Source organism: Citrifermentans bremense, assembly GCF_014218275.1.
GTDB lineage: Bacteria > Desulfobacterota > Desulfuromonadia > Geobacterales > Geobacteraceae > Geomonas > Geomonas pelophila.
The window spans coordinates 3,612,501-3,660,000 of record NZ_AP023213.1 but is presented as its reverse complement, the minus strand read 5'-3'; the positions used below and the strand labels follow the sequence as shown (position 1 = coordinate 3,660,000).

The following is a 47,500-nucleotide window of genomic DNA, read 5'->3' as shown; positions in this document are numbered from 1 at the left end:
AGCGGCGAGCGAAAGCGGAACAGCCCAAACCGGTACCATTTCGATGGCATCGGGGTTGTGGGGCCCCGACGTGGGATTGATGATTGGTAGGAGAACGGTCTGGAAAGGCCGGCCATAGTGGGTGATAGCCCCTTATCCGAAACCATGATTCACCCTAGGGTGTCCCCGAGTACCGCGAGGCACGTGAAACCTCGTGGGAATCCGGGAGGACCATCTCCCAAGGCTAAATACTACTCTCTGACCGATAGTGAACCAGTACCGTGAGGGAAAGGTGAAAAGTACTCCAATGAGGAGGGTGAAATAGAACCTGAAACCGTATGCCTACAAGCAGTGGGAGCACTATGGAGCAATCCAGTGTGACCGCGTGCCTTTTGCATAATGAGTCAGCGAGTTACCCTCAGCAGCGAGGTTAAGTTCATAGAACGGAGCCGCAGCGAAAGCGAGTCTTAATAGGGCGAATTAGTTGCTGGGGGTAGACCCGAAACCGGGTGATCTATCCATGTCCAGGGTGAAAGGAAGGTAACACTTCGTGGAGGCCCGAACCCACTGGCGTTGAAAAGCCAGGGGATGAGGTGTGGATAGGAGTGAAAGGCTAATCAAACTCGGAGATAGCTGGTTCTCCCCGAAATATATTTAGGTATAGCCTCGCAAAGTAAGTAACGGGGGTAGAGCACTGGATGGGCTAGGGGTCTTACCGGATTACCAAACCTAACCAAACTCCGAATACCGTTAACTGTTATTGCGGGAGTCAGACTGCGGGTGATAAGATCCGCGGTCAAAAGGGAAAGAGCCCAGACCGCCAGCTAAGGTCCCAAAATCTACGCTAAGTGGAAAACGATGTGGAAATGCCCAGACAACCAGGAGGTTGGCTTAGAAGCAGCCACCCTTTAAAGAAAGCGTAATAGCTCACTGGTCGAGTGGGTCTGCGCGGAAAATGTAACGGGGCTAAGCGTAGTACCGAAGCTGCGGATTCGCTTCTTAAGGAGCGAGTGGTAGGGGAGCATTGTGTAAGCCTGTGAAGGTCGACCGTGAGGACGGCTGGAGGTATCACAAGAGATTATGCTGACATGAGTAGCGAAAAACAAGGTGAGAAACCTTGTCACCGAAAACCCAAGGTTTCCTACGTAAAGGTAATCTGCGTAGGGTTAGTCGGTCCCTAAGGCGAGGCCGAAAGGCGTAGTTGATGGGAAACGGGTTAATATTCCCGTACCACCTGTTGTTGCGATGGGGGGACGGAGTAGGGTAGACGATCCAGGCGCTGGTTGTCCTGGTTTAAGGTCGTAGGCGGGAGAAGGAGGCAAATCCCTTTCTCTGTTAACGCTGAGAGCTGATGACGAGGGGGTATCCCCATAAAGTCGTTGATCCCATGCTTCCAAGAAAAGCCTCTAAGCTTCAGACAGCAGGTGACCGTACCGTAAACCGACTCAGGTGGGTGAGGATAAATGTCCTAAGGTGCTTGAGAGAACACTGGTTAAGGAACTCGGCAAAATGATACCGTAACTTCGGGAGAAGGTATGCCCCTTTAGGTGAAGAGACTTGCTCTCCTAGCCCGGGGGGGTCGCAGAGAAATGGCGGTAGCGACTGTTTACTAAAAACATAGGACTCTGCAAAGTCGCAAGACGACGTATAGGGTCTGACGCCTGCCCGGTGCCGGAAGGTTAAGGGGATTTGTTAGCCGCAAGGTGAAGCTTTGAACCGAAGCCCCGGTAAACGGCGGCCGTAACTATAACGGTCCTAAGGTAGCGAAATTCCTTGTCGGGTAAGTTCCGACCTGCACGAATGGCGTAACGATTTCCGCGCTGTCTCAACCAGTGGCTCAGCGAAATTGAATTCTCGGTGAAGATGCCGAGTACCCGCAGAAAGACGGAAAGACCCCGTGCACCTTTACTACAGTTTGACAGTGACATTCGAATAAGCTTGTGTAGGATAGGTGGGAGACTTTGAAGCTGGGACGCCAGTCTCGGTGGAGTCATCCTTGAAATACCACCCTGGTTTGTTTGGATGTCTAACCCAGGCCCGTCATCCGGGTCGGGGACACTGTCTGATGGGTAGTTTGACTGGGGCGGTCGCCTCCCAAAGAGTAACGGAGGCGCGCGAAGGTTCCCTCAGGCTGATTGGAAACCAGCCGTAGAGTGTAAAGGCATAAGGGAGCTTGACTGCGAGACCAACAAGTCGAGCAGGTACGAAAGTAGGTCTTAGTGATCCGGCGGTTCTGTATGGAAGGGCCGTCGCTCAACGGATAAAAGGTACGCCGGGGATAACAGGCTGATCTCCCCCAAGAGTTCACATCGACGGGGAGGTTTGGCACCTCGATGTCGGCTCATCGCATCCTGGGGCTGAAGTAGGTCCCAAGGGTTTGGCTGTTCGCCAATTAAAGCGGTACGCGAGCTGGGTTTAAAACGTCGTGAGACAGTTTGGTCCCTATCTTCTGTGGGCGTAGGATACTTGAGAAGAGTTGACCTTAGTACGAGAGGACCGGGTTGAACGTACCTCTGGTGTTCCAGTTGTTCCGCCAGGAGCAGTCGCTGGGTAGCTATGTACGGAAAGGATAACCGCTGAAAGCATCTAAGCGGGAAGCCTCCTTCAAGATTAGGTATCCCTGGGAGCAATCCCCTAAAGGCCCGTTGTAGACCACAACGTTGATAGGCCGGGTGTGTAAGTGCAGTAATGCATTCAGCTTACCGGTACTAATCGGCCGTGAGGCTTGACCATAAAAAATTCTTAGAGAGGGGGGTGGGTCTCCCACCCCCCGATCATAAACTGCTGATGCGTAAAACCTACAAAAACACGAAAATGCGATTGTTGAGAAATATATTGCGAGAGCCGTAAAGGCTCGAGCTAAGAGTTTCTCTGTGGCTATGCCGAGAGGGTCACACCCGTTCCCATCCCGAACACGGAAGTTAAGCCTCTCTGGGCCGATGGTACTGCACTGGTAACGGTGTGGGAGAGTAGGTCGCCGCAGGGAATTTAATAGAGAAGCCCCGTCAGGAATACCTGACGGGGCTTTTCGCGTTTATGCCGCTAACCTCGTTCGGCTGCTCCTAGCCCCGCACCTTTCTAAATTCTTCTCGCGCTTATGCCGAATGATCTGATCTATTACTCCACCTCAATTGCATTTGAGACCCCTGCCGATAAAATTAGGCTCGTGCAATAAACCCGGCAAAGGAGGCCCAAAGTGAGGATCTACTTGATAGGCGTTATCGGCACTGCACTTCTTTCCACTGGCTGCGCCACCAAGGGGTTCGTGCAGAAACAGCTTGATCCCATCAGTTGCAGAGTCGATGTCCTCGAAAACAGAAATGCTTCACTTCAGACCAAGACTGATTCACTCGAGGCACGCGTTGCTGCGTTAGAAAGCCAGGTGAAGGAAGCCCAATTGGCAAACAAAGCCATGTTGGATGAGGCTACTGCTTCGGCATCGGCGAGTGCACAGCGGGCTGAAGCTGCGGCGGCTGCTGCTGAACAGTCTGCACAACGCACCCAGAAAATTTTCGAGCTCAACCAGAAGAAATGATATCTTGTCATGGCCATCTCTCCACCGAGCCGTGCTCTGTCTAAGTCTCAATATTTCGCCCCGATAATTATATTTATAACCGCCCTGGTGACTGCCGCGTTTTCTTCATACGCTCATGCAGGCAGGTTCACCGATGGTGGAGGAATCATTGGCGCAATAAAGTTGCACAGAATTGGCCCCGGCGAGTCTCTTGTAGAAGTGGCACGACGCTATGATGTCGGCTACCACTCGATCCTGGATGCTAATCCCGGCGTGGAGCCATTTGTTCCCAAGCCGGGCACTGTCGTCACCATTCCCACAGCATGGATCCTGCCACGTGTCCTGAGCGCGCCGGACATAGTGGTTAATCTGCCTGAGTACCGTCTTTATTTTTTCCCGAGGGGAAACCCCGGGTTCGTGTTCACCTTCCCCTTGGGAATCGGTGACGAGGGTGCTGAAACACCTTTAGGCACCTATACCGTTACTGAAAAAATAACGAGCCCATCCTGGCATGTCCCAGACTCAATACGGCGCGAGGGAGGTGGATTACCGCTGATTGTGCTGCCTGGCCCCAACAACCCCTTGGGCACCCATGCTCTTCGCCTCTCACGGGGCAATATCCTCATCCATGGCACCAATCGGCCTTGGGGGATTGGCCGCAGGTCAAGCCATGGCTGCCTGCGCCTCTACCCTGAAGACATAGTGACATTATTCGAGCAGGTGGAAACTGGTATGAGTGTTGTAGTGGTGAACCAGCCTTTGAAGATTGGCTTTCCTGACGGGAGGATAATGATAGAAGTTCACAGGGGCCAAGACGATGAACCGACTGTGGGACAGGCCCTCAAGCGGTTCTACGATCATGGTCTGTTGGGAAAAATCGATTTCTCCAAGTTGGTCCGTGCCATGTTGGAAAAAACGGGCGTGCCGGTAGAGGTGGGTCTGGATCAGTGACTCTCACCATGCCGGCACGCCTCTCGATCACTTCTTCTTGCGCAGGGGGCTGTCTTTCCAGAAAATACCGAGCACTGTCTGTTCGTCGGCAGTGAGCTTCACCCCTTTTTGCTCCATGCGGTGTTGTATTTCCTGCATGTTCTTGCCGGCGGACAGCGCTTGCTCAATTCGTTGTGACGTATGGCAGGAGACGCACTTGTTGTCGATTACCAGGTGGGCTTCCTTGAAAACGCCGCCCGTAACACTACCAAGCTTGCTTCCTGAGGGCGGGACTTCTTGCGCTGCCTGCAGCGATGTGACAGATATCATTATGAGTGCCAGTGCGATTTCTGTTTTCATTACGACTCCTTTCGCAAATTTTGACTAGTGACACTATGGTATAGCACATATTTCCAGGTCTGTCGGTCTTTGCTGTCGTTCATTGACATCCATACTGAGAGGGGTACTATCGGGAACGTATACTCACCCCTGATTGACAGAGGTTTAGGCGCCAAGCGCTATTGTTCGTGTGAGCCTATGCCAGTCGGAGTCCATGAACTCAAGGAGGTTGTTATGGCAGATCAAGCAAGTGCAACAGTCCGCATGTTCGGAGCCCTCCACGGCATAAGGAAAGATCGTGGCCAGCCCACAGAGGTCGAAGTTGACATCCCTGAATCCGGGTGTACCGCCGTCAGCATCGTGCACCGCTTGGACCTGCCCCTTGAAAAGGTCGATGGAGTCTTCATCAACCACAAGATCTACACCCTCGACCACCTCGTCCATCAGGGCGACCACGTCGCGTTCATTCCTATAGGGGTACCTGGTTCCCGCGGTTTGTTTGCCTCAGAGCGCAATCACTGAGTCCATGCCGCATAGTACAGCCTTTAGTGACCGGCCGGTTCTTCGCCTCTCTCTGCAGGAGACCGGCCTTCTCACCCGCTCCCTCCCTAGTTCCCTCACTCACAGTAATCCCATTTGGAAAATTCGCTCGTCGGCGCGTGATCGATGCACGAAACCTCAGCATCGGTATAAGCAATTGCGTGTAAGGATTGGAAGGCATGGTAAAATCAGTAAGTCTTTCTGAAGGGGCGGATTTTACTGGAAGGACCGCCTGGGAGGGATTCATGGCTGCGGACACGAAGGAGAAACTGGGGATGTTGAAACTAAAGCGCATCCTGCTGGTTGAAGATAATGCCAACGATGCCGAACTCACCATGGAGGCTTTGGCCGAGCATAACTTAGCGAATGAGGTCGACATCGTACGGGACGGTGCCGAAGCGCTCGATTATCTACATCAGACGGGAAAATACTCCGGAAGTGAAGCCGGTAATCTGGCCGTTATTCTCCTGGATCTCAAGCTGCCGAAGGTAGACGGACTAGAGGTGCTGAGCGCCATCAAGGCTGATGATAAATTGCGGTGCATTCCCGTAGTTGTACTCACTTCATCTCGGGAAGAGAAAGATGTCGTGGAAAGTTATCGCCTAGGCGTCAACGCATACGTGGTAAAGCCGGTGAACTTCACCGAGTTCATCAATGCTGTCAAGGAGATAGGCGCGTTCTGGGCCATTGTGAACGAGCCTCCTCCTATCCAGCACAGAGGTGTGACCAAATGACGCAGCGACTGCGCATACTGCATCTAGAGGACGACCCCATGGATGCCGAACTCGTGCTGATGGCTCTATCGGCAGAGGGGCTCGATTGTGAAGTTCAGGTGGTATCGAGGCGGGATGAGTTCGACAAGGCCTTGGAGCGAGGGGGGATGGACCTCATTCTGGCAGACTTCGCGCTTCCTGCCTTTGATGGCATGAGCGCATTAGCGATGGTTCGCGCGAAGCTTCCTGATCTTCCTTTCGTCTTTGTCTCCGGGAAGCTTGGTGAAGAGGCGGCAATCGAATCACTGAAAAATGGCGCGACCGATTACGTGCTGAAAAGCAGGTTGTCCAGGCTGGGTCCCGCAGTGCAAAGGGCGCTTACCGAGGCCAAGGAGCGCGTGAAACAACGGCAAACCGAAAAGGCGCTCGAGGTAGCATATGCTGAGATAGAGAAGCGCGCAGAGGATTACCGTAACCTCTTCAACAGCATCAGGGACGTGATCGTGGTTGCGGACCACAACCGGACCATCCTGCACGTCAACCAACCGGCGCTTATGGACAACTTCGGCTACAAATCGCCGGAGGTGGTGGGAAGAAGCAGCATCCTCCTTTACGCGAACGAGGATGACTTCCACAACACGGGAAAGGAAGTTTTCGACGTCGAGGGGCCGGTCGACGGTAAACTCATAGAGCTGAACTTCCGCAGGAAAGGCGGCGAAGTCTTCATAGGTGAACTTTACGCCATGAAAAGGCTGGACCGGCACGGCGTGGTAACCGGCAACATATCGATATTCCGGGATATCAGCCAGCGAAAAAAAGCTGAGGCAGACCTCAGGGAAAGTGAGTTGCGCCGTTATCAACTGCAACTGGAACTCGTCTATGCCGCGGAAATCCAGGCAAAGTTATTGCCGCGCAGCTATCCGGAAATCCCAGGCTTCGATGTCAGCGCCAGGTGTCTGCCGGCGAAGCAGGTGGGAGGGGACTTCTACGATTGGCAGCAGGTGACCCCAACCATGTTCAACCTCACGCTCGGAGACGTTATGGGCAAGGGTATGGCGGCGGCCATGCTCATGGCGACGGTCAGGGCCGCGCTCCATGCGGTCACCCTGTACAACGCGCCGGCACAGGCTGTGCACTTAGCGGAACAGGCGCTCAACGAGGATCTGGAGAACTCTGAGAGCTTCGTCACTCTTTTTCATGCCCAGCTCGATTCTGTCACGCGCACCCTTTCCTTCGTAGATTGCGGTCACGGCTATGTTTTTGTCAGGAGAGCCAACGGTGCGGTGGAGACACTGTCTCCACGTGGGCTTCCTCTGGGGGTACAGGGGGGCGAGATTTACCAGGAAGGACGTATTCAGTTCGAGAAGGGGGATGTGCTGTTACTTTACAGCGACGGACTGATCGACGCGAATCCGCAGCTCGAGTTGACCAACGAGATAATCGCAGAACAGATTACTGGAGAGGAGAGCGCGCTCGATACGGTGGATCGTCTCATTGCGCTCACCAGGCAGCCTGATCCGCAGCCTGACGACATAACGGTCCTGGTAGTGAGGTTTACGGGGCAATAGCCCCTTTCACTCTCCGATGATCTTGATCAGAACCCGCTTCTTGCGCATGCCGTCGAATTCTCCGTAAAAAACCTGTTCCCAGGGCCCCAGATCCAGCTTTCCGCCTGTGACCGCAACCACCACTTCCCGCCCCATGATGGTCCTCTTGAGATGCGCATCGCCGTTGTCCTCTCCGGTGTTGTGCCGGTAGCGGGAGTGAGGCCTTTCCGGTGCCAGCCCTTCCAGCCATTGCTCAAAATCCTGGTGTAGCCCAGACTCGTCATCATTGATGAATACGCTGGCAGTGATGTGCATGGCGTTGCAGAGCAGGAGCCCTTCCTTTATCCCGCTTTCCAGCAGTTCCGCTTCGATGTCCGAGGTGATGTTTACGAAGCCGCGCCTGGACTTAATCTGGAACCAGAGTTCCTTCCGGTAATGCCTCATATAATCTCCTGCTGTTGCTTTCATGTGTGTTGTCGGGATTTTCGTCGATCGTTGCGGACTCTGCCGCAAACGCCGCGTCGAGCATGGCGGGGGCTACCCACCACCGGTTTCTGGCGTGCATGATAACCAGCAACACCTTCCGCTCCTCACGCTCGGCCATTGCGACCAGGCACTGCCCGGCGTTGGGTGTCGTGCCTGTCTTCACGCCTATTGCACCGGGATAGCGCCCGATGAGGCGGTTCTTGTTCCTGATGTGGTAGGAGCGCTTGCTGTTCAGCGTGCGGATACGCATGTCCTTCCTGGCGACAAGTTGTGCGAACAGCGGCTTTTGCATAGCCTTCTCGGTCAGGAGCGCCAAGTCGTGGGCCGTCGTGTATAGCCCTGCGTTGTCGTGTCCACAGGCGTTGGTGAAGCGGGTGTCTCGCAGCTGAAGCGCACGCGCCCGGGCGTTCATCTTTAACACGAAATTTCTTTGATTGCCACACGCATGATCGGCAAGTGCTCGGCAGGCGTCGTTGGCTGAGGCCATGAGCGTAGCCGCGAGCAGGTCCCGTACCGTCAGTTTTTCCCCTTTTCTAAGGCCAATCCTGCTTCCTGTTTCCCCGGCGGCGCCACGGCTGACTACGACTACTTCGTCGAGGTTGCAACTTTCCATTACGATCAGTGCGGTCATGATCTTGGTGAGGCTTGCTGGCGGGCGGCGGATGTGGGCGTTTCTTTCCTTATAGACGTGACCGTTGATCTGGATGAGATAGGAGGGGGGAGAGTGGGTGAACGGTGAGGAGGCTGCGTCCGCGGAGCAGAGCGCCACTGTCAGGATCCCTACTGTCAGTGAAAGTATTTTTAACGATGAGAAATTTTTCATGTTGTGGTTATAGCATTCTTTATTATTGCTGCAACGGATCCAAGGACGCGCAAGACAGGGGAACCCAATCTTGGATTTACAAACAGGCGTGGGTTAAGGTATCTTGGCTCACCCAACTACGCTTGTGAGAGGAACGGTTTGGCAACGAAAATACGCATTCTCCCAGAGAATCTGACCAACAAGATCGCTGCCGGAGAGGTGGTAGAGCGTCCCGCCTCAGTAGCGAAGGAACTGGTGGAAAACGCCCTTGACGCAGGGTCCAAGGAAGTCGTGGTCGAGATAGAGTCAGGCGGAAGACGGCTCATAAAGGTCTCCGATACCGGTTGCGGGATGTCGCGAGACGATGCCCTGCTCGCCCTGGAGCGTCACGCGACCAGCAAGATCGCGACAGACGAAGATCTCTTTTCCCTTTGCACCCTCGGTTTCCGAGGCGAAGCGCTGCCATCTGTCGCCTCTGTTTCCCGCCTCACCATCTCCACTCGGACCAGCGACTCGGTCGAGGGGACGGAGATCTACGCCGAAGGAGGACGGATCAAGGAAGTGAAGGAATGCGGCATGGCGGTAGGTACCGTTATCTCGGTCAGGAACCTCTTCTTCAACACGCCGGCGCGGCTCAAATTCATGAAAAGCGCTGAAACGGAGGGGGGGCACGTCGGTGAGTTGCTGACCCGCCTCGCCATCTCCAGGCCGGAGGTCCGCTTCACCTACAAAAATGACGGCAAGGTCATTTTCCGCGCGCTGGACGCGGATCTGAAGGAGCGGGTCGCCACCATGCTGGGTCGCTCCATCGCCTCCTTTTTGTACCCCGTTTCCTACCGCCAGGAAGGGCTCAAAGTGAGCGGACTGGTGGCGGCGCCGGAGTGCAGCCGCAGTGCGGGGAGCCACCTGTATACCTACATAAATGGACGCTTCATCAAGGACAAGGTGGTGCAGCACGCCATCCTCCAGGCGTACCGTAACTTCCTGGAACGCGGCCGCTACCCCGTCGTCGCGGTTTTCATAGAGATCGAACCTGGCGAAGTCGATGTGAACGTGCACCCGACCAAGCACGAGGTTCGCTTTAGGGAACAGGGAAGAGTCCACGACGCCATTCAGAACGCGGTGGAGTCGGTGCTCAAGGAAACGCCGTGGCTAAAGCGAACTGCAGCGGCAGTCGCAACGCGCTCTGGGGAGACTTCGACGGGAGCGCCGCGACCGGTTCCCTCTACGGAGGCTGTGCAGGGTGCGCTCCCCGCGACGCCACAGCCCCGGCCGGCGCTTACACCTGCCCCCCTTAACACAGCACAGGAGGCTCACGCACGGCAGCTATCGGTCAGCGAGGCACGGGTGGAAGAGGTAAGGGAACTCCTGGTGAATTTCCAGCCTAGGCCGCAGCCGCCGCTTCGACCACAGTACCAGGGATCTGCAGCGGCGAAGGATGCGCCGTTGTATACCCGCGGAGCCGCGCCGGCTCCGGTCCAGGAGCGCGAGAAGGCTTCGGATCCAGAACCGCCTGCAGCGGGGTACTTCTCATCGCTCGGCGTCATCGGGCAGTTCAACGCCTCCTATATCCTCTGCCAAAGGGGCACCGATCTCGTCCTCATCGACCAGCATGCAGCCCACGAGCGGGTGGCGTTCGAAAAGTTGAAAGGACAGTTCGCCGGTAGGGAGGTAGACAGCCAGGGGCTCCTTTTTCCTGAGACCATGGAATTTTCTTTCCGGGAATCGGCCGTGCTGCGGGAACACCAGGCGGAGCTCGCCAGGCTTGGTTTCGAGTTTGAGGAGTTCGGGGGGAATACCTGGCTGTTGAAGGGCGTCCCACAGGTACTGTCGGCGACGCGGTATCTGGACACGATTCGGGATATCCTCGAGGAGCTGGGAAGTCTCAGCCGCAGCCGTGCCTTCAGCGACATCCAGGAAGACCTGCTAGCGCGGATTGCCTGCCACAGCGTGGTGCGCGGCCGGCGTACCCTGAGCCAAGTGGAGATAGCGGCACTTTTCAAGCAGATGGATGAAACGGATTTCTCCAGCAACTGCCCGCACGGCAGGCCGGTGATGCAGACCCTCACGCTCGCCGAGGTGGAGAAGATGTTCAAGAGAATCTAGCGGTGTCGACCCGTTAAGTATAAGTGAGGCACCAGTTGCAGGATAAAGACAAGAAGATCAAGCTCATCGTCCTTGGAGGACCTACCGGTTCGGGCAAGAGCGATCTCGCGGTGAAACTGGCGGAGGAGATCGGCGCAGAGATCGTCAACGCTGACTCCATGCAGGTCTACCGCAGGTTGGATATCGGTACGGCGAAGCCCTCCGCTGCAGACTTGGCCCGTGTTCCCCACCACCTGATCGACATCCTGGATCCGGACCAGGAGTTCACCGCCTCGGATTTCAGGCGCGAGGCCGCCGCTGCCATCGCCGACATCGAGCGCAGGGGGAAGAAGGCTATCGTTGTCGGCGGGACCGGGCTGTACATTCGCGCGCTGCTGCATGGCTTGGTGGACTCTCCCACAGGGGACCCGGAGTTGCGCCGTCAGTTCGACGACGTGCCGGGCGATGAGCTCATGAGGCGCCTGTCGCTGGTCGACCCGGAGACCGCAGAACGGCTGTACCCAAACGACAGGGTTCGCCTGATAAGGGCGCTGGAGGTGTACCTGCAGACCGGCCGCCCCATCTCGGCCTACCGCTCGGAGCATGCCTTCTCGGAGGCCAACTATGACGCGCTCAAAATGGCCATCAGGGTGGACCGGGGGGAACTGTACCGCCGCACAGACCTCAGGGTCGAGAAGATGCTCGAAGCCGGGCTGGTCGAGGAGGTCCGTTCGCTACTGGCGGCGGGGTACGGACGGGAGCTGAAATCGATGCGCTCGATCGGCTACAAGGAAGTCACTGCCTTTCTGGCAGGGGAAATGACGCTGGATGAAGCAGTTACCCTCATAAAAAGAGACACGAGGCGATACGCTAAACGGCAGATGACATGGTTTGGCAGGGAAAAAGATATTTATTGGCTTGAATATCCCGGAAGTTTTGCTACTATCCTTGGACATGTGATTGAATTTCTTGCGTAAGGGAGCGGAATCATGCCGAAAACGCCTTTTAACATCCAGGACCAATATCTGAACCAGTCTCGCAAGGAGCGCGTAAAGGTCTTGGTGCAACTAATGTCCGGTGAGAAGCTTGAGGGGCATATCAAATCCTTCGACAATTTTTCCGTTCTCATGGAAGTTCACGGCGATATACTCATTTATAAGCATGCCATCTGCAGCATCACCTCAGTAGACGGCGTGTTTCGTCTGCACCAGTAATTACTCAGCCAACCCCACCGATAGATCCAGTCCGCCTAAGGATTAATACAATTCAAAGCGGCCAAGGTCTAGCGGGTGAAAACCTCTCCATCTCCAGCCGGCTCCAAAGAGCCGGCTGCCTTTTTTTATCTGTTGCCAAAATCCTCCTTCTCCTCATATGATTGGTGCTTGCGCTCCTGAGAGGTGTCCGGTGCCGCAAAGCTGATGAAAGGATTCCTTAGTGCCGGTTTGCAGGACCCGCCAACGGGAAGCGAAACAGGAGGAAGTGGATGTCAGGCCTTATTGTCGACAGGGTGATGCCGGGAAGCATCGCCGAGGAACTTGAAATCGAGCCGGGAGACCGGCTGATATCGGTGAACGGTCACCCGCTGCGCGACGTCATTGATTACAACTACCATTCGGCCGACGACCTGCTCGATCTCGAACTGGAAAAGGCAGACGGAGAGTTTTGGGAGCTGGAGGTAGAGCGGGAGGAGGGTGAACCGCTGGGGCTCTCGTTCGAGGCTCCTCTTCCCGCCCGCTGCGGCAACAACTGCGTCTTCTGCTTCGTGCACCAGCTCCCCAAGGGGCTCCGCGGCCCGCTCTACGTCAAGGACGAGGATTACCGCCTTTCCTTTCTCTACGGAAATTACGTGACGCTGGCCAACATCGGCCGTGTCGAGCTGGACCGGATCAAGGAGCAGCGCCTGTCTCCGCTCTACATCTCCGTTCACGCCACCGATCCGAAATTAAGGGAGGATCTGCTCGGCAAAAGCGGCATACTACCCATCCTCGACGTGATGAAGGAACTGGCCGAGGCGCGGATAACCATGCACACCCAGGTGGTACTCTGCCCAGGATGGAACGACGGCGAGGCTTTTGCCCGCACCGTAGAGGATCTCGCCTCGATGCACCCGGCGGTCGCCTCGCTGGCCGTCGTTCCTGTGGGGCTCACCGAGCACAGGAAGCACCTGCCGCCGCTTACCCCCTTGACGAGGGAGTTCGCGGCCTCCTTCATCGGTGAATGGAGCAGCAAGGCGCGGTTTCTGGAGGAGAGGCTCGGAGAGCCGTTTCTTTTTCTCGCCGACGAGTTTTACATCAAGGGAGAGATCCCCTTTCCGCCTTTGGAGAGCTACGGCGATCTTCCCCAGTTGGAAAACGGCGTGGGCATGATCCCACTTTTCCTGTCGGAGGCGGAGCAGGTGCTCGAGGAGGCCGAGCCGGTACCGGGCGCGCGGGTCACCGTGGTCACTGGCGAGTCGCCCTACAACTACCTGTCGGGTTTTCTGGCGCAGCTATCGGAGGCGACCGGCGCTTCCGTTGTCGCCGTTGCTGTGAAAAACAGGCTGTTTGGACCATCGGTCACCGTGACAGGGCTTGTCTGCGGCAGGGACATAATTTCCGCGCTGCAGGGGGTAGAGCTGGGAGATTTGGTGCTGGTTCCCGACGTGATGCTGAAGGAGGGTGAGGGGGTGTTTCTTGACGACCTGACGGTGGACGACCTGGAGCGGGAGTTGGGCAAACCGGTTCAGGTGGTCGAATCGACCCCCTATGGCATCTATGACGCTTTAGCCGACATGCGGGAATAGGGACGGGGATTTTGCGACGGGGATGAAGCAGGAAGCCGGTGGGGGCAGTGCCCTGCACCGGCTTTTTTTTAGCGGCTCATCGCATCGATGACGTCGAAGTCGAAGACACTTTCGGCTGTGGACTTGATCAGGTTGATCTTCTCCTCGTCGTCCGCGGTTATTTTCGAGACGTGCTCGGAGAGGGTTATGAAAACCTCCGCCGTGTTCTGCAGTGTTCTGATGTAAGGGATGTTGCTGTCGTCCAGGATCTTCTGGCTGATGGCGGAGATGGGGGCGATCCCCGGGATCACCAGTCCGGCCAGTTTTTGCCGGTAGGCCGGGATATTGTACAGTGCCGACGTGGTGACTATCAGTTCGTCGCGGGAACTGGTGGTGATCAGTAGCGTCGAATCCTTCAGTGTGTCGATGACGCGCTGGGAGGATGCTGCGCCGAGCTGGATGTTGTGGATGATCCGGTTCTTCCCTTGCTGGTCCCCCTGGAGTGGCAGTTTCAGCAGCTTGGAGAGGTCGAGGAGGGTCGGGTTCGCCAGGGTGCGGGAGTAGTCGAAGGCTCCCGCTACCTGCTGCTGGCGGCTCTCGAAGAAGCTGCGCAGGAAAGCGAGTGTCTCTTCCCGCTTGTTCGGTAAAAGCTTGTTCACCAGGACCAGCTTGACCTCGGCTCCCTGCTGCTGGAACAGCGAGAGGTTCAGCTGGACCGAGTCGATCACGCATCCTATCCCGCCGCTTGCCACCATGATGACCGGTGCGTCGAGGGTGCGGGCGATCTGTGCGTTGTTAACGCCGACCACCGAGCCCACGCCGCCGTGCCCTGAACCTTCGATGATCAGGAAGTCGTTCTTGGCCTCAAGCTCGCGGCACGCTTTTTTTATGCTTTCCAGCGGCGCCTCAGGGCTGATCTCGCCTGAAAGGTACCTTTTCGTGTAACCCTTGCCCAGCACCACGGGCGACATCAGCGCCCGGTCAGCTTCCATCCCGTACACAGAGGCGATCAGCGCCGCATCCATGTCCATCTCCACCCCGTCCAGCATGAAGACCTTGGGGCCGATCGGCTTGATGAAGCCGACGCGGGCGTATTTCTTCTTGGCCAGGTGCAGCAAGGACAGGCTGATGGTCGTCTTGCCGCAGTGCTGCCCTGTCGCCGCTATGAATATCTTCTTGCACATTTGCTAAAGCCCCGTTTGCATCCTTTCAACTAACAGCTATCAGACTATCGGCATTATACTGTGTTGGGAAATTGGGGGCAACATGGTATACGGTACCGGCCCAATACTGTATCTGACGGATCTTTCATGTTATTTGTCATAGTGCGGCATCCTGTCGGGCGGTCTGACCGCATCACCAATACCTGCTTGACGGTTTACCCATATTCTGTAATAATCCGCCGGTCCAAACCCCTGTTTGCTAACATCAAAATTTTCTAAGCCGCACCCCAATACAGGAAAGAAAAGGAGCGTAAACGTGAAAAAGATCTTGGCAATCCTCTCCTCCTTGCTGTTACTCACGCTGACCGTTTCGGCTTTTGCTGCCGACGGATCATTCAAAAGGGTTAAAAAAGAGGGCACCCTCACCATCGGTCTGGACGATGCCTTCCCTCCCATGGGATACCGTAACGACAAAGGACAGCTGGTCGGTTTCGACATCGACGCCGCGGAAGAGGTAGGCAAACGCCTGGGCATAAAGATCAAATGGCAGCCGACCGCCTGGGACGGCGTCATGCACGCGCTCAACTCCAAGAAGTTCGACTGCATCTGGAACGGGATGACCATCACCGAAGACCGCAAGAAGGAAGTGGCCTTCACCAAGCCCTACAAGATGGACGGTCAGGTGGCGGTAGTGCGCTTCGGCGAGAAGAAGTTCAAGAAGCTCGCAGACCTGAAGGGGGCCAAGGTAGGGGTTCAGAAAGGTTCGTCCGCCGTGGAAGCCGTCAAGAAACTCCCGGCAGCCCCTTCCGAAGTGCGTGAGTACGAGGACAACCCCAAGGCACTGCTGGATCTCGAGTCCAAGCGTCTTGACACGGTCGTCATCGACGACGCCACCGGCCGCGACTTCATCTCCAAGCGCCCCGGCAAGTTCCAGATCATCCCCGGCAACATCACCAAGGAGCCGTTCGGCGTCGCCTTCCGCAAGGAGGACGTAGAGCTGCGCCAGGCGGTGCAGAAGACCCTGGACGGCATGGTGAAGGACGGAACCATGGCCAAGATCTCTAAGAAATGGTTCGGCGAGGACATCACCAACCCGAAGAAGTGGAAATAGGACCGAACTTTCCCCTCCCCGGAAACGGGGAGGGGAACCGTTACAGCTAACAATTCAGGTGTGCCGATGAGACTTTTCCCCGGCAGGATCTCTAAAAAAACGATCCTGCTTTTTTCATGCGTGTTTCTCCTCCTGGTCCAGGCCTGCTACGCCGTGGACTACGACCAGATCTTTAGTGACGCCAACGATGCGATGGGAAGTGGAGATCTTCCAGCAGCCATCGCCATCCTGCAGAAGGTCAAGCTGGACAAAAGTGACGACAGCGGCGCCTTCGTCAGGAGCCGGATGCAGATAGCGAGGCTTCAGTTCGCTCTCAAGGATATGAAGGCCGCCAGCGCCAGCGCCCAGGAGGTTCTCGCCGTCTACCCGGACAACAGCGAGGCGCTCAACTTCCTGGAGTCGGTCAAGAAGGAGCAGAAGCCGCGGTACCAAGTATTCATCGAGGACTGCCTTCGCTTCCTGCCGCAACTCTTGAAGGGGGCGGTGATGACGATCACGCTGGTCGTTTGCATCATCGTGATATCCCCCCTGGGAGGCCTGTTGATCGCTTTGGGGCGCATCAGCCCCTTCAAGCCGGTCTCCGGACTCTGCTGGTTCTTCATCTGGCTCTTCCGTGGCACACCGCTTCTGCTGCAGCTCTTCTTCATCTACTACGGCCTTCCGTCTCTCGGCATCACCTTCAAACCCTTCACAGCCGCCATCCTGGGCCTGGGCCTCAACTACTCCGCTTATCTGGGAGAGATCATCCGCGGCGGCATCCAGAGCATCGAGCACGGACAGATGGAAGCCGCCAAGGCCATCGGCATGAGCTACTGGCAGGCGATGCGCCGGGTAATCATTCCGCAGACCTACAAGCGGCTCATGCCCCCCATAGGCAACGAGTTCATAGCGCTCATCAAGGACACCGCGCTGGTCTCCACCATCGCCATGGTGGAACTGATGCGCTCCGCCGACCAGATGTTCAACGCTTATTTCAACGTGACCGCGCTGATTCTGGCCGCGATCATCTACCTCCTCTTCACCACCATCTTCACCTTCATTTTCGAGAAGATCGAAATCAGGGCCGGCATCTATGAAAACCGCTAACCAACCGCTTTTAAGCCTCAAAGGGATCACCAAGCGTTTCGGCGCGCTGACCGCGGTCAACGGCGTTGACCTCGACGTCTGCCCGGGTGAAATCGTGGTGATCATAGGCCCTTCCGGGTCGGGAAAGTCGACGTTGCTGCGCTCGGTGAACTTCCTCGAGGAGATAGAGGAAGGGACCATAACCTTCGAGGGGAACGAGATCGGCTATGTGAAGAGCAAGCACGGGCGACGCCACCTGGACGCTCCAGCGAAAATCTGCGAGCTTCGCTCCGAGATCGGCATGGTGTTCCAGCACTTCAACCTCTTCCCGCACATGACCGTCCTCGGCAACGTGATGGAGGGGCCGCTCACCGTGCAGAAGAAGTCCCCCCAAGCTGCCCGAGAGATTGCGCTGGACATGCTGGCGAAGGTGGGGCTATCCGACAAGCGCGATGTCTACCCGGCGACCCTGTCGGGGGGGCAGAAGCAGCGCGTCGCCATAGCGCGGGCGCTGGCCATGCGGCCCAAGCTGATGCTATTCGACGAGCCCACTTCTGCCCTCGACCCTGAGCTGATCGGCGAGGTGTTCGACACCATACGGTCGCTGGGCAAGGAGGGAATGACCATGATCATCGTCACCCATCAGATGGGGTTTGCCAAAGAGATGGCAGACAGGGTCATCTTCATGGAGAAGGGATCCTTCGTAGCCCAGGGGACCCCCGAGGACTTCTTCAGCAATCAGATGGAACACGAAAGGATCCAGTCCTTTCTCAACCGTATCATGTGACCAACCGGGGCGGCGCCAGCCGCCCCTTCCCCTCTTCCCCTCTTCCCCTCTTTCCCCGCCCCTCCCTCCCGTTCGACAACCCTTTTCCCCGTGATACAATCTATCCGTTTGCGCGTTGTTCTCGTTAATGTGTTTTGCTCCCGCCTAAAAACCAGTCAAATCAGCTGATTGCGTGCAGCAGTTTCTGGATTAAGCTAAGAAAGGGGGATCATCATGATAAGAGAGGACGAGGTCATCGGCACCATCCGCGCCGCATTGGAGCGCGAACCGAGGGTGAACCTGCACAACCATCCCATTGAACTGAGCTATGCCGATGGCGTGGTGACCATCTCAGGTGAGGTCGGCGGGATCGCCGCCAAGAAGATCGCGCTGGAGATAGCCGCGAAGCCTTCCCCCGTATCCGGGATAGTGGACCGGCTGCGGGTTGAGCCTTCGGAACCGATGGAGGACGGCGCCATTCGCGACCATGTCTGCAACGCCCTCACCAGCGAGCCTGCCTTCAGGTCCTATTCGGTCCGGGCGCTGGTAAAACAGGCGCTGGAGCCGGTGCGGTCGGTGCAGGAGGAGCGTTGCTTCGAGGTGGAGGTAAATGACGGCGTGGTGGTGCTAAACGGCGTCGCCGAGAGCATCTCCCACAAGCGCTTGGCGGGGGTCCTCGCCTGGTGGGTTCCCGGCAGCCGCGACGTGGTGAACGGAATAGACCTCTTCTCCAATGCCGAGGAGCAGGATGAAGAGCTGGTCGACTTGATCCGGATCGTGCTCGAGAAGGACCCGCTGGTGAACGCCTCCCAGATTTCGGTTCACAGCCGGGACGGTGTGGTCACCCTGGAGGGGACGGTGCCGACCCCGAACAACAAGAGGGCGGCGGAGTCGGACGTGTGGTACGTGTTGGGTGTGAACGATGTGGTCAATAAGCTGGTGCTGACTGGGCTATGAGGAGCAGGCCCAAAGAGCCGCGCGTGCCTCCGGACCGGCGCGAGACGCTGCGCCACGAGATCGTTTCGCTGCTGTCCGGTGAAAACATGACGGCCAGGGAGATTTCGGGGCAGGTAGGGATTGGCGAGAAAGAGGTGCTGGAGCACCTGGAGCACATAAAGGCCGCACTCCGCAGCAGGCTGGTGGTGACACCTCCTTGCTGCCTGGAGTGCGGTTTTTCTTTCCGGAAACGGGATCGCCTGGGAAAACCAGGGCGCTGCCCGGTATGCCGCAGCGAACGTATCGTCGACCCATCCTACACTGTCGAGTAGCTTCTCCCTTTAGACGTCCAGAACCACCGTCGCATGCCAGCCTTCGCTGGTCTTTCTCACGGCGTATCTCAGCATCGTCACAGCCTTTACGTCGGTGCTCATTTCGTGTCTCGCCGGGTCTATCTCCTCGCCCTGCAGCGTGCCGCGCAGTTCCACGCCGCTATCGCTCCGAGAGATGGTCAACTCGGCAGGAATAAGGAGCAGCCTTTTGGCGTCCTTGTAGAAGATCAGCTCGTTCAGGAAGTCGAACAGCAGCATCTCCTCGTCTTCCTGGGTGAGCTTGACTTCCACCGTCTGCGTCAGCCTGATGCCATCCAGGTTTTCCGCCATCACCTGCATGGTTGCCCGCGCCGCGTCCCGGAAGAGCTCTTCGAGCGTTTCAGCCCAAGCGTCGAAAGCGACGTCGGCATGGGCTATGTCACCGCGATATTGGTACGGCATCGTTTCCCCCTGCTGCCCCTGTTTCTGCAGGAGTCACCCCTTGATGTTGCCGATGGGAACCAGGCGCGCGACCCTCTTGCTCAACCCCGCAAGCTCGGTCGCTTCCACGACCTCGTCTATGTTCTTGTAAGCGGGGCCCGCCTCCTCGGCCAAGCCGCCGAACGAATCGGTGCGGACGTAGATCCCCCGCGCCTCCATTTCGCGCTGCAGCTTGTCGCCCCTGAAGGTTTTCTTCGCCTCGTGCCTGCTCATGGTCCTGCCGCTGCCGTGGGCGGTGGTGAAGAAGGCGTCGGCGCCTGTTTGCATCCCCGCCAGCAGATAGGAGCCGGTCTCCATGCTCCCCCCTATGATGACGGGTTGACCGGTCTTGGCATAACAGGAGGGTAGCCCCGCCGCGCCAGGGCCGAAGGCGCGGGTCGATCCCTTGCGGTGCACCAGGAGTTCCTTCCTCGTCCCGTTTATCTCGTGTCTTTCCAGCTTTGCCGTGTTGTGCGCGACGTCGTACACCATGCGCAGCCCGAGCTCGTCGGGCGAGGCGTGGAACATATCGGAGAACACCTCTCTGATCCGGTGCAGGATCACCTGCCGGTTGGCAAAGGCCATGTTGACCGCACACTTCATCGCGCTGAAGTACGCTTGACCCTCGGGCGACTGAAAAGGGGCGCAGGCAAGCTCGCGGTCGACGATCTTGATGCCGTACTTGCGCCCCATGACCGAGAGGAACAGCTTCAGGTAGTCCGTGGCCACCTGGTGACCGAAGCCCCTGCTGCCACAATGGAACATGACCACCACCTGGTTCGGCACCGTGGTGAGCCCGAAGGCGGCGGCGAGCTCCGCATCCATGACGTTCTCGGGCTTGACCACCTGTACCTCGCAGTAGTGGTTGCCGCTTCCCAGTGTGCCGAGCTGGTTGTAGCCGCGCTCTACCGCCTTGTCGCTTACGTGCGATGCGTCGGCGCCGGAAAAGCAGCCTTCCTCCTCGGTCATCTCCAGGTCATGCTGGGTGGCGAAGCCGTTTTTCAAGCACCAGCGCGAACCCTGCTGCACTAAGGAGCGGAAATCGTCAGGCTTCAGCTTCACGAACCCATGGCAGCCGACGCCGGTGGGAATTCTCGCGAAGAGACGATCGACAAGCTGATGCAACTTGGGAAGGACCTGCTCGGCAGTCAGGTTGGTCAATACCAGCCGCATGCCGCAGTTGATGTCGAAGCCGATCCCCCCCGGCGAGATCACGCCGCTCCCCGGATCCATGGCGGCTACTCCACCAATGGGGAAACCGTAGCCCCAGTGACCGTCGGGCATGCAGTAGGCGTATCTCTGGATGCCGGGGAGGGTGGCGACGTTGCTCACCTGCTCGAAAACGCCCGCATCCATCTCCCGGATCAACTTCTCCGAGGCGAAGATGCGGGCCGGGACCAGCATCCCCTCCTTGTAGCTCACCGGAAGTTCCCACACCTGGTCTGTTATCCGTTTCAGCGCCGCCGGCACGTTCATAGCACCTCCATTGCTGCGGTTGTCATGGTCATGCACCCGGAGATGTTACCATAACTTAAATCTGGTTGCCCGAAGGCAATGCTTTGACGGAGGGGGCGGCAGGGCGAACGGGTGGCGTTGCGCAGGTGTTGATTGTGTGATAGTGCGGCAAGGATGTTTTTGGCGGCAGGAGCAGGGGAGAGCTGCGCAACGCTTCGAGAAGGCATAGGCAACTGCTACCCCTGTCATATAGGGAGTCGAATTAAGCCGAGTGCTCAGCCTTGGTCGCTGTGGCCGGAGGGGGCACTGGTATTGCCTCTTCCTGCTTGACCCATTTTTCTGAACGGTCGAATCCGACAATGGATCCGGTGGATACCAGGTAGTCGAGATGAAAGTCGGTGACCACATCGTAGGTGAAGTCGTCGTAGCAGACCAAGACGCCCATGCTGTTTCCCCCTGTTATAGCCATGATGTTTTCCTCAAGCATCAAAGAACCTATCGGAGGGTCGTAGCAGTAACTTTAATTTCATGAGCATATTCCCGTGGGCCTGCTTCAATTCACTTGTTTAATAGTGCCAAAAGTCGGCCACTCTCTGCTCAAACGTGGTTGACAAGGGTGCGGGGTCACCTGTATGCTCCACGGGTTGCGAAAGCGCAACAAAAACGTCGATGAGGTCACTTAAATGGATAACGAAAACAGGGATGAGATGGAGACGGAAGAGGAAAGCTTTGCCGACTTGTTCGAGCGCAGCCAGAAGGATGCAGGGCGCCTCGAGCCGGGCTCCAAGGTTGAGGCGACTGTCCTCAAGATCACCAAGGACTGGGTCTTCCTGGACACCGGTCGCAAGGGCGAAGGGGTCCTGGACATAAAGGAACTGACCGATGCCGAAGGCAACGTGAGCGTCAAGGTCGGCGACAAGGTCACCGCCTGGTTCATCTCGTCGCGCAACAACGAAATGCGCTTCACCACCAAGATCGGGGCAGCAAGCGGCCAGTCCGCCGGCAACGCGCAGCTCGAAGAGGCCTACGCAGCTGGCATCCCGGTCGAAGGCACCGTGGAGAAAGAGGTCAAAGGCGGCTTCGAGGTGAAGGTCGCAGGTTCGCGCGCCTTCTGCCCGTTCTCGCAGATCGCTCTGAGAAGGGTCGAGGATACCGCTTCCTTCATCGGGAAGCAGATCTCCTTCAAGATCGTGGAGTACGCGGAAAACGGCCGCAATATAGTTGTCTCGCACCGTGCATTGCTGGAAGAAGAACTGCAACAGCAAAAGGATGCCTTGAAAGAGACCCTGAAGGTAGGCGATCGCGTCAAGGGGACCGTAACCTCACTGCGCGATTTCGGCGCCTTCGTCTCCATCGGGGTAGTGGAGGGGCTGCTGCCGGTTTCTGAGGTGGCCTGGGCCCGGGTGAATCACGTAAGCGACGTGTTGTCGGTCGGGCAGGAAGTGGAAGTCGTGGTGAAGGGGATTGACTGGGAGAAGAACCGCATCTCGTTCTCCCTCAAGGACACCCTGGCCGACCCCTGGGAAGAAGCGGCGAGCGCCTTCCCGGAAGGGTCCTACCAGAACGGCAAGGTGGCACGTCTCACCCCGTTCGGCGCCTTCGTCACGCTGGGAAGCGGCGTCGACGGCCTGATCCACATCTCCAAGCTCGGCGCCGGCAAGAGGATCCAGCACCCGCGCGAGGTCCTCGCCGAAGGGCAGGAAGTCGAGGTGAAGGTTGAAGGGGTGGACCGCGAGCAGAGAAGGATCTCGCTGTCGCTTGCCTCGGTGAGCCGTGCCGAGCAGGAGCAAGCCGAGACCATGGACGCCTACAAAAAGACCGTCTCCGAAGCACCGAAGGGGATGGGTACCCTGGGCGACCTGCTGAAGGCAAAACTCAAGGGGTAACACTTGGAGGATCTGGTCCCTGACCGCAGGCACCTGCTCCGGTTGGCGAATACCACCATGCCCTACGGGAAGTACCGGGGAACCCTCCTGGTGGATCTCCCGGAGCCTTACCTGGTGTGGATGCGCCAAAAGGGCTTCCCCGAAGGGGAGCTTGGCAGCATGCTGCAGTGCATCTACGAGGTGAAGGTGAACGGGCTGGAATATCTTTTCGACCCGCTGCGCAGGCGATAAACAAACGAAAGCCCCTCTTGCCTAGACAAGGGGGGCTTTTTACATCCGGTAGTTGAAGAAACGGAGAGCCGAGGCTAACGCTTCCACTCCACCCTGACCATGTGCTGGTCGTGGCTCCACTGGTAGTGCAACTCGCCTCTTTGCGATTTATAGATTTCCCGTCCTATCTTTTGGGCCAGCTTGTCCTCGGTCGTGGTTAAGGTGATCTGGCCGTTCTCCTCTTTTATCTCCATGATGCGCCCCAGCGGGTTCTTCTCGCGATGCTTGGACTCCTGCTGCTTGATACTGTTAAGTATCTCCTCCCTGTGCTGCGCCAGGTAAGGGCCGGACAGCGTCACCACCCCCGCCGGGTCCTCCCCCTGGATGCGCTGGCAGGCGGGGCACAACACCTCGCCGGTATGTGCACCGGGTATGGTTTCAATCTGCCATCTCTTGCTGCGGTAGACTATGCCGCACCCCTTGCATACGGTTCCATCCTTGAGACCGCCCTTGGGCAGGTAAGGCTCCAGGCTCCGGACCGCCATTTGTCCCTTTTCCTCCATGGTAATTCTGGCACCTCGTGGCATGGCTACCTCCGTCTAGCGTTAGATTGCTGTAAAGCCACCCTAGTATAGCACCCTGATCATTCCCTGCACTTGACTGCGCGCCATTTGAATAACTCCCGCTCAATTCTCCTATGCTCCTGCTCCCTCTAAGGAACCGGCAGCGCCCGAGAAGGCGTCCACTTCTACCTGAGATCTTGTAAGGTTCCGCAAGGTGCGCGACGGTGCCGGCTGGAGGACCGTGCCACCCCGCACGAAACGAAAAAAGGCCCAGCAAATTTGCTGGGCCTTTTCCGAAAAGGATAACTGGCACTTAACCACGGAGAATCCTTTACACATATCCGTCGGTGGGAAGGGCTTCAGGATGTGTCGTTGCGGCATGCTTTCTACTGACCATGTCACCCGGTGCACTCCGTTTCTTCCCCCTTTTTGAAGCGGTTGAAACGCGCATGGCGGATGTGATTATTTTAGGCCAATCGGCTTGATCTCCTTAAGCGCCAGTTATGAGCTCCAAAGTACCGTAGAGGCTGGTGAGACCACGCTCTTTTGTAAAGCATCTCCCCGGAAGACGCTTTAGGTAATTCCTCATACTTCAGGGAATTGCACACCACGTCTGAAACCTGGGAAATCGTAAGTGTGGAATAATCAGGGTACCTCATGCTACCTCTTTACCTGTACTCCAGAGCTATTTCAAAGAACCTCTCTGCTATGATTTTAGTCTACGCCCACCCCCCCAAAGAGTCAACAGGTTGAATGCGCGTCTATTTGTTGTGCAGTTAATTTTTTGCTAATACTTCAACGGGGTCTTCTGGCGCCAGAACTGCGGCCGCTTATTCACCTGCCACTTTTAGTGGTTCAGTTGTCTCGAGCCGGTTGTCTGCGGGTTGGTGTATGGTACCATTTGCACCTTGGGAGGGGGTATGACAGTCGACCCGAGAAGAGCGATGGAGGCGAGGAAGGAGCGGATGCTGAGCGAGCACCTAGCCGCCCGGGGAATCCGTGACGCCGCCGTGATGAAGGCTATGCGGGAGGTTCCCAGGGAGGCGTTTCTCCCTTCGGGCATGGAACTCTTCGCCTACGACGACGGCCCGCTTCCCATCGCCGAGGGGCAGACCATCTCCCAGCCCTATATCGTCGCCTACATGATCGAGGCGCTCGAGTTGCTCGGCGGGGAGCGGGTGCTGGAGATCGGCACAGGCTCCGGGTATGCCGCGGCGGTCCTAAGCCGCTGCGCAGCCCGGGTCTACACGGTGGAGCGCATCCCCTTCCTGGCGGCGGGGGCGCGAGCCCGGCTCGAAGAACTCGGCTATGACAACGTGACGGTCCATCTCGGCGACGGCACCCTGGGGTGGGAGGAACACGCGCCGTACGACGCCATCGTGGTCACCGCGGGGGCGCCGGAGGTGCCGCGCGAGTTGCTGGACCAGTTGGCGCCCCTGGGGAGGCTGGTGATCCCGGTCGGCCCCACCCAGCACCTGCAGGAATTGGTGAGGGTGCGCCGGACGCGTGAGGGGAAAATCCGCCAGGAGCAACTCTGCCCGGTCCGCTTCGTGCCGCTGATCGGCGAGCACGGCTGGTGAGCTAGGCGGGTAGGGGGCCAGAGGCCGGCAGCTGGTCCAGGGTGTCGAGCAGGGTCTTTTCGCTTACCGCGCCGTAACGCGACAAAAGCCGCATCAACTGCTCCGGAAGCGGGGCGGGGATGTTCACCTCTTCGCCGGTTGCCGGATGCACCAGCGTCGTCTTATAGGAATGCAGGGCGTGCCCCGTGAAACCGGTCAAGGCCCTCCCGCCGTAGCGCTTGTCCCCCAGGATCGGGTGACCGATCATCCTGAAATGCTGCCTGATCTGATGCATGCGCCCGGTGATCGGGTAGACCGCCAGCAGCGAAACACCCCCCCCGTGAAAGAGCCTCAGGTAACTGGTCTGCGATTCTTTCCCATCCAAAGGCGCATCGATCACCCCCTGCTTCTGAAGCTTTCCCTCGACCAGCGCCAGGTAGAGCTTGCCGAGCCCTTCTTCCTGGATCATCTTGCCGAACATCCCGGCGGCCACAGCGTTCTTGGCGAGAATGATGGCTCCCGAAGTCCCCTTGTCCAGACGGTTCACCGGCCTGAGCCTCCCCACGCCGTCGCGCTTTTGCAGCAGCGTCTCGGCGAGGTCCACCAGGTTCACCTCGTCCGGGTCTTCGGTGCGGTGCACCGATAGCCCCGGCGCCTTGTTCAGCGAGATGATCCAGCTGTCCTCGAATAGGATGTCCAGATCCGGGGTGATGCGCGCGAGGAACGCGGCGGTCTTGGAGCTCTCCTTCAGCGTGACCTGGTCGGCGAACTTGAGCAGCTGCGCCGCTTCGACGGGAGAGCCGTTCACCTTCACGTGCCCGGAGCTGAGCAGCTTCTTGAGGTAGGAAAACTGGGCGGTCGGCAGCAGGTTGCGCATGAAGCTGTCCATGCGCCTGCCGTGGTCTTTGGCGTCTATCTGGTAGGTTAACATGGGCCGGAGTATACCCTCATGAGCCAGAAGGCGCAAGGGAATCCCCTGACGCCAAACCGGTTTGCGGCCGCTACCTGTCGGTGAGCCGCCCGCTCCCTTTCCGTCGAACTCGCTGCTGTGGGAACTGCAGGCGCAAAAAAAGGGGCGTCCCCGTCGGGAGGCCCCCTTTTCCTTTGCTATGTTACAGAGTCGATTACTTCTTTACGTTGTAGAAGACTTCGTGCCCGCGGAACTGCGCCACCTCGTCCAGCTCGTCCTCGATCCTGAGCAGCTGGTTGTACTTGCAGACGCGGTCGGTGCGGCAGAGCGAACCGGTCTTGATCTGCCCTGCGTTCACCGCCACTGCCAGGTCTGCAAGGGTGGTGTCCTCGGTCTCGCCGGAGCGGTGCGAAATGACGCAGGTGTAGCCGGCGCGCTTGGCCATTTCGATGGCGTCGAGGGTCTCGGTCAGGGTGCCGATCTGGTTCAGCTTGATCAGGATGGAGTTGGCGATCCCTTTCTTGATCCCTTCCTTGAGGATGGAGGGGTTGGTGACGAACAGGTCGTCGCCCACGATCTGGATGCGCTTGCCGAGGCGGTCGGTGAGCTTCTTCCAGCCATCCCAGTCGTTCTCGGCCATGCCGTCCTCGATGGAGATGATGGGGTACTTGTTGACGAGGTTCTCGTAGAAGTCGACCAGCTGGTCAGCGGTCTTCTTGGACTCCGCCTCGTTCTCAAGGGTGTAGACGCCGTTTTCGTAGAGCTCGGAAGAGGCGACGTCAAGCGCCAGGAGCACTTCCTCGCCCGGCTTGTAGCCTGCCTTGACGATGGCTTCCATGATGACTTCCAGCGCTTCCTCGTTCGACTTCAGGTTCGGCGCGAAGCCCCCCTCGTCGCCGACCGCGGTGTTGTACCCTTTCCCCTTGAGGACGCTTTTCAGCGCGTGGAAGATCTCGGCACCCATCCTGAGGGCTTCCTTGAAGCTGGAGGCGCCGGCGGGCATGATCATGAATTCCTGGATGTCGACGTTGTTGTCGGCGTGGGCCCCGCCGTTGATGATGTTCATCATGGGGAGCGGCAGCTCCTTGGCGTTGCAGCCGCCGATGTACTGGTACAGCGGCACCCCGACTTCTTCAGCAGCTGCCTTGGCTACGGCGAGCGAAACGCCGAGGATGGCGTTGGCGCCCAGGCGGCTCTTGAATTCGGTGCCGTCGAGCTCGAGCATCTTCTTGTCGATCCCGACCTGGTCGGTGGCGTCCATGCCGGTGATCTCGTCGGCGATGATATCGTTTACGTTGGAAACGGCCTTTTCCACGCCTTTGCCGAGGTAGCGTCCTTTGTCTCCATCACGCAACTCCAGCGCTTCACGCTCGCCGGTGGATGCGCCGGACGGAACAGCAGCCCTTCCCATAACGCCGGAATCCAGGAATACCTCCACCTCAAGCGTAGGATTCCCTCTGGAATCAAGGATCTCTCTGGCATAAACGTCGGTTATCTGGCTCATCTCTTCCCCCTAGGTTGAATTTTAATTACGAAGGGACCACGCCGCCCCTCTTAATTGAGTTCCGTTATATAACATTTCCGCACCTAAATGGAAGGGACTTTTGTAAAATTTTGCTAACATGCTGTCGTCGCGGCTGTTCCCAACGTTTTTGGTTTAGATTGACAGTAATCCGGCATTAGATATATATTGTCCCCTTGCCTGCCAACCTGCAGCCTCTGTCCTCATGACACGGGAACTATAGATATAATGCCCACCGAAAGCGGCGACAAAAAACAGAAGAGCTCACTGGTCCGGCTCTGTGACAGCTGGTTGGAAGCAGTTGCCGAAGGTTTCTCATGCGACAAGTATGAAAAGCGCAGCCGCTTCATCATGCTCTTCCTCACAGCCTTATTCCTCACCCTGCTCATCATCCCGAGCCCGCAGTTCCTCACGGTCAACTACCGCGAGGGGGACATCGCCACCTCGGATATCCGCGCCACCCAGGATTACCTGATCGAGGACCTGCTGCTCACCGAGAAAAAGCGCGCAGAGGCCGAGGCCGCGGCTCCTTTCGTCTACAGTCTTGCCCAAAACGGCAACATAGACCTGGTGCGCCGTTTCGAAGAGGCGCTGGAGCTCATGCGCGACTCCGGGCAGGGCGGGTCGCGCCGCAGCGCCGTCGCCGGGGTCCTCGGGGTTGAGATCTCGCCCGCGGAGTTCGGCGCGCTGTCGCGCATCAGGCAGGAGCGGGCCTTTCTCTCGGACCTGGGGAGGCAGCTAGCCCCCATCTACCGGCAGCGCATCGTCGCCGACCGTTCCCATTTCGCCGCGGATCTGCGGCACGGCATCATAGTCGTGGACGAGACCACCGGGCAGGGAGTCGCCGGCGGGGACTACTCCTCCTGCATCGACCTGGCCGCCGCCAGGCGCGCGTTCGGCGGCGCCGATCTGACCCAGGGGGGCTCGGGGCACGACCTTGAGATCCTCAAGGGGGTGGCGCAGCGGATGATCGCGCCCAACCTGAACTTCGACCGTAACGGCACCGACGAGAAGAAAAGCGAGGCGCGCGCCGCGGTGCGCCCGGTGCTCTTCAAGATGAAGCGCGGCGAGATGATCGTTCGGGTTGGGGAGCGGGTCACCTCCGAGCAGGCCATGAAGCTGGAAAAGATCTACAAGGCGAAAAACCGCGCCCCGATCCTCACCGGGCTCGGCATCTTCGGGCTGGTCCTCGTGCTCTGCTACGTCCCCTTTCGCTTCGGCCGCAAGAACATACGGAAGTTCCATCCGAGCAACAAGGACATCCTGCTGCTGTCGCTTCTGACCGTCGGGAACTTCGCGGTGCTGAAGCTGGTCTCAGCCGTTTCCACCGCCATGGGGGGGCTCTTCCCCAGCATCGACACCGCGAGCTACTTCTACGTATTCCCTTTCGCCGCCAGCGCCATCATCGTGAGGATCATCCTCAACTCGGAGGTTGCGCTGGTCTACTGCGCCATCACCGCCCCCCTCACCGGGATCATGCTGAACAACTCGCTGCAGGTGGTGATCTACGCTTTCCTGGGCGGAATCGTGGGAGCGCACGGCGTGCGCCAGTGCAAGGAGCGCGGCACCATCTACAGCGCCGGGTTCAAGGTGAGCGTGGTGAACATGGCGCTTGCCCTCTGCTTCTACATCTACAGCGACAGCCACTTCTCGCTGCAGACCGTGTACTGCATAGCCTTCGCCCTTCTGGGCGGCCTCATCAACGCGGTCTTCGCCTCGGGAACCATCCCTCTCATCGAGGCGCTCTTCCAGTACACGACGGACGTGAAGCTGCTGGAACTCGCCAACCTGAATTCGCCGCTTCTGCGGGAGCTGATGGTACGCGCCCCCGGCACCTACCACCATAGCGTCCTGGTGGGGAACATGGTCGAGGCCGGGGCCGAGGCCATCAACGCGAACCCGCTCCTGGCGCGCGTCGCCGCCTACTACCACGACGTCGGCAAGCTCAAGAAGCCGCAGTACTTCATCGAGAACATCCGCGACGGCGAGAACCGCCACGACAAGCTCTCCCCGAGCATGAGCGCGCTGATCCTCATCTCGCACATGAAGGAAGGGGTGGAGCTCGCCAAGGAGCACCGGATCGGGCAGCCGATCATCGAGATCATCCGCCAGTCCCACGGCACCTCCCTGATCAGCTACTTCTACCTGAAGGCGAAGGGGCTGGAGACCCCGGGCGCACCGCCGGTCGAGGAGCGGGACTTCCGCTACCCGGGACCCAAGCCGCAGACAAGGGAAGCGGGCCTCGTGCTCCTGGCCGACTGCGTCGAGGCCGCCTCGCGCACCCTCTCCGACCCGACCCCGGCGCGGATACAGGGTATGGTGCAGAAGATCATCAACAACATCTTCATCGACGGTCAGCTCGACGAGTGCGAACTGACGCTCAAGAACCTGCACGAGATAGCCAAGAGCTTCAACCAGATACTCGCCGGGATCTACCATCAGCGCATAGACTACCCGGAGCCGGCCTACAAGGAGAAGAACATTGTCAAGAAGTGCCCAGAGGATAGCGATAACGAACCGCCAAAGGCGGATCCCGGTCGGGAAGACGGCGCTGCGAAAGGTGGCGCAGAGGATCTTAGACGCCTTGGGATGTCCTGAGGCGGAGCTCTCCGTCAGCATCGTCGGCGACCGCGCCATCAGGGTCATCAACCGCGAATATCTGGGGCGGGACAAGGCGACCAACGTGATCTCCTTCGCCATGCAGGAGGGTGAGTTCGGCGCCATCAACCCGGAGCTTCTGGGGGACGTGGTGATCTCGGTCGACACCGCCCTTCGCGAGGCAGATGAGGCGGGGGAGAGCTTCCTGAGCCGCCTCTACTTCCTGCTTTTGCACGGCATCCTGCACATCACCGGCTACGACCACGAAAGAAGCGGCGAGGCCGAGGCGGCCCGCATGGAGGCGAAGGAGCGCGAGATCTTCGCCCTTTTGGTCGGGGAAGGTCTTGTCTAGCGCCTGCAGGGGGAAGCGATGAAGCCGACCAGCTTCGTCGAATCGGTGAACTGCGCCATAGAGGGGGTCCTCTACACGGCGCGCACCCAGAAGCACATGCGGCACCATTTTCTGGCCGCGCTGGTGGTGCTGGTGGCCGCGCTGTTATTGCGGATCACCCTGCTGGAGTTCATGCTGCTGGCGCTCGCCATCAGCTTCGTGCTCTTCGCCGAGCTTTTGAACACCGCCATCGAGGTGGTGGTCGACATGATCTCCCCCGAATTCCACCCCATGGCCAAGCTGGCCAAGGACGTCGCTGCGGGCGCCGTCCTCGTGGCCGCCTTCGGGACCGCGATCATGGGGTACCTGGTGCTGTCGAAGTACATTTTCCCGATGGAAAAGAGGTTGCTTGCCATGGTCGGAACCGGTTCTGAGCTGGGTATCATCGTCTCCGTGATCCTGGTGCTCATCGCCGTCATCATACTGAAGGGGGTGACCGCCAGCGGCACGCCGCTCAAGGGGGGGCTCCCCAGCGGCCACTCCGCGGTCGCCTTCTCCATCGCCACCTCGGTTACGCTGCAGGCCCAGGATCCGCTCATAGCGCTTTTGTGCCTGATCCTCGCCCTGATGGTGAGCCACTCAAGGCTTTTGCTGAGGATCCACACCATGCGGGAAGTGGTGTACGGCGCGCTGACCGGAGTCTCGATCACCGTGGTGGTGAACCTGCTATTCAATGCCTTCGCCTGAGAGGGAACGACGCAAAAACGGAGGAGATACATCCTTGGAAGAGGATAACGGAAGCAAGGGGCAGGGCTTGATCGAGTCCCTGACCAGGCTCTTGTACGGCAAGAAGCGGGTCACCGAGGCCGAGATCCAGGAGATGATGGACGCCGGCGAGGAGGAAGGGGTCATCAACCAGGAGGAGAACGCGATGATCCGTTCCATCCTGAGCCTGGGTGACTCCATGGTGCGCGAGATCATGCTGCCGCGTATGGAGATGTCCTGCGTCTCCATCGAGGACGAGGTGAGCGAGGTGTTGAAGTCCATCATCGCCTCGGGCCATTCCCGGCTCCCGGTCTACGAGGGGACCATCGACAACGTGATCGGCCTCATCTACGCCAAGGACCTGCTTCGGTACTGGGGGGAGCCGGACCACGCGATCGAGCTTAGAAAGCTGATCCGCCCGCCGTTTTTCATCCCCGAGACCAAGAACCTGGAGGAGCTGCTGCACGATTTCAAGAAGCGGCGGGTGCACATGGCGGTCGTCATCGACGAGTACGGCGGCACGGCCGGGCTCGTCACCATCGAGGACCTCCTGGAGCAGATCGTCGGGGACATCCAGGACGAGTACGACCTGGAGACCGAGCGGCTGTCGGTACAGGCGGACAACTCCATCGTGGCCGACGGCAGGCTCCCCATCGAGGAACTGCAGGAACATTTCGACGTCGTGGTGGAGAAGGACAAGTTCGAGACAGTGGGGGGGCTCATCTTCCACCTCACCGGGCGCATCCCCGCCGCAGGCGAGGTGATCGAGAGCGACGACCTCGTGCTCACCGTCCTGGAGGCGGACGAAAGGCGCATCGCCAAGGTGCACATCGCCAGGCGCGAGCCGCGGCCGCAGGACAAGGAGTCCGAGGCGCCGTGAGAAAAACCAAGATCGACCTTGGGAGGAAAGCGGCGGGACGCTACCTGCTGGCGCTTCTTTCCGGGGGGATGCTGGCGCTGTCGTTCCCGGAACCGGGCATCTCGGCTCTGGCCTGGATCGCTTTCGTGCCGCTGTTTCTGGCCGCAGCCGGCGCTTCCCCCGCCGCCGGCTTCAGGCTCGGTTTCACCGCAGGCTGCGCCGCCTACGCCGGCATCCTTTACTGGCTGAACATCGTGATGACGACCTACGGGAAGCTCCCCGCGGCCGCAAGCGCGGCGCTTTACCTCGCGCTGGCTGGCTACCTGGCGCTCTACCCAGGCGTCGTCATCTGGCTTGCGCGGCGCTGCGAGTCAAAGCGGATCGGTCTGCTGATCTCGTTCCCACTTTTCTGGGTGGCGGGGGAGTTGATCCGCTCCTATCTGCTCACCGGTTTCCCCTGGGCCAACCTCGGTTATTCCCAGTACCGGACCCTGCCGCTGATCCAGATCAGCGACCTGACCGGGGTTTACGGGGTAAGCTTCCTGGTCGCCTTCGCCAACGTGGTCTTCTACCGGATCTGGGTCTCCATGCGCCACAGGGAGCGCTACCCGGCAACCGCCCTGTTGTTGCTGCTGCTTTTGATCGCCGCCACCATGGGGTACGGCGTGCTCGCGCTGAGCCGGCCGGAGAAGGGGCCGCTGCAGCAGGTCCTCACGGTGCAGGGGAACATCCGGCAGGAGCATAAGTGGGATCCGGCCTTCCAGGCATCGACCGTCGCGACCTACGAGCGGCTGACCCACAAGGGGGTAGAGAGCCCCGGGACCCTGGTGGTCTGGCCCGAGAGCGCGCTTCCCTTCTTCCTGCAGTCCGAGCCTGCCTACGCCGCGCGGGTAAAAGCGCTGGCGGCGGATCTGAAAAGCTACCTTTTGACCGGCAGTCCCGCCTACGACAAGGAGGGAGGGGAGCTGCGCTACCTGAACAGCGCCTTCCTGATCTCCCCGGCCGGCGCTGTCACCGGAAGAAGCGACAAACTGCATCTGGTCCCCTTCGGCGAGTACGTGCCGCTTTCGTCCCTGCTCCCGTTCGTGAACAAGCTGGTGCAGGGGATCGGCGACTTCTCGCCTGGCAAGGCCGCGGTACCGCTTGACACCGCCAACGGGAAGATCGGCGTCCTGGTCTGCTTCGAGGGGATCTTCCCGGAGGTCTCCCGCGCCTATGTGCGAAGCGGAGCGACCATGCTGGTGAACATCACCAACGACGCCTGGTTCGGGCGCTCCTCAGCGCCATACCAGCATCTATCCATGACCGTGTTCCGGGCGGTCGAGAACCGGGTCCCGCTGGTGCGCGCCGCGAACACCGGGATCTCCTCGGTGATAGACGGCAAGGGGCACATCCGGGGCATGACGCAGATCTTCGAGGAGGCGACCCTTTCCGCGCAGGTGAGGATTGGGACCGGCGGCACCTTCTACAGCCGCTACGGCGACATCTTCGCCCTGTTCTGCCTGGCGGCGAGCATCGCGCTCGGCGCGGAGAGCTTCAAGAAAAAAACGTTCAGGGTGAAGCGCCACCTGTAGAGCGGCACTCATGCCGTTACAAACTCAAATAAGCCGCCCCCGCGGGGGGGGCGCGAAACATAAGGAGCTGCAGATGTTCAGAGAAGAAATTGCCAAAATAGAAGAGCTAGCCGAGCGTATCGACAAGCTCCGGGGGTCTCTTTGAAGTAGATGACAAGAAAGAGCGGATGCAGGAACTCGAGGAACTTACCTCCCGCCCTGATTTCTGGAACGATGCGGAAAACGCCCAGAAGGTGCTCAAGTCCAGGACCCTCATGGAAAAGGACGTCACCACCTGGGAAAGTCTCGACAAGCAGGCGCAGGACATCCGGGAGCTGATCGAACTGGGAAGCGAGGAGCAGGACGAGGCGACCCTTTCCGAGGTAGCCGGCATGAACGCGCAACTCGAGTCGGGGGTGTCCCAGGCTGAATTCCGCAGGATGCTTTCCGGCCCCCACGACGCCTCCGGTGCCTTCGTCTCCATCAACTCCGGGGCAGGGGGGACCGAGTCGCAGGACTGGGCCGAGATGCTTTTGCGCATGTACCTGCGCTACTGCGAGAAGAAGGGTTGGAAGACGGAGATCACCGACTATCAGGAAGGTGACGGCGCGGGGGTGAAGGGAGTCACCTTCGCGGTCACCGGCGAGTTCGCCTACGGCTATCTCAAGGCAGAGGCGGGAATCCACCGCCTGGTGCGCATCTCTCCCTTCGACAGCTCCGCCCGGCGCCACACCTCGTTCGCCTCAGTTTTCGTCTTCCCGGTGATAGAAGAGGACGACATCGAGATCAAGATCGCGGAGAGCGACCTGCGCATCGACACCTACCGCTCCAGCGGCGCCGGCGGCCAGCACGTCAACACCACCGACTCCGCCATCAGGATCACCCATATCCCCACCGGGACCGTGGTCGCCTGCCAAAGCGAGCGGAGCCAGCACATGAACAAGGCCACCGCCATGAAGGTGCTGCGCTCTAAGCTCTACGAGATGGAGCTGCGCGAGCGGGAGGCGAAGGCCTCGGACATCGCGGGGGAGAAGAAGGAAATCGGCTGGGGGAGCCAGATCCGCTCCTACGTCCTGCACCCCTACAAGATGGTGAAGGACCTGCGCACCGGGGTGGAGAGCGGCAACCCGGACTCGGTTTTAGACGGCGCCCTGGACGATTTCGTGGTCCCGTACCTGATGGGGGTGCGCCGGGAGACGAAGGACATTTAGCCACCTGGCAAGGAACTATCATGTTGAAAAAGATTCACATACTGGCCATCTGCCTGATGCTGTTGGCACAGGCCGCAACCGGCTGCGCCGCCCAGCGCGCCGGGCTTTCCAGTGTCGGGTACGCCATCCAGGTGGGGGCCTTCTCGGACGTCAAAAACGCCGAGCGGGTCACCCGCAAGCTGCAGGAGCAGGGGATCGAGGCCTTCTACTTCAGGAAGGAGAACGGCATCTACGCCGTCCGCTTCGGCGACTTCCCGCGCCGCGAGGACGCGAGGAAGGTGGCCCAGAAGCTGGTGAAGGACCGGGTGGTTTCCTCCTACTTCATCGCCACGCCGCAGGCCGAACGGACCCCGGCGGTCCGGGAGCCGTCGCTGCACAAGGCACCCGCTCCCTCCATCGCCAAGCCGCCGGCTCTGCCGAGGAAAGCCGAGGAGAGCGTGGCCAAGCGCGACAGAAGCGACATGGGATCCATCGCGGCCCGCACCGCCGAGCGCTTCGTGGGGATCCCTTACCGCTGGGGCGGGGACACCGTAGTAGACGGCATGGACTGCAGCGGTTTCGTGCGCGCCGTCTACAACCTTTGCGGCGTCAACATCCCCCGCACCTCCCGGGAGCAGTACCGCGTCGGGGACGTGGTCGGGCGGGAGGAACTTAAGGACGGGGACCTGGTCTTCTTCGGGGGCTCACCGGAAGAGATCAACCACGTCGGGATCTTCGTCGGCAACGGCCGTTTCGTCCACGCCCCGCGCAGGGGGGACGACATCAAGGTCAGCTCCATGGACGAGTCGTACTTCCAGAAGCGTTTTGTCGGCGCCAAAAGGTATTTTTAAGTTAAAGCCGCGTCGTGCCGATACTTTAATTAACAACTCGCGCCACTGCAGCCGGAGGACCGGTTGCGGCGCGGGAAACAGAGCGCGACGCTTGGAAAATAGAACGCAGAAAAGAAGCTAAGACAGGAGCAGTTATGGCATTTATCAAGCCGTTCAAAGCGGTACGCCCGAAGAAGGAGCTGGCCGAGCAAGTGGCCGCTCTCCCCTATGACGTCATGAACACCGAAGAGGCCGTCGCGATGGCCGCCGGGAACAAGGTGAGCTTTTTGCACATCTCCCGTCCGGAGATCGACCTCCCCCAGGCGACGGATGTCCATTCGGAAGAGGTGTACGTCAAGGGGCGCGAAAACCTGGAGAGTTTCCTGGCGCAGGGGGTGCTGGTTCAGGACGAAAGCGAGCAGTATTACGTATACCGCCAGAAGATGGGGGGCATCACCCAGACCGGCCTGGTGGTCTGCGCCGGGGTGGACGACTACCAGACCGGCACCATCAAAAAGCACGAGCTCACCCGCGCAGACAAGGAAGAGGACCGGGTCAGGCACATCGACGTGTTGAACGCGAACGACGAGCCGGTTTTCTACACCTACCGCAACAACCCCGAGATCACCCGGACCATCGAGCAGGTCACCAAGGGGGAGCCGGTGTACGACTTCACCACCAACGACCGCGTCTCCCACGCTCTCTGGACCATCGCCGACCGCGCCCTCATCGACTCGCTCACCCGCAGCTTCGCTGCCATCCCGACACTCTACGTCGCCGACGGTCACCACCGCAGCGCCGCCGCGAGCCGGGTGCGCGACTTGAGGAAAAACGCCAACGCCAAGCACACCGGCAGCGAAGAGTACAACTACTTCCTCACCGTGATCTTCCCGGACAACGAGATGACCATCATGCCTTACAACCGCGTGGTGAAGGACCTCAACGGGCGGACCGTGGCCGAATACATGGCCCGGGTCGCCGAGCGCTTCGAGGTCACCCCGGTCTCTGGCCCGGTCAACCCGGGCGAGCGGCACCTGTTCGGCATGTTCCTGGCCGGGAAGTGGTACGAGCTGGTCCCCCGCGAGGACTCCTTTGTCGAGACGGACCCGGTGGCGTCGATGGACGTCTCAATCCTCCAGGACAACCTGCTCAACCCCGTTCTCGGGGTGCGCAACCCGAGGACCGACCAGCGCATCCATTTCGTCGGCGGCATCCGCGGCGTTGAGGAACTGGAGCGGGTGGTGAACTCGGGAGAGTACGAGGTCGCCTTCTCACTCTTCCCGACCTCCATCGAGGAGCTCATGTCCCTTGCCGACGTGGACAAGATCATGCCGCCCAAGTCGACCTGGTTCGAACCGAAACTAAGAAGCGGGCTGTTCATCCACATGCTCGACTAGAAACACCTACGGCTTTACCTCGCCGATCAGGAAGAACAAAAACAGACGGAGGAAGTAGATGCGCAACGTAGAGAAGTTCATCGTCATTTTGCTGCTTCTGGCAGCAGTAGCCATTCCCGCATGTTCCCAGAAGGAGGCGAAGCCGACGTCGGAAAAAGCCGCCGAGAGCAAGGCCCCTGCCGGCGCGACGGTGACGGCTTCCGGTCTTTCCTACACCGATATCGTCAAAGGCAACGGTGCCGCTCCCACCTCGGGGAAGATGGTTACTGTGCATTACACCGGGGTGCTGGAAAACGGCACCAAGTTCGACAGCTCCGTTGATCGCGGCCAGCCCTTCAGCTTCCGCATCGGCGCGGGCGAGGTGATCCCCGGGTGGGACGAAGGTGTCATCTCCATGAAAGTCGGCGGCAAAAGAAAGCTGATCATCCCGCCGCAGCTCGGTTACGGCTCGGCAGGGGCGGGCGGGGTGATCCCCCCCAACGCCACCCTGATCTTTGACGTGGAATTGCTGGACGTGGAGAAGTAAAGCTCTCCGGCGCTTGCAATGGCTTTAGGGTCCTGTAGATTTGTCATTTGTGCTTTTTGCAGGTGATCCTACAGGGTTTCATTGCGAGGTGCCGCATGCGCCTGCTCTTCTTTGCCCTTATCTTCCTCTTCCTGCCGTCTGGCGGAGAGGCCGTCGCCGCACCGAAAAGCGTCACCTATTACCTGGACGGCGCGCGGGTGGAGCAGGAGGTTTCCGCCGCCAACGGCTACGTCGAACTCCGGCTCCCCGACAACTTCGCGCCGGGCTCGCTGCGCGTGAAGCCGGGGCCGGGAGGGGGCGTGCTCCGGGTGGAGATGGTGGCGGCCCAGCAGGAGCCGCGACGCGCCGGCGAGATAGCACGCCTCAGGGAGCGCAAGGCCGAACTCCTGGACCGCATGGCAGTCCTGGAGAGGCGCGAGGAGATCTTCAGCCAGGCGGCCAAGTCTCAAAGCGGCAAGGCCCCGCGCAAGACCAAGGCGAACCCCGACCCGGTAAGCTCCCTGCAACAGGGGACCGACTTCGCGCTCAACCAGATGGAGTCGGTGTACCGCAGTAAGCGCAAGTGCCGCAAGAACCTGGAAGAGGTGGAGCGGCAGCTCTCGGCGACGACAAAGGGAGTCGCCGCTGCAAGGATCTGGCTGGCAGGAGGCAAGGCGCGGGTAAGCTATCTCTTGCGGGACGAGCGCTGGATCCCCTGCTACGACCTCCGCATCACGGAAGAGGGCGTCGGCGAACTGCTGTTGCACGCCAGGCTCCCAAGGCGCGAGAAGGGGGTGCAGTACCTCGTCTCCCGGGGGACCGTCGCCGAAGGTTTGCGAGCGCAGACGGTACGGGGGGAATATCCCACGCTGTCGCGCTACCCGCTGCACGCGGTGGTCCCGGCGGAGAAGGGATCGCCTCCCTCGCGCCTGGCCTTTACCGCGGTCGAGACGGGGCTTCCGCCGGGTGAGGGGTACCTTTTCTGGCACGGGGAGTACCTCGGGGGAGGGCGCTTTACAGGTGGCGGCGCCACCGAGTTCTCCGTAGCCCGGTGAAGGCCGGAACGGCCGGAACGGCCGGAAACTGCTCTCCACCGCCACGGATCAATCCTTGCCTTTGCATGATTAAGATGCTATAACAAAGCGGTTTTTGTGATGAAGTGATTTCAATCCCAGTGAGAAGGAGGAGATATGCCAGTAACGTCTTCAGATTTCGTCAAAGCCCTCGAGGTAGGCCGTCCCCCCAACGTCGCGAAACTTTTCCCCAATTCCAAGGCTTTGCTGGTCAGCGGCAAGGTGATCGACCGCGCCATGAACGCCAAGGGGCATGCCCTCGCACTGGCAGCCAACGGGAGGAATCACTTCGTCATCCGCGGCGTTCTCGCTGCGGCGCAGAGGGCCAACGCCGCCGTCCTCATCGAGATCGCCAAGTCCGAGGGGGGGCAGAAAGCGTACTGCCCGGTCAACTACTGGAACATGGCGCGCCAGGTAGACGCCGTAGCCAACGAGCTCGGCATCACCATCCCGGTCGCCATCCATGCCGACCACTACGGCATCAAGGGTGAAGGGGACATCAAGTCGGCCAAGGTTGAGATCCCCAGCATGTTCGACGCCGGCATCACCTCCATCGCCATCGATGCCTCGCACCTCCCCGACGAGGAGAACCTCCTGGCGAACCTCGAACTGAACCAGTTCATCCCGGCCTGGGCCGGTCTTGAGACCGAGGTCGGCGAGATCAAGGGTAAAGAGGGGCTCTCCACCGTGCCCGAGGCGCTCTTCCTGATCAAGGGGCTTAACGCCCACGGCGTCTTCCCTGACTGGATCGCCCTCAACAACGGCACCACCCACGGGATCGAGGCCTCCGACGCCGGCATCCAGGTGGAGTTGACCGCCGAAATCCATGAAGCCATCAAGCCTTACGGCGTGAACGGCGCCCAGCACGGCACCTCCGGCAACAGCTACGAAAGGCTGCGCCAGATCGCCCAGAAGACCCGCACCACCAAGGCCAACGTCGCCACGGCGCTGCAGTTCATCTCCTGGGGGCTCGAGGTCAACGACTACGGCAACGCCAAGCTCGACGCGAACGGCAACTTCATCAAGGTGAAGGGCGAGGGGATGACCGAGGAGCTTTGGGCCGAGATGGTCGCTTTCGCCGACTCCAAGGGGTGGAAGAAAGGGGATTACAAAAACCTCAACCTCCCGTTCGAGAACAAGCTCCTGGCACAGCCTAAGGAGGCGCGTGACAGGATGGCCAAGCGGGTCGAGGATTTCGCCTACAAGCTCATCACGGAGGTATTCAACTCCGGCGACACCGCGCCTCTTGCCGTCGACGCCATCCTGAAAGCCGGCTCCTACGACCTCGGGCCGAAGGGCAAGCGCGTCGAGGACCCGGCCCAATGGACCAAGGAGATGCTCCCGAAACAGGCTGCCGGGCTTTCCAGGGACAAAGGGCCCGCGGGGAACTTTGAAGACTAACCAGCTTTTGCTGCGAGATGCGAGAGACACGAAGGGGGGCAGCTGCGCCCCCCTTTTTTAACCGGGTGTCCGAAAGGGGATCACGATGAAAGACAGGCGCAACTTTTCGCGGGTCGATTTCAGGGTTTCGGCGTTGCTGCAGGCAGAGGGTGTCGCGATAAAGGGCGAGGTGACGGACGTAAGCCTGCATGGTCTCTACATGGAGACCGGCGAGCAGATACCGGTAGGAAGCCCTGTGGAGATCACCATCTACCTCTCCTCGACCACCGAACCTGTCGTGATCAACGTCAAAGGGACCGTGGCAAGACTGGTTCCGGGCGGGATCGGCTGCGCCTTCGACAAGATGGACGTCGAATCCTTCGCCCATCTCCGCAGCATCATCTCCTACCAGGGTGGGGACGAGTCCAAGGTCATGGCCGAGTTCTCCGAGTACATCGTCAGGAAGATGCATGATGAGTGAGGCTGAGGTTCCGGACCTGGAGCCTTTGCGTGCCTGGTTTGCCTCCTATTGCGGTTCCTTTCGGAGCCCGGATCCTGAACAGCAGCGCAACTTCGACCTCAAGGAAAAGCATACCCGCAACGTCTGCCTCGCCGCTCGCCGCATAGCACAGGGGGAGAGCCCGAGGTTCTGCATGCTCGCGGAGGTGGCTGCAGTCTGCCATGACCTTGGCCGCTTCCCCCAGTTCAGGGACTTCCATACCTTCAAAGACAGCGATTCGCTGAACCATGCACATCTATCGGCCCAGGTCGTCAAGGAGCATGCACTGCTCGATTTTCTCACGCGCCAGGAGCGGGAAACTGTGGAGATAGCGGTACGGCTGCATAATGTCTTCGAGGTCCCGGCCGGCCTCCCGCCGGAAACCGGGAAACTGCTGCGCCTGCTGCGTGACGCAGACAAGCTCGACATCTGGCGCGTCTTCATCGAGTACTTCCAGGCTCCGGAAGAGGAGCGTGCCTCCGCCGCGGGGCTCGGCTTCCCGGACATCCCTGAGTGCGCGCCGGAAGTGCTGGACGCAGTGAGGAGCGGAAAGTTGGTGCACCTCTCCAGCCTGAGGAGCCTGAACGACTTCAAGCTTTTGCAGGTGTCGTGGATTTATGACATCAACTTTGTCTCCACGCTTAGCTTTATCCGCGAGAGAGGCGTGCTGGAGCAGTTCGCCGCCATCCTCCCTGATGATGATGCGGTTCTCGATGCGCTAGCCCGGGTTCGGGAATACTTGGACCGGCGCCTGGATGACAGCACCAGGAACCCATAGTGACCACCCCCGCCGGTGATGGCCCGAGTCCCCTGCGCCCGGGGGGCTTGCTGCAGCACGGTGCCAGTTAAGAAGTGGAGAATGCCGTGGAGTTGCATTACGCCAGACTGCTGTTCACCTTTACCCTCACCTCGGATATTGCCGACCCCCACGCTTTTTTTGCCACCCGCGCCGAGTTCGAGATGGCTTTCCGCAACTCTCTCGGTTGCCGCAGGTCCGACTGCACCGGCTGCCTCTCCGCTGCCCCCTGTCCTTTCCCCGCTACCTTCGGTCAGCAGATAGCCAACGATCCCGAGGCCGTCAGGCGACACCAGAAGCCGCCGCTTCCCTTTATCTTCCAGTTCCCGGTGCTCCCTTTGCCCCCCAACAGCGGGAAGAGCTTCCAGCTTGCGCTGCACCTGGTAGGAAGCGCCGTCCAGCATGTATCCTGTTACATCGCTGCGGTGCGGGTTCTAGTGGAGAGCAAGAAAGGGCGCGTAGTCAATGTCGAAGCGGAGGCTCCGGGAGGAGGGGTGGCCCCGATAGATGCCGCCGGCGTCCCGCTGCTCAGTTCTCAGGATCCCGTGCTGGCAGGACCGCTTTCCACGGATACGGTTACCCTGCAGCTATTGACACCGCTGAAACTGGTTCATGAGGGGAGGCTGTTGAAGAACTTCACGTTTGCACAGTTCGCGCGCTCGCTGATGCGCCGGATCTCCTCGCTTGCCTATCATTACGAGGGGGCGGAGCCGTCGCTCGATTACCGCTGGCTCTCCCAGACAAGCGAAGCCGTGGAGACGCTCGAGTACGGCTGCCGCCTCGTCTCATGGAACGGCCGCCCGGCAGGGATCGCGGGAACGGCCGTTTTCGGCGGGGACCTCGAGCCCTTTCACCTGCTCCTGCAACTGGGGATGGCCACACACCTTGGCAAGGGAGCTTCGTTCGGCTTCGGCTCCTACCGCGTGGAAAGTTGACTCTTTGCCCGCAGGAACGCTTTTCGAAGGGCAGTCACCCGCTCCACCGCTAGAGATAGTCCCCCACCGCTCAAGTTTAATTTCTTGTAATGAAATCCATGTCGGTTAGAATTCCCTGGTATTTTGTCGTTAGCGCGAGTGCAGGAGCCTCTTCATGGGACAAGGCATCTGGAAACCCCTGATGATCACCGCATTGTTCGTGCTGCTGGTCGACCTGTTTTACGGCGCCGTCGTGAAGCAGACGGCGGAGCGCGGGGCCGAGATCAGCTACACCCGGTTCAGGGACGAGGTGGCAGCAAACAACGTGACCAAGGTCACACTCAGGGGGAAGAACGTCAAGGGGCAGTTCCGCAACCCCATCAAGGTCCCTGCGGTCACCGTGGATGAAAAAGGGGGGACTGTCAGCGCCTCCAGCTTCACCACCACCCTGCCGTCCATAGAAGATATGACGCTGCTCCCCGAGCTAAACAACAGGAGAGTCGACGTCACCGTCGTTTCCACCGAAGGGTCGGCCATGGGGACCGTGTTCCTGTATCTTCTGCCGTGGCTCATCATTCTGGGGGTCTGGTGGCTGGTCATGAGGGGGATGAGAAAACAGGGACCAACTGGAATGATGGGGGGATTCGCCCGGTCGGGCGCCAAGGCGTACACCTCCGAGCGCATCGAAGTGACCTTCGCGGATGTCGCCGGCATGGAAGAAGCCAAGCAGGAACTGCGCGAGGTGGTGGAATACCTGAAAGAGCCGAAGAAGTTCCAACAGATAGGGGGAAAGGTCCCGAAGGGGGTGCTGCTGGTGGGGCCGCCGGGAACCGGCAAGACCCTTCTGGCCAGGGCCGTGGCGGGAGAAGCGGGGGTGCCGTTTTTCTCGATTTCGGCATCGGCCTTCATAGAGATGTTCGTCGGGGTTGGCGCAAGCCGGGTGCGCGATCTCTTTGCCACTGCGAGAAAATCGCTCCCGAGCATAATTTTCATCGACGAACTGGACGCGGTGGGCAGGAGCCGCGGAGCCGGTTTTGGCGGAGGCCACGACGAGCGCGAACAGACGCTGAACCAGCTGCTCTCCGAGATGGACGGTTTCGATCCCCATACCGAGTTGGTCGTCATTTCGGCCACCAACAGACCCGACGTCCTCGACCCGGCCCTGCTTCGCCCCGGCCGCTTTGACCGCACCGTGGTGATTGAGCGTCCGGACTGGCGTGACCGCGAGAAGATCCTGCGGGTTCATACCAAGAAGATCCCGCTGGGACCCGATGTTGACTTGGGGGTGATCGCCAAGGGGACCCCCGGAATGACCGGCGCGGATCTGGAGGGATTGGTCAACGAGGCGGCGATCCTCACCGCGCGCGAGAACAAGCACATCGTCGGTCTGGATGAGTTGGAACGGGCCAAGGATAAGATCCTGATGGGCGGGGAGCGTCACATGGTGATTTCGGATGAGGAACGGCGGATCACTGCCTATCATGAGGCAGGGCACGCCCTGGTGGCGCGGCTTCTTCCCAGCACCGATCCGGTCCACAAAGTCACCATACTGCCGCGGGGGCGGGCACTTGGGGTGACCCAGCAGCTTCCCGAGGACGACCGTTATCACTACCCGCGGGCTTATCTCGTCAACCGTCTTTGCGTGGCGCTGGGGGGGAGGGTGGCCGAGCGCATCGTCTTCAACGACGTCTCCTCGGGCGCGCAGAGCGATCTGAAGCATGTGACGGAGTTGGCCGAAAAGATGGTATGTCAGTGGGGGATGAGCGAGAAGATAGGTCCGATGACCTTCCCAAGGGGCGAGGAGCATCCATTTCTTGGCATGAAGCTGGCGGAAGAGAAGACCTTTTCCGAGGAGATGGCCTGGCTGATAGACCAGGAGATAGCATCGTTCATCAGGGCAGCAGAAGGGAAATCGCTGGAGTTACTGAGCGCCAATCGGACCAAGCTGGACGCATTGGCGGCGGCGCTCCTGGAGGAAGAAACCTTGGACGGCCAGCGCGTCGACGAGATTCTGTCTGCATCCTAAAGTCGGTCCGCGTCGAGTGATCCACCAAGGTCCACAAGGTTCACAACCCTATGAACCTCCTCACCACTAGTAGATTATGATGTAGCCCTTCTTAGTAGCGATCCCGGTAATCTCAAGCGTGTCCTTGATCCTGAAGGTTTCCCCGTCCAAGGTGAACACATAGCCGTCGCCGTCAGCCACGGCGAGCTCCATCAATGCTTCGAAAGTTGCAGTCTTTATAGTTTCCATGGGCGCCACTATACCATTTGTTGCAGACGGCGTAAACCCTGACACTGTTGCATTACAACTTATTTATGTCATAGTACTCACTGCTTTAAATCCGGCTGACTTTCATTACAATTTCAATGTTATCGAGGTGTACATGGTGAGACAGAGAAAGAGTGGGGTACTGCTGCACCCCAGTTCATTGCCAGGAGCTGGAGGCATAGGTTCCTTCGGTGAAGAGGCACGACGCTTCGTTGACTTTCTGCACAAGTCAGGTCAGTCACTCTGGCAGATTCTTCCCCTTGGTCCCACCGCCTACGGAAACTCCCCATATTCCTGTTACTCGGCCTTTGCGGGCAACCCTCTCCTGGTCAACCTGGAAGCAGTCCAGGACGATGGGGATCTATTGCCCCAGGAAGCGAGAACTGTCCTTTCCTCTGAACGGATAGATTTCCAGGCGGTCGAGGAATACAAATTGGGGCGCTTGAGGGATGCTGCGGCGCGGTTTTTTGCCGAGGCGCCGCAAAAACGGAAAGAAGAATTCTGGCAATTCTGCGACGGCACCTTCTGGCTGCACGATTTCGCGCTCTTCATTGCGCTGAAGGAAGAGTTCAAGGGTGTGAGCTGGAAAGACTGGCCGGATGCACTTGCTAACCGGGAGCCGGCCGCGCTTTCCTTTTGGAGCGAGAAACTCGGTACCGCTATTGGCGAGCAGAAGTACCAGCAGTGGCAGTTCGCGCGGCAATGGAAAAAGTTGAAAAGCTATGCGAACGTCCTCGGCATCTCCGTGGTCGGCGATCTGCCGATCTTCGTCGCTTACGATTCTGCAGACGTGTGGGCCAACCCGCACCTTTTCCACTTGGATGAAAAAGGGGTTCCCATTGTGGTAGCCGGGGTGCCGCCGGATTACTTCAGTAAGACCGGGCAGCTCTGGGGGAACCCGCTCTATAACTGGGAGAAAATGGCTCACGAGGGTTACGGCTGGTGGATCGCAAGGCTGCGCAACGACCTTTGCCTCTACGACATGGTGCGCATCGATCACTTCCGTGGCTTCGAGGCTTTCTGGGAAGTGCCGATGTGGGAGAAGACTGCGGTCAATGGCCGATGGGTGAAAGGTCCGGGGGAGGGGTTGTTTCATGCCCTGCGCAACGCACTGGGAAACCTCCCAATTATCGCCGAAGACCTCGGCATCATCACGCCGGAGGTGGAAGCTCTGCGGGAGCAATTTGGTTTCCCAGGCATGAAGATTCTGCAGTTCGCCTTCGGCTCCGGTCCGGAGAACCCTTATCTGCCGCATAACCATGTCCGCTCCTGCGTGGTCTATACCGGGACGCACGACAACGACACCACTGCAGGTTGGTTCGAGAGCCTCAAGGCGAAAGAGCAGAAGAACGTGCTGGCTTATTTCGACCGGGACGGAGGCGACATCGTGTGGCAGATGGTGAAATGCGCCCTCGCCTCGGTGGCCGATTATGCCATCATTCCCATGCAGGACCTGCTGGAACTCCCAAGCAGTGGCCGGATGAACGTCCCGGGGGTCGCGGGAGGCAACTGGAGTTGGAGATGCCCGGCCGACGCTTTCTCAGGCAGGCTCGCCGCAAAACTCGCACGGGCTACGGAACTTTACGGCAGGCTGCCTGACTAATTTGCTGGAGATGTGGGTGGTAAATTTATTGACAGTGTGGCTGCAGTTTTTGTATAGAGAATAGGACGTTTATACTTTATCAAACGGCTTCAGAAAAGGACGGAGATAACCTATGTCAGAAAATTCGTTCGGATTCGACACCCTTGCACTCCATGCTGGTCAGACTGTAGATCCCGCCACCCTGTCACGTGCGGTTCCGATTTACCAGACATCTTCGTATGTCTTTAAGAACTCCGAGCACGCTGCCAACCTTTTCGGTCTGAAGGAGTTCGGCAATATCTACACCCGTTTGATGAACCCGACCACCGACGTGCTTGAGAAGAGGGTCGCCGAGCTGGACGGCGGTGTCGCGGCGCTTGCGGTAGCTTCCGGTCAGGCCGCCACTACCTATGCGGTCTTGAACATCGCCAGTGCCGGACAGAACATAATATCCACCAGCTACCTTTACGGTGGGACCTATAACCTGTTCCATTACACCCTGCCGAAATTGGGCATCACGGTGAAGTTCGTCGACTCCTCCGATCCGGAAAACATCCGCAAGGCCATCGACGAAAACACCCGCTTGGTGTACAGCGAGGCCATCGGCAACCCGAAGAACAACGTCGACGATTTCGAGGCGATTGCCAAGGTCGCACACGATGCGGGTATCCCCTATATCGTGGACAACACCGCCGCAACCCCCTTCGTATTCCAGCCGCTCAAGCATGGGGCCGACATCGTAGTCTACTCGTTGACCAAGTTCCTGGGAGGCCACGGCACAAGCATCGGCGGTTGCGTCGTCGACGGCGGGACCTTCCCGTGGAACAACGGCAAGTTTCCGGAGTTCACCGAGCCGGATCCCTCCTACCACGGCTTGAAGTTCTGGGATGCCTTGGGCAATATCTCCTACATCATCAAGATGAGGGTGGAGCTTCTGCGCGACATGGGCGCCTGCATCTCCCCCTTCAATGCTTTCCAGATCATCCAGGGAATAGAGACCCTGCATGTCAGGATGCAGCGTCACGTGGAGAACGCGCAGATGGTTGCCGAATGGCTGGAGCAGAACCCGCTGGTGAGTTGGGTCAACTACCCCGGTCTGCCGAGCCACAAAGACCACGCCAACGCCAAGAAGTACCTGAATGGCGCAGGCGCCATCATCGGTTTCGGCATCAAGGGCGGGCTTCAGGCCGGTATGAAGTTCATCGATAACGTAAAGCTCCTGTCGCACCTGGCCAATATCGGCGATGCCAAGAGTCTCGTGATCCATCCGGCGTCCACCACGCACCAGCAGCTCTCCGCAGAAGAGCAGTTGGCAAGCGGCGT

General features: G+C 59.2%; 45 protein-coding genes and 2 rRNA genes (2 of these 47 only partly in view). 36 read left to right on the top strand and 11 right to left on the bottom strand.

Translation table 11 applies throughout. The features are described 5' to 3' along the window. From GEOBRER4_RS16100 to GEOBRER4_RS16085, 4 genes are all read left to right on the top strand, one after another. Positions 1-2,712, top strand: a 23S ribosomal RNA gene (locus GEOBRER4_RS16100) (it extends 245 nt beyond the left edge of the window). A gap of 136 nt (positions 2,713-2,848) precedes the next feature. Further along, a 5S ribosomal RNA gene (rrf, locus tag GEOBRER4_RS16095) occupies positions 2,849-2,965 on the top strand. Positions 2,966-3,175: 210 nt separating this feature from the next. Continuing rightward, positions 3,176-3,514: an alanine-zipper protein gene (locus GEOBRER4_RS16090; RefSeq protein ID WP_185243157.1), complete on the top strand. Its 339-nt coding sequence runs from the start codon at positions 3,176-3,178 to the stop codon at positions 3,512-3,514. A 9-nt stretch (positions 3,515-3,523) separates the two neighbouring features. Continuing rightward, the gene (locus tag GEOBRER4_RS16085; protein WP_185243156.1) at positions 3,524-4,444 is read left to right on the top strand and encodes a L,D-transpeptidase family protein; all 921 of its coding nucleotides are present in this window, start codon (positions 3,524-3,526) and stop codon (positions 4,442-4,444) included. Positions 4,445-4,471: 27 nt separating this feature from the next. On the opposite strand, the gene GEOBRER4_RS16080 is transcribed toward GEOBRER4_RS16085, so the two are convergent. Next, entirely contained in the window at positions 4,472-4,783 is a 312-nt protein-coding gene (locus GEOBRER4_RS16080; protein WP_185243155.1) for a cytochrome C, read from the bottom strand. A 213-nt stretch (positions 4,784-4,996) separates the two neighbouring features. Between GEOBRER4_RS16080 and GEOBRER4_RS16075 the strand changes: the two genes are divergently transcribed. From GEOBRER4_RS16075 to GEOBRER4_RS16065, 3 genes are all read left to right on the top strand, one after another. Then, positions 4,997-5,284 carry a MoaD/ThiS family protein gene (locus GEOBRER4_RS16075; protein ID WP_185243154.1) on the top strand — a complete coding sequence of 96 codons (288 nt, stop codon included), beginning with the start codon at positions 4,997-4,999 and terminating at the stop codon, positions 5,282-5,284. A gap of 263 nt (positions 5,285-5,547) precedes the next feature. Further along, positions 5,548-6,036: a response regulator gene (locus tag GEOBRER4_RS16070; RefSeq protein ID WP_085815155.1), complete on the top strand. Its 489-nt coding sequence runs from the start codon at positions 5,548-5,550 to the stop codon at positions 6,034-6,036. Next, on the top strand, positions 6,033-7,583 hold the full coding sequence (locus GEOBRER4_RS16065) for a SpoIIE family protein phosphatase (RefSeq protein WP_185243153.1): 1,551 nt from the start codon (positions 6,033-6,035) through the stop codon (positions 7,581-7,583). The genes GEOBRER4_RS16070 and GEOBRER4_RS16065 overlap by 4 nt, the downstream gene beginning before the upstream one ends. Before the next feature lie 6 nt (positions 7,584-7,589). Here the strand turns inward: GEOBRER4_RS16065 and GEOBRER4_RS16060 are convergent, their stop codons facing one another. After that, positions 7,590-8,006, bottom strand: a complete 417-nt coding sequence (locus tag GEOBRER4_RS16060) for a secondary thiamine-phosphate synthase enzyme YjbQ (RefSeq protein ID WP_185243152.1) — start codon at positions 8,004-8,006, stop codon at positions 7,590-7,592. Continuing rightward, complete coding sequence (locus GEOBRER4_RS16055) at positions 7,969-8,871, bottom strand: D-alanyl-D-alanine carboxypeptidase family protein (RefSeq protein WP_185243151.1); 903 nt, start codon at positions 8,869-8,871, stop codon at positions 7,969-7,971. The genes GEOBRER4_RS16060 and GEOBRER4_RS16055 overlap by 38 nt, the downstream gene beginning before the upstream one ends. Before the next feature lie 138 nt (positions 8,872-9,009). Between GEOBRER4_RS16055 and mutL the strand changes: the two genes are divergently transcribed. From mutL to GEOBRER4_RS16035, 4 genes are all read left to right on the top strand, one after another. Then, positions 9,010-10,956, top strand: a complete 1,947-nt coding sequence (gene mutL, locus GEOBRER4_RS16050; RefSeq protein WP_185243150.1) for a DNA mismatch repair endonuclease MutL — start codon at positions 9,010-9,012, stop codon at positions 10,954-10,956. Between the two features lie 35 nt (positions 10,957-10,991). Continuing rightward, positions 10,992-11,912: a tRNA (adenosine(37)-N6)-dimethylallyltransferase MiaA gene (miaA, locus tag GEOBRER4_RS16045; RefSeq protein ID WP_185243149.1), complete on the top strand. Its 921-nt coding sequence runs from the start codon at positions 10,992-10,994 to the stop codon at positions 11,910-11,912. 12 nt (positions 11,913-11,924) lie between these two features. Beyond that, complete coding sequence (hfq, locus tag GEOBRER4_RS16040; RefSeq protein ID WP_012529414.1) at positions 11,925-12,149, top strand: RNA chaperone Hfq; 225 nt, start codon at positions 11,925-11,927, stop codon at positions 12,147-12,149. A gap of 269 nt (positions 12,150-12,418) precedes the next feature. Then, positions 12,419-13,717: a DUF512 domain-containing protein gene (locus tag GEOBRER4_RS16035; protein ID WP_185243148.1), complete on the top strand. Its 1,299-nt coding sequence runs from the start codon at positions 12,419-12,421 to the stop codon at positions 13,715-13,717. Positions 13,718-13,785: 68 nt separating this feature from the next. Here the strand turns inward: GEOBRER4_RS16035 and GEOBRER4_RS16030 are convergent, their stop codons facing one another. Continuing rightward, positions 13,786-14,880: an AAA family ATPase gene (locus GEOBRER4_RS16030; RefSeq protein WP_085813731.1), complete on the bottom strand. Its 1,095-nt coding sequence runs from the start codon at positions 14,878-14,880 to the stop codon at positions 13,786-13,788. A gap of 295 nt (positions 14,881-15,175) precedes the next feature. Between GEOBRER4_RS16030 and GEOBRER4_RS16025 the strand changes: the two genes are divergently transcribed. The 5 genes from GEOBRER4_RS16025 (at position 15,176) to GEOBRER4_RS16005 (ending at position 19,069) form a co-directional block, all read left to right on the top strand. Then, a complete protein-coding gene (locus GEOBRER4_RS16025) occupies positions 15,176-15,970 on the top strand; it encodes an amino acid ABC transporter substrate-binding protein (RefSeq protein WP_185243147.1) in 795 nt (264 codons plus the stop codon). Positions 15,971-16,036: 66 nt separating this feature from the next. Beyond that, positions 16,037-17,056, top strand: coding sequence for an ABC transporter permease subunit (locus GEOBRER4_RS16020; RefSeq protein WP_185243146.1), 1,020 nt, complete (start codon positions 16,037-16,039; stop codon positions 17,054-17,056). After that, complete coding sequence (locus tag GEOBRER4_RS16015) at positions 17,043-17,822, top strand: amino acid ABC transporter ATP-binding protein (protein WP_185243145.1); 780 nt, start codon at positions 17,043-17,045, stop codon at positions 17,820-17,822. Before GEOBRER4_RS16020 ends, GEOBRER4_RS16015 begins: the two co-directional genes overlap by 14 nt. Positions 17,823-18,035: 213 nt before the next feature. Beyond that, on the top strand, positions 18,036-18,758 hold the full coding sequence (locus GEOBRER4_RS16010) for a BON domain-containing protein (RefSeq protein ID WP_185243144.1): 723 nt from the start codon (positions 18,036-18,038) through the stop codon (positions 18,756-18,758). Between the two features lie 23 nt (positions 18,759-18,781). Next, entirely contained in the window at positions 18,782-19,069 is a 288-nt protein-coding gene (locus tag GEOBRER4_RS16005; protein WP_226377814.1) for a transcriptional regulator, read from the top strand. A gap of 9 nt (positions 19,070-19,078) precedes the next feature. On the opposite strand, the gene GEOBRER4_RS16000 is transcribed toward GEOBRER4_RS16005, so the two are convergent. The 3 genes from GEOBRER4_RS16000 to GEOBRER4_RS15990 form a co-directional block, all read right to left on the bottom strand. Further along, a complete protein-coding gene (locus tag GEOBRER4_RS16000) occupies positions 19,079-19,510 on the bottom strand; it encodes an archease (protein ID WP_185243142.1) in 432 nt (143 codons plus the stop codon). A gap of 33 nt (positions 19,511-19,543) precedes the next feature. Further along, positions 19,544-21,004, bottom strand: a complete 1,461-nt coding sequence (locus GEOBRER4_RS15995; RefSeq protein ID WP_185243141.1) for an RtcB family protein — start codon at positions 21,002-21,004, stop codon at positions 19,544-19,546. Positions 21,005-21,245: 241 nt separating this feature from the next. Next, complete coding sequence (locus GEOBRER4_RS15990) at positions 21,246-21,452, bottom strand: GSU3473 family protein (RefSeq protein WP_226377813.1); 207 nt, start codon at positions 21,450-21,452, stop codon at positions 21,246-21,248. Between the two features lie 214 nt (positions 21,453-21,666). Between GEOBRER4_RS15990 and rpsA the strand changes: the two genes are divergently transcribed. Then, positions 21,667-22,869 carry a 30S ribosomal protein S1 gene (gene rpsA / locus GEOBRER4_RS15985; protein ID WP_185243140.1) on the top strand — a complete coding sequence of 401 codons (1,203 nt, stop codon included), beginning with the start codon at positions 21,667-21,669 and terminating at the stop codon, positions 22,867-22,869. Between the two features lie 3 nt (positions 22,870-22,872). After that, positions 22,873-23,100: a DUF3820 family protein gene (locus tag GEOBRER4_RS15980; RefSeq protein WP_085813722.1), complete on the top strand. Its 228-nt coding sequence runs from the start codon at positions 22,873-22,875 to the stop codon at positions 23,098-23,100. A gap of 74 nt (positions 23,101-23,174) precedes the next feature. Here GEOBRER4_RS15980 and GEOBRER4_RS15975 read toward each other — a convergent pair whose 3' ends face one another. Then, positions 23,175-23,666, bottom strand: coding sequence for a BCAM0308 family protein (locus tag GEOBRER4_RS15975; protein WP_085813721.1), 492 nt, complete (start codon positions 23,664-23,666; stop codon positions 23,175-23,177). Positions 23,667-24,562: 896 nt separating this feature from the next. Between GEOBRER4_RS15975 and GEOBRER4_RS15970 the strand changes: the two genes are divergently transcribed. Further along, positions 24,563-25,222, top strand: coding sequence for a protein-L-isoaspartate(D-aspartate) O-methyltransferase (locus tag GEOBRER4_RS15970; protein ID WP_185243139.1), 660 nt, complete (start codon positions 24,563-24,565; stop codon positions 25,220-25,222). Between the two features lies 1 nt (position 25,223). Here the strand turns inward: GEOBRER4_RS15970 and GEOBRER4_RS15965 are convergent, their stop codons facing one another. Together GEOBRER4_RS15965 and eno are read right to left on the bottom strand one after the other, a co-directional pair. Beyond that, positions 25,224-26,132 (bottom strand): RluA family pseudouridine synthase, encoded by a 909-nt coding sequence (locus GEOBRER4_RS15965; protein WP_185243138.1) that lies wholly within the window; start codon positions 26,130-26,132, stop codon positions 25,224-25,226. 193 nt (positions 26,133-26,325) lie between these two features. Then, positions 26,326-27,615: a phosphopyruvate hydratase gene (gene eno, locus GEOBRER4_RS15960; protein WP_185243137.1), complete on the bottom strand. Its 1,290-nt coding sequence runs from the start codon at positions 27,613-27,615 to the stop codon at positions 26,326-26,328. 246 nt (positions 27,616-27,861) lie between these two features. Between eno and GEOBRER4_RS15955 the strand changes: the two genes are divergently transcribed. The 15 genes from GEOBRER4_RS15955 to ftsH all read left to right on the top strand — a co-directional run bounded on the left by GEOBRER4_RS15955 (position 27,862) and on the right by ftsH (position 44,349). Then, complete coding sequence (locus GEOBRER4_RS15955; RefSeq protein ID WP_185243136.1) at positions 27,862-30,231, top strand: HD family phosphohydrolase; 2,370 nt, start codon at positions 27,862-27,864, stop codon at positions 30,229-30,231. After that, positions 30,218-30,583: an rRNA maturation RNase YbeY gene (gene ybeY / locus GEOBRER4_RS15950; protein ID WP_264177091.1), complete on the top strand. Its 366-nt coding sequence runs from the start codon at positions 30,218-30,220 to the stop codon at positions 30,581-30,583. The genes GEOBRER4_RS15955 and ybeY overlap by 14 nt, the downstream gene beginning before the upstream one ends. A gap of 18 nt (positions 30,584-30,601) precedes the next feature. Next, positions 30,602-31,309 carry a diacylglycerol kinase gene (locus GEOBRER4_RS15945; protein ID WP_185243135.1) on the top strand — a complete coding sequence of 236 codons (708 nt, stop codon included), beginning with the start codon at positions 30,602-30,604 and terminating at the stop codon, positions 31,307-31,309. Between the two features lie 34 nt (positions 31,310-31,343). After that, on the top strand, positions 31,344-32,207 hold the full coding sequence (locus tag GEOBRER4_RS15940) for a hemolysin family protein (protein WP_085813715.1): 864 nt from the start codon (positions 31,344-31,346) through the stop codon (positions 32,205-32,207). Positions 32,208-32,275: 68 nt separating this feature from the next. Further along, a complete protein-coding gene (gene lnt, locus GEOBRER4_RS15935; RefSeq protein ID WP_185245353.1) occupies positions 32,276-33,760 on the top strand; it encodes an apolipoprotein N-acyltransferase in 1,485 nt (494 codons plus the stop codon). Between the two features lie 73 nt (positions 33,761-33,833). After that, positions 33,834-34,950 (top strand): peptide chain release factor 2 gene (gene prfB / locus GEOBRER4_RS15930; RefSeq protein ID WP_185243134.1). Its coding sequence is split into 2 segments (ribosomal slippage): positions 33,834-33,902 and positions 33,904-34,950, totalling 1,116 coding nucleotides; the frame shifts between segments, so codons are not numbered across the junction. 20 nt (positions 34,951-34,970) lie between these two features. Further along, on the top strand, positions 34,971-35,780 hold the full coding sequence (locus GEOBRER4_RS15925; protein WP_085813714.1) for an NlpC/P60 family protein: 810 nt from the start codon (positions 34,971-34,973) through the stop codon (positions 35,778-35,780). Positions 35,781-35,914: 134 nt separating this feature from the next. Next, a complete protein-coding gene (locus GEOBRER4_RS15920; protein WP_185243133.1) occupies positions 35,915-37,156 on the top strand; it encodes a DUF1015 domain-containing protein in 1,242 nt (413 codons plus the stop codon). A gap of 58 nt (positions 37,157-37,214) precedes the next feature. Continuing rightward, a complete protein-coding gene (locus GEOBRER4_RS15915) occupies positions 37,215-37,682 on the top strand; it encodes an FKBP-type peptidyl-prolyl cis-trans isomerase (RefSeq protein WP_085813712.1) in 468 nt (155 codons plus the stop codon). Between the two features lie 95 nt (positions 37,683-37,777). Further along, the gene (locus GEOBRER4_RS15910; RefSeq protein ID WP_185243132.1) at positions 37,778-38,716 is read left to right on the top strand and encodes a hypothetical protein; all 939 of its coding nucleotides are present in this window, start codon (positions 37,778-37,780) and stop codon (positions 38,714-38,716) included. A 135-nt stretch (positions 38,717-38,851) separates the two neighbouring features. Then, the gene (locus tag GEOBRER4_RS15905) at positions 38,852-40,135 is read left to right on the top strand and encodes a class II fructose-bisphosphate aldolase (RefSeq protein WP_185243131.1); all 1,284 of its coding nucleotides are present in this window, start codon (positions 38,852-38,854) and stop codon (positions 40,133-40,135) included. 85 nt (positions 40,136-40,220) lie between these two features. Continuing rightward, positions 40,221-40,595, top strand: a complete 375-nt coding sequence (locus GEOBRER4_RS15900; RefSeq protein ID WP_185243130.1) for a PilZ domain-containing protein — start codon at positions 40,221-40,223, stop codon at positions 40,593-40,595. Further along, positions 40,585-41,391, top strand: coding sequence for an HD domain-containing protein (locus tag GEOBRER4_RS15895; RefSeq protein ID WP_226377812.1), 807 nt, complete (start codon positions 40,585-40,587; stop codon positions 41,389-41,391). Before GEOBRER4_RS15900 ends, GEOBRER4_RS15895 begins: the two co-directional genes overlap by 11 nt. A gap of 86 nt (positions 41,392-41,477) precedes the next feature. Next, on the top strand, positions 41,478-42,344 hold the full coding sequence (gene cas6, locus GEOBRER4_RS15890) for a CRISPR system precrRNA processing endoribonuclease RAMP protein Cas6 (RefSeq protein WP_185243129.1): 867 nt from the start codon (positions 41,478-41,480) through the stop codon (positions 42,342-42,344). A gap of 154 nt (positions 42,345-42,498) precedes the next feature. Next, positions 42,499-44,349 (top strand): ATP-dependent zinc metalloprotease FtsH, encoded by a 1,851-nt coding sequence (gene ftsH, locus GEOBRER4_RS15885; protein ID WP_185243128.1) that lies wholly within the window; start codon positions 42,499-42,501, stop codon positions 44,347-44,349. A gap of 66 nt (positions 44,350-44,415) precedes the next feature. Here ftsH and GEOBRER4_RS15880 read toward each other — a convergent pair whose 3' ends face one another. Continuing rightward, on the bottom strand, positions 44,416-44,577 hold the full coding sequence (locus tag GEOBRER4_RS15880) for a hypothetical protein (RefSeq protein WP_162843122.1): 162 nt from the start codon (positions 44,575-44,577) through the stop codon (positions 44,416-44,418). A gap of 133 nt (positions 44,578-44,710) precedes the next feature. Between GEOBRER4_RS15880 and malQ the strand changes: the two genes are divergently transcribed. Then, positions 44,711-46,198, top strand: coding sequence for a 4-alpha-glucanotransferase (malQ, locus tag GEOBRER4_RS15875; RefSeq protein ID WP_185245351.1), 1,488 nt, complete (start codon positions 44,711-44,713; stop codon positions 46,196-46,198). A gap of 112 nt (positions 46,199-46,310) precedes the next feature. Further along, positions 46,311-47,500, top strand: the 5' portion of a protein-coding gene (locus GEOBRER4_RS15870) for an O-acetylhomoserine aminocarboxypropyltransferase/cysteine synthase family protein (protein WP_185243127.1). It continues 94 nt past the right edge of the window; only the first 1,190 of its 1,284 coding nucleotides appear in the window; its start codon is at positions 46,311-46,313; its stop codon lies beyond the right edge, outside the window.

Excerpts from the sequence above, each read along its gene's own strand:
- GEOBRER4_RS15905 (WP_185243131.1), top strand. The coding sequence starts at position 38,852 with ATGCCAGTAACGTCTTCAGATTTCGTCAAAGCCCTCGAGGTAGGCCGT.
- GEOBRER4_RS15945 (WP_185243135.1), top strand. The coding sequence starts at position 30,602 with ATGAAGCCGACCAGCTTCGTCGAATCGGTGAACTGCGCCATAGAGGGG.
- malQ (WP_185245351.1), top strand. The coding sequence starts at position 44,711 with ATGGTGAGACAGAGAAAGAGTGGGGTACTGCTGCACCCCAGTTCATTG.
- GEOBRER4_RS16035 (WP_185243148.1), top strand. The coding sequence starts at position 12,419 with ATGTCAGGCCTTATTGTCGACAGGGTGATGCCGGGAAGCATCGCCGAG.
- GEOBRER4_RS15965 (WP_185243138.1), bottom strand. The coding sequence starts at position 26,132 with ATGTTAACCTACCAGATAGACGCCAAAGACCACGGCAGGCGCATGGAC.
- GEOBRER4_RS15975 (WP_085813721.1), bottom strand. The coding sequence starts at position 23,666 with ATGCCACGAGGTGCCAGAATTACCATGGAGGAAAAGGGACAAATGGCG.
- GEOBRER4_RS15895 (WP_226377812.1), top strand. The coding sequence starts at position 40,585 with ATGATGAGTGAGGCTGAGGTTCCGGACCTGGAGCCTTTGCGTGCCTGG.
- hfq (WP_012529414.1), top strand. The coding sequence starts at position 11,925 with ATGCCGAAAACGCCTTTTAACATCCAGGACCAATATCTGAACCAGTCT.
- GEOBRER4_RS16010 (WP_185243144.1), top strand. The coding sequence starts at position 18,036 with ATGATAAGAGAGGACGAGGTCATCGGCACCATCCGCGCCGCATTGGAG.
- GEOBRER4_RS16015 (WP_185243145.1), top strand. The coding sequence starts at position 17,043 with ATGAAAACCGCTAACCAACCGCTTTTAAGCCTCAAAGGGATCACCAAG.
- GEOBRER4_RS15900 (WP_185243130.1), top strand. The coding sequence starts at position 40,221 with ATGAAAGACAGGCGCAACTTTTCGCGGGTCGATTTCAGGGTTTCGGCG.
- GEOBRER4_RS16000 (WP_185243142.1), bottom strand. The coding sequence starts at position 19,510 with ATGCCGTACCAATATCGCGGTGACATAGCCCATGCCGACGTCGCTTTC.
- GEOBRER4_RS15995 (WP_185243141.1), bottom strand. The coding sequence starts at position 21,004 with ATGAACGTGCCGGCGGCGCTGAAACGGATAACAGACCAGGTGTGGGAA.
- lnt (WP_185245353.1), top strand. The coding sequence starts at position 32,276 with ATGCTGGCGCTGTCGTTCCCGGAACCGGGCATCTCGGCTCTGGCCTGG.
- GEOBRER4_RS15970 (WP_185243139.1), top strand. The coding sequence starts at position 24,563 with ATGACAGTCGACCCGAGAAGAGCGATGGAGGCGAGGAAGGAGCGGATG.
- GEOBRER4_RS16020 (WP_185243146.1), top strand. The coding sequence starts at position 16,037 with ATGAGACTTTTCCCCGGCAGGATCTCTAAAAAAACGATCCTGCTTTTT.
- GEOBRER4_RS15955 (WP_185243136.1), top strand. The coding sequence starts at position 27,862 with ATGCCCACCGAAAGCGGCGACAAAAAACAGAAGAGCTCACTGGTCCGG.
- GEOBRER4_RS15925 (WP_085813714.1), top strand. The coding sequence starts at position 34,971 with ATGTTGAAAAAGATTCACATACTGGCCATCTGCCTGATGCTGTTGGCA.
- GEOBRER4_RS15920 (WP_185243133.1), top strand. The coding sequence starts at position 35,915 with ATGGCATTTATCAAGCCGTTCAAAGCGGTACGCCCGAAGAAGGAGCTG.
- GEOBRER4_RS16065 (WP_185243153.1), top strand. The coding sequence starts at position 6,033 with ATGACGCAGCGACTGCGCATACTGCATCTAGAGGACGACCCCATGGAT.
- GEOBRER4_RS15990 (WP_226377813.1), bottom strand. The coding sequence starts at position 21,452 with ATGGCTATAACAGGGGGAAACAGCATGGGCGTCTTGGTCTGCTACGAC.
- GEOBRER4_RS16070 (WP_085815155.1), top strand. The coding sequence starts at position 5,548 with ATGGCTGCGGACACGAAGGAGAAACTGGGGATGTTGAAACTAAAGCGC.
- GEOBRER4_RS16085 (WP_185243156.1), top strand. The coding sequence starts at position 3,524 with ATGGCCATCTCTCCACCGAGCCGTGCTCTGTCTAAGTCTCAATATTTC.
- GEOBRER4_RS16060 (WP_185243152.1), bottom strand. The coding sequence starts at position 8,006 with ATGAGGCATTACCGGAAGGAACTCTGGTTCCAGATTAAGTCCAGGCGC.
- GEOBRER4_RS16075 (WP_185243154.1), top strand. The coding sequence starts at position 4,997 with ATGGCAGATCAAGCAAGTGCAACAGTCCGCATGTTCGGAGCCCTCCAC.
- eno (WP_185243137.1), bottom strand. The coding sequence starts at position 27,615 with ATGAGCCAGATAACCGACGTTTATGCCAGAGAGATCCTTGATTCCAGA.
- rpsA (WP_185243140.1), top strand. The coding sequence starts at position 21,667 with ATGGATAACGAAAACAGGGATGAGATGGAGACGGAAGAGGAAAGCTTT.
- ftsH (WP_185243128.1), top strand. The coding sequence starts at position 42,499 with ATGGGACAAGGCATCTGGAAACCCCTGATGATCACCGCATTGTTCGTG.
- GEOBRER4_RS16030 (WP_085813731.1), bottom strand. The coding sequence starts at position 14,880 with ATGTGCAAGAAGATATTCATAGCGGCGACAGGGCAGCACTGCGGCAAG.
- GEOBRER4_RS15910 (WP_185243132.1), top strand. The coding sequence starts at position 37,778 with ATGCGCCTGCTCTTCTTTGCCCTTATCTTCCTCTTCCTGCCGTCTGGC.
- GEOBRER4_RS16055 (WP_185243151.1), bottom strand. The coding sequence starts at position 8,871 with ATGAAAAATTTCTCATCGTTAAAAATACTTTCACTGACAGTAGGGATC.
- GEOBRER4_RS16080 (WP_185243155.1), bottom strand. The coding sequence starts at position 4,783 with ATGAAAACAGAAATCGCACTGGCACTCATAATGATATCTGTCACATCG.
- GEOBRER4_RS15915 (WP_085813712.1), top strand. The coding sequence starts at position 37,215 with ATGCGCAACGTAGAGAAGTTCATCGTCATTTTGCTGCTTCTGGCAGCA.
- GEOBRER4_RS15880 (WP_162843122.1), bottom strand. The coding sequence starts at position 44,577 with ATGGAAACTATAAAGACTGCAACTTTCGAAGCATTGATGGAGCTCGCC.